This window comes from Streptomyces sp. NPDC043996 (assembly GCF_056435225.1).
In genome coordinates this window covers 739,770-796,921 of the sequence record NZ_JBWKEY010000001.1, presented here as the reverse complement: position 1 = coordinate 796,921, position 57,152 = coordinate 739,770, and the positions used below count along the sequence as shown (strand labels likewise).

Sequence of the window (57,152 nt, the reverse complement as noted above, 5' to 3'; positions counted from 1 at the left end):
CGGCTGCCGCAGGTCCTGATCAACGTGCCCGACGTGGACAAGTCCCGGGTGACGACATCGCCGGAGCTGGCCGCCGCCGTCGTCGACGCCGAGCGGCAGCTGGGCGAGACCGGACGGGTGCTGCTGCGCTCCTCCGGCACCGAGCCGCTGGTGCGCGTGATGGTGGAGGCCGCCGACATCGAGCAGGCCCGCGCGGTGGCCGGGCGCCTGGCCGACGTGGTGAAGTCCGCGCTCGGCTAGCGGCCCGCCCGGCTAGGAGAGGCCGAGCTTCTTCGCGGTGCGCTCGCGCTGCCGTGCCCAGAGCAGCTTCTGGACGAGCAGCGTGAGCGTACCGGCGAGGACGATCCCGAGCAGGTTGAGCAGGAGCTGCTCGGTGGAGCCCCAGGCCTGGCGGTACTCGTCGTAGCTGAAGGCGACCGCGGCGTTCGCCGCCGCCGGGACCGTCGTCACCGAGATCGCGACCCCGACGAGCGCCCCCGACTTCGCCGACGTCAGCGACAGGGTGCCCGCCGCGCCCGCGAGGACGGCCACGACGAAGGAGAACCAGTCGGGCCGGTAGATGAAGTTGGTGTTGGGCCGCTCGGCCCGCAGGGACGACTCGTGGAACAGGTCCACCGCGTCCATGAAGAAGCTGAAGCCCACCGTCACCACCATGGCGACGGCGAAGCCCGCCACGAGCGCGATCAGGGACCGCAGCGCGAGGCGCGGGGCGCGCTGGACGAGCGCCGTGCAGAACCCGGCGAGCGGGCCGAACTCCGGGCCCACCGCCATCGCGCCCACGATGAGGATCGCGTTGTCGAGGACCACGCCGCAGGCGGCGATCATCGTGGCGAGCGTGATGAAGGCGACGTAGGTGACGGAGAGCGTGGACTCCTCGTGCGTGGCGTCCGCCAGGTGCTCCCACAGGACGGCGTCCGCGCCCTCGCCCGGCGCCTCGTCCTCGGCCTTGTCGGCGCGCAGGGACAGCGACAGGTCGATGTTCTCCAGGGCGATCGAGCCGTGCTTGTCGATCTCCAGGGCGCGCAGGCCGCCGAGCAGTTCGTCGCCCGCCTCCCGGGCGACGTCGCACATGACGATGTCGCCCTCGGGGTTGCGGGCGGCGCCCGACACCACGGCGAGGTGCGTGGTGCCGGGTGTTCTCTCGATGAGCTTCACCACGGCGTCGGTCCTGTCCGCCGGGGTGATCAGGCGCAGATGGAGCATGCTCGCACCTTAACGCCCCGCTGACGGGGCGCCTCAGAGTTTGCGCAGGCTGAGGCGGCTCACCTTGTGGTCGGGGCCCTTGCGGATGATGAGGGTGGCGCGGCCGCGCGTGGGCGCCACGTTCTCCACCAGGTTCAGCTTGTTGATGGTGCGCCAGGTGGTGCGCGCGTAGTCGAGCGCCTCGTCCTCGGAGACCTGGGTGTACTTGCGGAAGTACGAGGACGGGTTCTGGAAGGCGGTCTCGCGCAGCTTGCGGAACCGGTTCAGGTACCAGCGCTCGATGTCCTCGGCGCGGGCGTCGACGTACACGCTGAAGTCGAAGTAGTCGGCGAGGCCGACGCGGGTGCGGCCGTCCTTGCCGGGCAGGGCGGGCTGCAGGACGTTCAGGCCCTCGACGATGAGGATGTCGGGGCGGCGCACGGTGAGCCGCTGGCCGGGCACGATGTCGTAGATCAGGTGGGAGTAGACGGGCGCGGTGACCTCGTCCTTGCCCGCCTTGATGTCGGCGACGAAGCGGGTCAGGGCCCTTCGGTCGTACGACTCGGGGAAGCCCTTGCGGGACATCAGGCCGCGCGCTTCCAGCTCCTTGGTGGGCAGCAGGAAGCCGTCGGTGGTGACCAGCTCGACGCGCGGGTGCTCGGGCCAGCGCGAAAGCAGGGCCTGGAGCAGCCGGGCGACGGTGGACTTGCCGACGGCGACGGAGCCCGCGACCCCTATGACGAAGGGCGTGCCGGACTGCGAGGCCTTCTCGCCGGTGTCGCCGAGGAAGGTGTTCAGGGCGCCGCGCAGGCCGTCGGTGGCGCCCACGTACAGGTTGAGGAGCCGCGAAAGCGGCAGATAGATGTCGCGGACCTCGTCGAGGTCGATGACGTCACCGAGGCCGCGGAGCTTCTCGACCTCCGCGGCGCTCAGGGGCAGCGGCGTCTTGTCGCGCAGCGCGCTCCACTCGGCGCGGGTGAGGTCGACGTAGGGGGTCGCCTCCGGCTTGTGCCGGTGGGCGCTCCGTGGCGGCGAGGAGACCGAAGAGATCACAGTCCATTGTTACGGCTGTTTGAACGGAGGCGCGGGTGGGGTACGTCACGCTGCGCTGTGCTGGGCGGGGGTAATCGCCGCTGCGCGGCTCGTCCTCAAACGCCGGACGGGCTGAAACACTCCGCACCCGGCGATCGAGCCCAGGCCGAAGGGATCCAGCCCGTCCGGCGTTTGAGGACGAGGCCGCAGGCCGATCTCCGGTGCCCCCCGGCGCCCACGCCGTACGCTGCCGGGGTGATTATTGGCGTGGGTATCGATGTGGCCGAGATCGACCGGTTCGCGGCGTCGCTGAAGCGGACTCCGGGGCTGCGGGAACGGCTCTTCGTGGAGCGGGAGTTGTCGCTGCCGAGCGGGGAGCGGCGCGGGGTGGCGTCGCTGGCGGCCCGGTTCGCGGCGAAGGAGGCGCTGGCGAAGGCCCTTGGCGCGCCGTCGGGGCTGCGCTGGACCGACGCCGAGGTGTACGTGGAGGAGACCGGCCAGCCGCGGCTTCGGGTGTCGGGGACGGTGGCGGCCCGCGCGGAGGCGCTCGGGGTGCGGGGGTGGCACGTGTCCCTGAGCCATGACGCGGGCGTGGCGTCCGCCGTGGTCATCGCGGAGGGGTAGCACGCCTGAAGGGCCGTGCTGCCGGGGCGGGGGCGGTGCGGGAGACTTGGGGGATGCGTACTGCGTACCGCGTGGAGGACGTACGGGCGGCCGAGCGCGCGCTGATGGCGCGCGTTCCCGAGGGAGCGCTGATGCAGCGGGCGGCCGCGGGCCTCGCCGTGGCCTGCGGGCAGCTGCTCGGCAAGGTGTACGGGGCGCGGGTGGCGCTCCTGGTGGGCAGCGGGGACAACGGCGGCGACGCGCTGTACGCCGGGGCCCGCCTCGCGCGGCGGGGCGCGGGCGTGACGGCGGTGCTGCTCGCGCCGGAGCGGGCGCACGGGGGCGGGCTCGCGGCGCTGCGGGCGGCCGGGGGCACGGTGGTTGACGGGGCGTCGGCGGGCGCTGCCGGTGCTCCGGGGGCCTCTGGCGCTTCTGGCGCTCCTGGTGCGGACGCCGCGCTGGTGGCCGTGGCCCGGGCCGACCTCGTCGTCGACGGGATCGTCGGCATCGGCGGCAAGGGCGGCCTGCGGCCCCGCGCCGCCGAACTCGCCCGCGCCGCCGAGGAGTCCGGCGCCCCGGTCGTCGCCGTCGACCTGCCGAGCGGGATCGACGCCGACACCGGCGAGGTGCGGGGCGCGGCGGTGCGCGCGGACGTGACGGTGACGTTCGGGGCGTACAAGCCGGGCCTGCTCGTGGACCCCGGCCGGGAGCACGCCGGTGCGGTGCGGCTCGTCGACATCGGGCTCGGCCCCGAACTCGCCGCGCGCGAGGCCGGGGTGGAGGACGCGGTGGAGGCCGCGGTGGAGGCCTTCCAGTACGCGGACGTGGCGCGGCTCCTTCCGCTGCCCGGCGCGGACAGCGACAAGTACCGGCGGGGCGTCGTCGGCGTCGTCGCCGGGTCCGCCCGCTACCCGGGCGCGGCCGTCCTCGCGGTCGCCGGGGCGCTGCGCGGCGGCGCGGGGGCGGTGCGGTACGTGGGGCCCGCCGCCGACGCCGTCATCGCCCGCTTCCCGGAGGCCCTGGTCTCCGCGGGGGCCCCGGCCAGGGCGGGGCGCGTGCAGGCCTGGGTGGCCGGGCCGGGGCTCGGGGACGGCACCGGTGACGGCGGCGGCGAGCGGATGCGGGACGTGGTCGCCGCGGACGTACCGGTGCTCATCGACGCCGACGGGCTGCGGCTCGCCGACGCGGCGGCGGTGCGCGGGCGGGCCGCGCCCACGCTCCTGACCCCGCACGCGGGCGAGGCGGCCGCGCTCCTTGGCGTGGCCCGGGCGGAGGTCGAACAGGCCCGCCTGGACGCGGCGCGCGAACTGGCGCGGCGGTACGGGGCCACGGTGCTGCTCAAGGGCTCCACCACGCTGGTCGCGGACCCCGGCGGCGGCGCGGTGCGGGTCAATCCGACCGGCACCGCGTGGCTGGCCACCGCGGGCAGCGGGGACGTCCTGTCGGGCCTCGCGGGGGCGCTGCTCGCGGCGGGCCTCGGGGCGCGGGACGCGGGCGCGGCGGGCGCGTTCCTGCACGGCCTCGCGGGGCGGCTCGCGGCGGACGGCGCCCCGGTGGGCGCGCAGGACGTGGCGGAGGCGATTCCGTTGGCGTGGCGCGACGTGCGGGCCTGACCCGAAGGCGGGCATACCGGTGTGTACCCGTACCTTTCGCCGGATGCTGCCCACCGGCCGGGGCGACCCCTCTGAGAGACTGTTCGACGATGACTGAGACAGCACTGCCGCGCGTGCGCGCGGAGATCGACCTCGCCGCCCTGAGGGCCAACGTACGGACGCTGCGCGCGCACGCGCCCGGCGCCGCGTTCATGGCCGTGGTGAAGGCGGACGCGTACGGGCACGGCATGGTGCCGTGCGCGCGGGCCGCGGTCGAGGCGGGCGCCGCCTGGGTGGGCACCGCCACCCCGGAGGAGGCCCTTCAGCTGCGGGCGGCCGGGATCGGCGGCCGGGTCATGTGCTGGCTGTGGACACCGGGCAGCCCCTGGCGGGAGGCCGTCGAGGCGGACATCGACGTGTCCGTGAGCCATGTGGGGGCGCTGGCGGAGGTCGCCGCCGCGGCGCGCGCCGCGGGCCGCACGGCGCGCGTCCAGCTCAAGGCCGACACGGGGCTCGGGCGCAACGGCTGCATGCCCGCCGACTGGCCGGAGCTGATCGGCGCGGCGCTGGCCGCCGAGGCGGAAGGCCTGGTCAAGGTCACCGGCCTGTGGTCGCACTTCGCGTGCGCCGACGAGCCGGGCCACCCCTCGATCGCCGCGCAGCTCGGCGTCTTCCGCGAGATGGTCGCGGCCGCCGAGGCCCGGGGCGTCCGCCCCGAGGTGCGGCACATAGCGAACTCCCCGGCGACGCTCACGCTCCCGGAGACCCACTTCGACCTGGTGCGCCCCGGCATCGCGATGTACGGCGTCTCGCCGAGCCCCGAGATCGGCGTCCCGCAGGACTTCGGGCTGCGCCCGGTGATGACGGTCGCCGCGGCCCTCGCCCATGTGAAGCACGCCCCCGAGGGGCACGGCGTGAGCTACGGGCACCACTACACGACCCCGGGCGCGACGACGCTCGGCCTGGTCCCCGCGGGGTACGGCGACGGCGTGCCCCGGCACGCCTCCGGCACGGGCCCGGTCCTCGTGGGCGGCAAGTGGCGGACGGTGGCGGGCCGGATCGCGATGGACCAGTTCGTGGTCGACCTCGGCGGCGACGAGCCGGAGGTGGGCGCGGAGGCGCTGCTCTTCGGCCCCGGCGACCGGGGCGAGCCGACCGCGGAGGACTGGGCACGCGCGGCGGGCACCATCGCGTACGAGATCGTGACCCGCATCGGTTCCCGCGTCCCGCGCGTCTATGTGAACGAACGGCCCGACCCGGAGGAACGGACCGGACGGCCCGGCGCCGAGTAGCGGGACGGGCGTCCCGTAGCGGGTGCCGAGTGAGCGGGCCGGGGTAGGACGCGGGTCGGGACCGAGACTGAGAAGGAGCGGCACGTGGGCGAGGGCAGCACGGGGGCGGCCGCCGTGAAGGTGGCCGAGGCGCTGGCGGACGCGACGGATCCGGGCGCGCCGACGAGCTGGCGGCGGGCCGGGATCGCGGGCGCCGCCATAGGGGTCGTCGCCGCGGGCGCCGCCGCGGGGGTCGCCATCGAGCGGCTCACCGTCGGCCGGGGCATGCGCAAGAAGGCCCGCCTCGCCCTGGACGCGGCGGGCCCGTACGGCTCGCTGCGCGGCACGCCCGGCACGGCGTACGCCGAGGACGGCACGGAACTCGCGTACGAGATCGACGAGGCCGAGCCGGGGGCCGCGCAGGCGCCGCGCAGGCGCAGGCTCTTCGGGCGCAAGGCGCCCGCGCCCGTCACCGTCGTCTTCAGCCACGGCTACTGCCTCAGCCAGGACTCCTGGCACTTCCAGCGCGCCGCGCTGCGCGGCGTGGTGCGCGGCGTGTACTGGGACCAGCGCAGCCACGCCCGCTCGGGCCGCGGCGTGGCCCAGCGGCGCGACGGCGAGCCGGTCTCCATCGACCAGCTGGGCCGGGACCTGAAGGCCGTCATCGACGCGGCGGCGCCCGAGGGGCCGCTGGTGCTCGTCGGGCACTCGATGGGCGGCATGACGACGATGGCGCTCGCCGACCAGTTCCCCGACCTGATCCGCGAGCGGGTCGTGGGCGTCGCCCTGGTCGGCACCTCGTCCGGCCGGCTCGGCCAGGTCAACTACGGCCTTCCCGTGGCGGGGGTGAACGCGGTGCGGCGCGTCCTGCCCGGCCTCCTGAAGGCGCTCGGCTCCCAGGCCGAGCTCGTCGAGAAGGGGCGGCGGGCCACGGCGGACCTGTTCGCGGGCGTCATCAAGCGGTACTCGTTCTCGTCGAAGGACGTGGATCCGGCCATCGCGCGCTTCGCCGAGCGGATGATCGAGTCCACGCCGATCGACGTGGTCGCCGAGTTCTACCCGGCGTTCGGCGAGCACGACAAGGCGGACGCCCTCAAGCACTTCGCCGAGCTGCCGGTCCTCGTGCTCGCGGGCGACAAGGACCTGGTCACGCCCAGCGAGCACAGCGAGGCCATCGCCGTGTCGCTGCCGGACGCCGAGCTCGTCCTGGTCCCGGACTCGGGCCACCTGGTGATGCTGGAGCACCCGGAGGTGGTGACGGACCGCCTCGCCGACCTCCTGGTGCGCGCGGGCGCGGTGCCGGACGCGGCGGCGCCCCCGGCCTCCGGCGGCTGACGGCGCACCCGCGCACAGCGGCTACCGTTGGGACGCATGGAAGCACCGCACAGCCCCGCGGCCCCGGCCACCTCCCTCGAGATCACCGTCGACTCCCCGGAGCGGATGGGCGAGTTGGGCCGCCGCCTGGCCAAGATCCTGCGCCCCGGCGACCTCGTCATGCTCACGGGCGAGCTCGGCGCGGGCAAGACGACGCTGACGCGGGGGCTCGGCGCGGGCCTCGGCGTGCGGGGCGCCGTCACCTCGCCGACGTTCGTCATCGCCCGCGTCCACCCGTCCCTGGGGGACGGGCCGCCCCTGGTGCACGTGGACGCGTACCGCCTGGGCGGCGGCCTCGACGAGATGGAGGACCTGGACCTCGACGTGTCCCTGCCGGACTCGGTGGTCGTCGTGGAGTGGGGCGACGGCAAGGTCGAGGACCTCTCCGAGGACCGGCTGCACGTCGTGATCCACCGGGGTGTGGGGGACACCGCGGACGATGTGCGCGAGGTGTCGCTCGTCGGGGTGGGCGCGCGCTGGCGGGACGCGGACCTCTCGGTGCTTTCGGCCTGACCGGGGCGGGGCCGCGCCGTCAACGGGCTCGATCCGGTGTCGGCGCGCCCTTATTTCCCGACAAGCCGTCGGTAAGATGTTGCGCGGCGGGCGCCGGGCGTGGTCACATGGATACCGGTCCTGGTTAGGTCTACCTAACCACGTCTGCCCCCGAAGCCCCAGGAGGCGTCCATGCCGGCTTCAGAACGTGACGCGCGGCCCACGCCGCACGAGGTCGTGGCGCGGCCCTCCGGCTGCTCGATGAGCGCCCTGCTGGCGTCGTGCGCCGCCGCGAGCGCCGTCTCCACGCCTCCGGCCGCCCCGGTGCACCAAGGCGCCCCTGCCCCGGCCCCCGTGGAGGACACCCGCCGCGACGCGGCGTAGCGCACGCCAGGACCGAGCCCCGCTAGGCGACGACGACGACCTTCGTGTCGATGATGGCGAAGTCCCACATCGCGTTGCCGTCCTCGCGCGAGGAGCGGACGCCACCGGTCTTCTTGCCGGGGTCCGGCTTCTCCGTGGAGCCGTTGAGCGCCGCACTGAACCCGACCGCTATGCCGTCGACCACCGTGAAGATGACGACGTGCTCGATCTGCGCCCCGTCCGAACCGGTGACCTGGCCCGCGCGGGACGTCACCGTGTACGAACCGGGCGTCGGGTCGACGGTGCTCGGCGTCACCTTGTACGTGCGCTTGGCCTTGCCGGAGTCGCCGACCAGCCAGACCCGGTCCTCGCCGAGGGCGTACACGACGCGCTTGCCGGAGCCCGAGCGGTCGGGCAGGGCCAGCGGGTCGCCCTTGTCCTTGGGGGAGCGGGAGGGGGCCGTGGGGGACTTGTCCGGGCGCGCGTTCAGGTCGTCGGGCGCGCTCGCGGAGGCCTGGTAGGCGAGGAAGCCGACCGCGGCGAGTGCCGCCGCGGTGAGCCCGGCCACGAATCCCGAGCTGCTCCTGGACACTGCGCCACCTCTCCTACGTACGGCCTACGCATGGCTATGGAGTGACGGTAGCAGCAGGCGCACCCCGGGCCGGGGCGGCCGTGCGCCGGGCGTCGGAGCCGTAGGCTGTTCGCGTGCTCTTGCTCGCTCTGGATACCGCAACCCCCGCCGTGACCGTCGCTCTGCACGACGGCTCGGCCTCCACCGGCACCGTCGCCGAGTCGAGTCAGGTCGACGCCCGACGCCACGGCGAGCTGCTGCTGCCCGCCGTGGACCGCGTCCTGGCCGACGCGGGGGTGCGCCTCGACGCGGTCACCGCCGTGGTCGTCGGGGTGGGCCCGGGCCCCTACACCGGGCTGCGGGTGGGCCTGATGACCGCCGACACCTTCGGCCTGGCGCTCGGCGTGCCCGTGTACGGGGTGTGCACGCTCGACGGCCTGGCGTACGCCTCCGGGATCGATTCGGGCCCCTTCGTCGTCGCCACGGACGCGCGGCGCAAGGAGGTCTACTGGGCGAGATACGACGACGCCCGCACCCGGGTCAGCGGGCCCGCCGTGGACCGGCCCGCCGACATCGCCGAGCAGGTCGCGGGCGTGCCCGCGGTCGGCGCGGGCGCCACGCTCTACCCGGACGTCTTCGCGGACGCGCGCGGCCCCGAGCACGTGTCGGCCGCCGCGCTTGCCGCCCTCGCCGCCGAGAAGCTGGCCGCGGGCGAGGAGCTCCTGGAGCCCCGGCCGCTGTATCTGCGCCGCCCCGACGCGCAGGTGCCCAAGAACTACAAGGTGGTCACCCCCAAGTGACCACCGTGACGACCCACGCCGCCGTGCTGCGCGAGATGCGCTGGTGGGACATCGACCCCGTGCTCGCCCTGGAGAAGGAGCTCTTCCCCGAGGACGCCTGGTCGCGCGGCATGTTCTGGTCCGAGCTCGCGCACGCGCGCGGCCCCGGCTCCACCCGGCGCTATCTGGTGGCGTACGCCGGCGAGCGCCTCGTCGGCTACGGCGGCCTCGCGGCCGCGGGCACCGACTCCGACGGCGGCGACGCGACGGCCGCCGACGTGCAGACCATCGCGGTGGCCCGGGACCAGTGGGGCACCGGGCTCGGCGCCCGGCTGCTCACCGAGCTGCTCCGGCACGCCACGGCCTTCGAGGCCACCGAGGTGATGCTGGAGGTGCGCGTGGACAACACGCGGGCGCAGAAGCTGTACGAGCGCTTCGGTTTCGAGCCGATCGGCTTCAGGCGCGGCTACTACCAGCCGGGGAACGTGGACGCGCTGGTGATGCGTCTGACGGACCCCTCGGCGTCGTCAGCGCTTTCGCACCACTCCCCGAACGGCCGGGCCGACGGCCCGGTGAACGGCGTACAAGGAACCGAGATCCATGGCTGACTCCCGCTCCCGCGCCGGTGACGAGCCCCTCGTCCTCGGCATCGAGACCTCCTGCGACGAGACCGGCGTCGGCATCGTGCGCGGCACCACGCTGCTCGCCGACGCCATCGCCTCCAGCGTCGACGAGCACGCCCGCTTCGGCGGGGTCGTGCCCGAGGTCGCGTCCCGCGCGCACCTGGAGGCGATGGTCCCGACCATCCAGCGCGCCCTGAAGGACGCCGGAGTCGCCGCCTCCGACCTCGACGGCATCGCCGTCACCGCGGGGCCCGGCCTCGCGGGCGCGCTGCTCGTGGGCGTCTCGGCCGCGAAGGCCTACGCCTACGCGCTCGGCAAGCCGCTGTACGGCGTGAACCACCTGGCCTCGCACATCTGCGTGGACCAGCTGGAGCACGGCTCGCTGCCCGAGCCGACGATGGCGCTGCTCGTCTCCGGCGGCCACTCCTCGCTGCTGCTCTCCACGGACATCACCGCCGATGTGCGGCCGCTCGGCGCGACCATCGACGACGCGGCGGGGGAGGCCTTCGACAAGATCGCGCGGGTGCTGAACCTGGGCTTCCCCGGCGGTCCCGTCATCGACCGGTACGCGCGCGAGGGCGACCCGAGTGCCATCGCCTTCCCGCGCGGGCTCACCGGGCCGCGCGATCCCGCGTACGACTTCTCCTTCTCCGGCCTGAAGACGTCCGTGGCCCGCTGGATCGAGGCCAAGCGCGCCGCGGGCGAGGAGGTGCCGGTGCGGGACGTGGCCGCGTCCTTCCAGGAGGCGGTCGTGGACGTGCTGACCCGCAAGGCGGTCAAGGCCTGCAAGGACGAGGGCGTCGACCACCTGATGATCGGCGGCGGCGTGGCCGCCAACACCCGCCTGCGCGCGCTCGCCCAGGAGCGCTGCGAGCGCGCCGGGATCCGCCTTCGGGTGCCGCGGCCCAAGCTGTGCACGGACAACGGCGCGATGGTCGCCGCGCTCGGCGCGGAGATGGTGGCCCGCAACCGCCCGGCCTCGGACCTGGGGCTCTCGGCGGACTCGTCGCTTCCGGTGACGGAGCCGCACGTGCCGGGCGCGGGCGCCCACAGCCATGACCACGACCATGTGCACGAGGTCAGCAAGGACAACCTGTACTCGTGAGCGTCGCGCTGATGTGGGAGGCCCGCGCCGCCGAGGGGCGCGGGCCCGAGTTGCTCGCCTGGGCGCGGGCGCGGGAGCTCGCGGCCGCCCCGCTGCGCCGCGAGACCCTGCGGGCGCCGGGCGACCGGGTCCTGGTCATCACCTGGTGGGACGCGGCGCTGGACGCCGACCTGCCCGAACTGCCGGAGCCGCCCGGGGACCTGGTGTCCCGGGCGCCGCACCGGTGGCGGTTCGAGTCGCTGGGCGCGGACTGACGGACCCGCGCCCGCGCCCGGTCTCGCAGGCCCTTCAGGCCCCTCAGGCCTCTCAGTCTTCGGGTGTCGCGAGCAGCGCCACCGTCGCCACGGCCCCGAGCGCGATCGTGGCGAACGACGTCCAGACGATCCAGGTCCCGACGGTGGAGTCGAAGTACGGATCGAAGCCCTCGTCGAATCCCGGGACCAGACCGCGCACGTCGATGTAGACCGAGACGAGCGCGAGGGCGAGTCCCGCGCCGCGGGCCCCGGCGCGTCCGCTCAGGAGCAGCGCGCCGATGAGCAGCGCCGAGGCGATCATGGCCAGGGTGTAGAACGTGTACGGCAGCGCCAGGCCGTGCGAGGCGTCGACCGCGGTGCGGAAGAAATCGCCCGCGTCGGCGTCGCCGTCGTAGGTGCCGCCCACGAAGTAGAGCTCGTCCCGCGTGAGGGTGTAGATCAGCCAGCCCAGGGCGTTCACGCCGCACAGCGCGAGCGCGAGGCCCGCCACCACGAGGCCCGGCCGCGTCCGGCGGCCAGTGCCGGGCGGTGGGCCGTAGGAGTCGCCGTAGGGGGCGTGCGGGGCGTACGCGGGCGGTGGGGGCGCCGCCGGGGGGTGCGGCGACGGGGCGGCCGGGTAGGCGGGCGGCTCGGGCCACGGCGGGCTCGCCGGGCTGGGCGCCGCGCCCCGGGTGCGCGCGACGACCGCGAGGAGCACGCAGGCCAGGACGATGCCCACGAGCCGGAAGGTGAGCAGGGCGTTGCCGTAGTCGACCTCGGTGATCTGGTCGCGGTAGCGGTCCGAGGCCATGATCCCGATCAGTTCCCGCAGGCCCAGGCCGAGCAGGAGCGCCGCGATGAGGGCGAGTCCGCCGCGGGCGAGACGCCGCTGTCCGAGCGCGAGCGCGCCGACGAGCAGGGCGGCCACGAGGAAGCCCCAGTCGTGGGGGGTCTGCGCCACGGGCAGGAGGAACTCCCGTGGGTCGTACAGGGCCTTGAAGGAGACCCGGTCGTCGTAGAGGTCCAAGGCCTCATTGACCTCGTACACGATCCAGATCACCGCCGCGAGCGCGTACAGCAGCAGCGCGGTGCCCGCCAGTTGGAGCGCGGGCGCGTCGCGTGGTGCCGCACGCCCCCGTCTGCCGTCGACCGCCCCGTCTTGGCCCCACACGGCCATGTGTGCCCCCCCTGTTCCCCGTGTTTTCGTCTGTACACGGCTTGGTGGGCCGTGTCCGTGCGCAGTGCTCTGTAGTACTGCGCCCGTCGCCCCCTTGTCTACGGTGCGGGCTCGGTGCGGTCTACGGTGCGGGCGATCGCGGACGCGACCGTGCGGGGCCCCCGGCGCCGGAGGCCCGGCCGAGCAGGCCGTCGACCACGGCCTCCAGCTGCCGGGAGACGTCGTAGGCCGCGGTGAGCTCCGTCCAGCGGTCGGCGAGGGCGCTCAGGTGCGGCAGTTCGGCGGCGTCCGCGTCGGTGAGCATGTCGGGGAAGTGCCGCTTGCGGTCGGGCTCTTCGGCGCGGCGGGCGAGGGCGCGGCGGAAGACGAGGTCGCCGTACACGCAGTGCCAGATCGTGCCGTAGGCGTGCACGGCCTCGGCGTCGTCGAGGCCGCAGGCGAGGGCGCAGTCGACGATCTCCTCGACCATCCACAGCGCGCCCCGGTCGGTGAGGCCGCCGAGCCGGAGCACCTCGACCACCCAGGGCAGTTCGTCCAGGACGGCGTGCATGTGGACCGCGACGGCGACCATCCGCTCGCGCGGGTCCTCGGGCAGCTCAGGGCGCGGCAGGGTCGCGGCGGTGCCGGACAGGGCGAGCATCAGGAGCTCGTCCTTGTCGCGCACGTGGTGGTAGAGGGCCATGGGCGTGGCCCCGATCTCCTTGGCGACGCGCCGCATGCTCAGGGCCGCGACGCCCTCCTCCTGGAGCACGCGCCGCGCCACGGCGACGATCGCCTCCGGTTCGATGCGGCGGGGGCGCCCGACGCCGCGCTTCTTCGGCCCGGGGCGCGCCCCGGCGGGTTCTTCCGAGGGTTCTTCCGCACGCTCGTCCGCACGCTCTTCCGCTGCCACGGCCTCATTGTCGCGCCCGCCCCTCCCGCACCCCACCCCTATCTAATTTCTATACGCGTATATTAATCTCCTGAGCATGACGAACACGCCCTCGGGGCGCGGTCCGCTGCTGCTTGCCGTGCTCCTCACCGTGCAGTTCCTGGTCTCCCTCGACCTCTCCGTCGTCAACATCGCCCTGCCCGACATGGGCCACGACCTCGGCTTCGCGCCCGAGTCGCTGACCTGGGTGGTGAACGCGTACGCGCTGGCGTTCGGCGGGCTGCTCATGCTCGGCGGACGCCTCGCCGACCTCGCCGGACGGCGCCGGTCGCTCGTCGCCGGGTTCGCGGTCTTCGGGGCCGCGAGCCTCGCGGGCGGGCTCGCGCAGAGCCCCGGACAGCTGATCGCGGCGCGGGCCGTGCAGGGCGCGGGCGCCGCCGCCCTCGCGCCGGTGGCGCTCGCGCTGATCACCGTGCACTACCCGCAGGGGCGCGCTCGGGCGCGGGCGCTCGGGCTGTGGGGCGCGGCGGGCGCGCTCGGCGGCGCCGTCGGGATCATGGCGGGCGGGCTGCTCACCGACTGGGCGGGCTGGCGCTCGGTCATGCTGATCAACGTCCCGGTCGTCCTGGCCGCGCTCGCCGCGATCCGCCCCGGCATCCCGGCCGACCGCCGTCCCGCGGGCGGCGGGTGCCTCGACGTGACCGGCGCGCTGCTGGTCACGGCGGGCACGTCGACGCTGGTCCTCGGCCTCGTCCGCACCGAGACCCACGGCTGGGCCTCGGCCGCCACGCTCGGCACGCTCACCGTGGCGGCCGCGCTGCTCGCCGCCTTCTGCGCGGTCGAGATACGCGGTGAACGGCGCGCGCGCAGGCCCCTGTTGAGGCTCGGCCTGCTCGCGCACCGGCCCGTGCTGTCCGCGAACGTCTTCTCGCTCCTGATGTCCGCGGGCCAGTTCGCCGCGTTCTACTTCACCTCGCTCTACCTTCAGGAGGTCCTGGCGTACGGGCCCACGCGCGCGGGAGCCGCCTTCCTGCCGTTCTGCGCGGGCGTCGTCGTGGGCTCCGTCATCGCGACCCGGGCCGTCGGGCGGGTCGGTGAGCGGGCGCTGCTCATGACGGGCGGGCTGCTCGGCGCGGCCGGGTTCGCCTGGTTCGCGCTCACCGTCGAGGCGGGCGGTACCTTCGTGGGCTCCGTCCTGTGGCCCTCGCTTGTGGCGAGCGTCGGCATCGGCCTGTGCTTCGTGCCGCTCGGGACGGCCGCGACGTCCGGGGTCGCCGCCGAGGAGAGCGGGATGGCCTCCGGGCTGCTCAACAGCTCGCGGCAGCTGGGGGGTTCGATCGGGCTCGCGGTCCTGGTGACGGTCGCCGCGCGGGCGGGCGGGCCTGGGCGCGACGGGGTCGCGCAGGGGTACGGGGCCGCGTTCGCGGTGGCCGCGGGGCTGCTCGCGGTGGCCGCGGTGGGGGTGGGGGTGCTGCACCGTGTGCCTCGCGGTGCGCCCCGGGCCCGCCCGGGAATCTCAGCCCGTCCGGCGTTTGAGGACGAGGCCGAAGGCCGATTCACTGGGGGCGGGGATGGCCCAGGAGCATCGTCGGGGCGCCCGCGACGCGGGTGAGGAAGACCGTGGCGGACGCGGGCCCCTGGGGCTTCACCTTGCGGCGGAGTTCCTCGGGTTCCACGGCCGAGCCGCGCTTCTTCACGGTGAGCACCCCGACTCCCCGCTCCCGCAGCAGGGCCTTCAACTTCTTCACGTTGAAGGGAAGTTGATCGGTGATCTCGTAGGCCGTGGCGTACGCCGTCGCCCGCGCCACGTCGGAGGTGACGTACGCGATCGTCTCGTCGATCAGCCCGCCCTCCACCTCGGCGGCGACCTCGGCCACGAGGTGGGCGCGGATGACAGCGCCGTCCGGCTCGTACAGATAGCGGCCTACGGGGCGCACGGCCGGGTCGGGCGGCATCGCGGCGCGCTCGGCGCTCAGGGTCGCCCCCGAAGGCAGCAGCGTCGCCCGGTGCGCCGCGGGCGTGTCGGGGCCGAACCACAGCACCGCCTCCTTCACGTCCCCGCCGTCCGAGATCCACTCGGCCTCGGCTTCCTCGGGCACCGCCTCGTGCGGAACGCCGGGGGCGATCTTCAGCGCGGCCCGCGGGGCCTTGCGGGCGGCGGCCACCGCCCAGGACAGGGGCGGGGAGTAGGCCTCCGGGTCGAAGACACGGCCCCGCCCGCCGCGCCGGGCGGGGTCGACGAACAGCGCGTCGTACCCGGCCGTGTCCACCTCCGTCACATCCGCCTCGCGCACCTCGATGAGGTCCTCCAGGCCGAGGGCGGCGGCGTTGGCGCGGGCGACCGCGCAGGTCAGCGGGTCGCGGTCGACGGCGAGGACCTCGATCCCGGCGCGCGCGAGGGCGATCGCGTCGCCGCCGACGCCACTGCACAGATCGGCCACGCGGCGCACGCCGAGGCGCCGGAAGCGCTCCGCCCGGTGCGTCGCCACGGACGTCCGCGTGGACTGCTCGAAGCCGTTCGGCGTGAAGAACATCCGCGCGGCGTCCACCGCGCCGAACTTCGCCACCGCCCGCTGCCGCAGCCGCGCCTGCGCGAGCGCCGCCGAGACCAGGTCCGCGGGGTGGTCGCGGCGAAGCCGGGTCGCGACCGCGAGCTCCTGGGCCGGTTCGACGTCGCGTACGGCGTCGAGGAGGGCGCTGCCCTCGTCGGTGAGGAGCGCGGCGAAGGCGGTCGGGGCGGCGTGCGGATCGTGCGGAGCGTTCACCGGCCCATTGTGGGCCAGTCGGAGGAAGGTGCGCGCCCGGTGGCGGTGTCGCCCCGGCACCACCCCTGTGAGCTGCGAAGATGCGGCGCCATGCGACTAGTACGACAAACGTCACAATCAGCCACAAGAGGGAGCCGTCGGGCGCTGCTCGCGACGGTGGCGCTCGCCGCCTGCGCGGTCGCCTCCGGCTGCGCGACGGACTCCGGGCCAGGCGCGCGCGAGCGGGTCCCGAAGGCCGCCCACGGCCAGCAGCCGCGGCTCGCCCCGCCCGCCCAGGCCCTGCGCGAGTACGCCCACCGGCTGCACGCGAGCCAGGCCGCGCGGGCCGCGGCCGCCAAGCGCTGGGGCCTGGCGAAGACCCCGCTGACGGCGCCCGCCGGGCCCGCCGCCAAGCCGCGCCTCAGCACGCGCGCGGGCTTCGAGGTCAAAGGGCAGGCCGAGCTGCCGCCGGTGTTCACCACGGTGCCGACCAGGGACAAGGTCGTCTTCCTGACCGTCGACGACGGCGCCGAGAAGGACCCGGCGTTCCTGCGGATGATGAGCGAACTGAAGATCCCGTACACCGCGTTCCTCAGCGACTACCTGGTCAAGGAGGACTACGGGTACTTCAAGCGGATGCGCGACCACGGCGTCGCGCTGAACAACCACACCCTCAACCACCGCTATCTGCCCGGCCTCTCCTACGAGGCGCAGCGGCGCGAGATCTGCGGCATGCAGGACACCATCGAGCGCCGGTACGGCAAGCGGCCCGAACTCTTCAGACCGCCGTACGGCAACTACAACCGCGACACCCTGCGCGCCGCCAAGTCCTGCGGGATCAAGGCCGTGCCGCTGTGGGCGTCGGAGGGCTTCGCCGACCACATGGAGTGGCGCGAATGGGACAAGGACCTGCACCCCGGCGACATCATCCTCACGCACTTCCGCGGCCGCGGGGACTGGAAGGGCACGATGCCGGACATGGTGCGCACGGTCATGAAGACGGTCACGGACCGGGGCTACGCGGTGGCGCGCCTGGAGGACTACCTGTGAGGCGGAGCGCCGCCGCGGCGACGCTCCTGCTCCTGCTGACCGGCTGCGCCCAGTCGGTGGACCCGATCGAGCGGCTGGGCAGGAAGGCGGCCGAAAGGATGTCTCCTCGCTGCGTACGCGGTCCCGAGCAGCCGCTGGCCGGGCCCCAGGCCGCGCGGCCGACCCCCGGGCGGAGCCCGGACATCCGCGCGCCGCGCGCGGAACCCGGCCGGATCGCGAAACGTTGCCCGAAGGCACCCCCGCGCTAGACCCCGCCGGGGAAAGCCGGGGGAAAGCCGGGGAAACCCGCCAAGCCGACGGCAGTCAATTGGCACTCCGCTTGACCGAGTGCTAATCGCCGTCCTAGTCTCGGGCCTGGCACTCCCACCTGGAGAGTGCCAGAAGCGACGGGCAGGTCCGGCACCCGCGACGACGGATCGACCTGGTCGCCACCTCTAGATCAGTTAACCCCGCGAGATCTCCGAAGGGGGAGGTCGGATCGTGACGACCGCCAGCTCCAAGGTTGCCATCAAGCCGCTCGAGGACCGCATTGTGGTCCAGCCGCTCGACGCCGAGCAGACCACGGCCTCTGGCCTGGTTATCCCGGACACCGCGAAGGAGAAGCCCCAGGAGGGCGCCGTCCTCGCCGTGGGCCCGGGCCGCTTCGAGAACGGCGAGCGCCTGCCGCTCGACGTGAAGGTCGGCGACGTCGTGCTCTACAGCAAGTACGGCGGCACCGAGGTGAAGTACAACGGCGACGAGTACCTGGTGCTCTCCGCCCGTGACGTGCTCGCGATCATCGAGAAGTGATCGAGCGCTAGTCGCTGCTTTACCCAGCAGATTTGTTTCGCGCTGCGCCCCTGGTCACCCCGCTGATTGCCGGGCGGCGAGGGGCGCAGTTCGTTGCTGCATCGTTTCCGGGGGTCCCCCCGGACCCCCTGAGTTTTCGAGAGGGCTGAATCGCTCCCATGGCGAAGATCCTGAAGTTCGACGAGGACGCCCGTCGCGCCCTTGAGCGCGGCGTCAACAAGCTTGCCGACACCGTCAAGGTGACGATCGGCCCCAAGGGCCGCAACGTCGTCATCGACAAGAAGTTCGGCGCCCCGACCATCACCAACGACGGCGTCACCATCGCCCGTGAGGTCGAGGTCGAGGACCCGTACGAGAACCTCGGCGCCCAGCTGGTGAAGGAGGTGGCGACCAAGACCAACGACATCGCTGGTGACGGCACCACCACCGCCACCGTGCTCGCCCAGGCCCTGGTCAAGGAAGGCCTGCGCAACGTCGCCGCCGGTGCGTCCCCGGCCGCCCTGAAGAAGGGCATCGACGCCGCGGTCAAGGCCGTCTCCGACGAGCTGCTCGCCACCGCGCGTCCGATCGACGACAAGTCCGACATCGCCGCCGTGGCCGGGCTCTCCGCCCAGGACAGCCAGGTCGGCGAGCTCATCGCCGAGGCGATGGACAAGGTCGGCAAGGACGGTGTCATCACCGTCGAGGAGTCCAACACCTTCGGCCTCGAGCTGGACTTCACCGAGGGCATGGCCTTCGACAAGGGCTACCTGTCGCCGTACTTCGTGACGGACCAGGAGCGCATGGAGGCCGTCCTCGAGGACCCGTACATCCTCATCCACCAGGGCAAGATCTCCTCCATCCAGGACCTGCTCCCGCTCCTGGAGAAGGTCATCCAGGCCGGCTCCTCCAAGCCGCTCCTGATCATCGCCGAGGACGTCGAGGGCGAGGCCCTTTCGACCCTGGTCGTGAACAAGATCCGCGGCACGTTCAACGCGGTGGCCGTCAAGGCCCCCGGCTTCGGCGACCGCCGCAAGGCGATGCTCGGCGACATGGCCACCCTCACCGGCGGCACCGTCATCGCCGAAGAGGTCGGCCTCAAGCTCGACCAGGTCGGCCTGGACGTGCTCGGCTCCGCCCGCCGCGTGACGATCACCAAGGACGACACCACGATCGTCGACGGCGGCGGCGACTCCGCCGACGTCGAGGGCCGCGTCGCCCAGATCAAGGCCGAGATCGAGTCCACCGACTCCGACTGGGACCGCGAGAAGCTCCAGGAGCGCCTCGCGAAGCTGGCCGGCGGCGTGTGCGTGATCAAGGTCGGCGCCGCCACCGAGGTGGAGCTGAAGGAGAAGAAGCACCGTCTGGAGGACGCCATCTCCGCGACCCGCGCCGCGGTCGAGGAGGGCATCGTCTCCGGTGGTGGCTCCGCGCTGGTCCACGCCGCCAAGGTCCTCGAGGGCAACCTCGGCCTGGCCGGCGACGAGGCCACCGGTGTCGCGGTCGTCCGCAGCGCCGCCGTCGAGCCGCTGCGCTGGATCGCCGAGAACGCCGGCCTCGAGGGCTACGTCATCACCACCAAGGTGTCGGAGCTGGAGAAGGGCCAGGGCTTCAACGCCGCGACCGGCGAGTACGTCGACCTGGTCAAGGCCGGCGTCATCGACCCCGTGAAGGTCACGCGCTCCGCCCTGGAGAACGCCGCGTCCATCGCCTCCCTGCTGCTCACGACCGAGACCCTGGTCGTCGAGAAGCCGGCGGAGGAAGAGGCCGAGGCCGGTCACGGTCACGGTCACGGTCACTCCCACTGAGCGATGCGCTCTTCGCGGTAGCTGACTCAGGTGCCGCCCGAGGCCCGGCTCCCCGTCGCGGGGGGCCGGGCCTCGGCGTTTCCCGGCTTCTCGGCTGCCGGGTGTGGTGGTGTTGCCGGGTGCGGGTCGTGGTCCGTCCTCGCGCAGTTCCCCGCGCCCCTTCGGGGCGCTGCCGTCGGGCCTTGCTCGGGGCCTTGCCCGGGGCCTTACTTGGGGCCGTACTTGCGGCCCGTCCTCGATGTGACGCCGCCCAGGAGGGCTCGCGGGGTCACCTTCACCACGCCCATCAGGGCCTTGTAGCGCGGGTCCGGAATCGAGAGGGTCCGGCCGCGGGCCAGGTCGGTGAGCGCGGTGGCGACCAGCTTGTCCGCGTCGAGCCACATCCACTTGGGGATGTTGTCCGTGCCCATGCCCGCCCGCTCGTGGAACTCGGTGCGCACGAAGCCGGGGCACAGGGCCATGAGCCGTACCCCCGACCCGGCGAGGTCGCGCGCCGCGCCCTGCGTGAACTGCACGACCCACGCCTTGGACGCCCCGTAGGTGCCCCGCGGCACGAACGCCGCCACCGAGGCGACGTTCACGACGCCGCCGCGGCCCCGCTCGCGCATCGCCTCCGTCGCCGCCGACGTCAGCCGGAGCACCGCCTCGCAGTGCACCTTCAGCATCGTCAGCTCATCGGCGAGCGAGACTTCCAGATAGCGGCCCTTGTTGGCGAAACCGGCGTTGTTGACCAGCAGGTCGACGGGGTCGCGGCGGTTGGCGAGCCGCTCCTCGACGGCCGTGATGCCGTCCTCCGTGGCGAGGTCGGCGGTCAGCACCTCCACCTCGATGCCGTGCCGGTCGTGCAGCTCGGTCGCCTGCTCCCGCAGCCGTTTCGTGTTCCGTGCCACCAGGACGAGGTTGTGTCCTTCGGTGGCCAGGCGGCGGGCGAAGGCGGCGCCGATGCCCGCGGTCGCACCGGTGATGAGGGCCGTAGTCATGGACCAAGGCTAGTGAGGCCGGGGCCGCCCGCGCGCCACGCACCCTCTTGTGCGCCCGCGCGTGCGCCCCCGCGCCTGTCAACCGCCGTGCTTCTCCACGTACTTGAGGGCCTTTTCGGTCGCCTCGGGATGCAGCGCGTCTCCCGCCGCGAGCAGCCGCGGCAGCAGCGAGCGCTCCGTGGTCACCGCCCTGAACTGCAGGGCGACGGTGATGTCGTGGTCCGGCCTGTGCACGATCTCGACCGCGTCGCCCGTCCGGATCTCGCCGGGCTCGAGCACGCGCAGATACGCGCCGGGCAGCACCGTCTGCGTGAACCGCTTCACCCAGCCCTGCTCCCCGATGTGCCCCTGGAACGTACGGCAGGGGATGCGGGACGAGGTGACCTCCAGGAGCAGGTCCGCGCCGACGCGCCAGCGCTCGCCGATCAGCGCGCCGTTGACGTCGACGCCGGAGGTGGTGAGGTTCTCGCCGAACACGCCGTTGGCGAGGGGGCGGCCGAGGAGCCGCTCCCACTCGTCGATGTCCTCGCGCGCGAAGGCGTACACCGCCTGGTCGTTGCCGCCGTGGTGGCGCAGATCGCAGATCGTGTCCCCCGCGAGCCCGCTGCCGCCGGTGCCCTTGGGGCCGGGCGCGGTCACCCGAACGGGCGCGTCCGTGGGCTGTTTGTCGATGCCGGTGCTGCCGCCGGGGGAGTCGGTGTACGGAACGGACTTGGCGCGGCCCACGTTCACGGAGAGAAGCTTCATGCGCTCAGGCTAAGGCGCACATGGTCAAAGCAGCTACGTAATATTGTGAGCCCGTCCCAAGGATCGCTTATGCTCGGTTCATGATCGAGGCCCGTCATCTCCGTGTCCTGCGCGCCGTGGCCGCCACCGGCTCCTTCTCGGCGGCCGCCCGCGAGCTCGGCTGCACCCAGCCCGCCGTCAGCCAGCAGATGAAGGCCCTGGAGGCCTCCGTGGGCACGACCCTGCTCATCCGCACGGGCCGCGAGATGCGCCTCACCCAGGCGGGCGAGGCCCTGGTCCGGCACGCGGCGGGCATCCTCGCCGGGCTGACCGCGGCGGAGGAGGAGGTCGCGGCGATCGCGGGCCTGCGCGCGGGCCGGGTCCGGCTGGTCTCCTTCCCCAGCGGCTCCTCGACGCTCGTCCCCGGCGCCCTCGCCGCGCTGCGCGCCGCGCACCCCGGCACCCGTGTCTCACTGGAGGAGGCCGAGCCGCCGCGCTCGGTGGAGATGCTCCGCGCGGGCGACTGCGACGTGGCGCTCGCCTTCCGGTACGCGGGCGCGGGCGCCGCCGAGGAGTGGGACGACCTCGTGGTGCGGCCGGTCCTCGACGACCGGCTCGTCGGCCTCGTGCCCGAGGGGCACCGCCTGGCGAAGGCGGAGTCCGTGACCATCGGCGAACTGGCCGACGAGTCGTGGATCGCGGGCTGCCCGCGCTGCCGCCGCCAGCTCGTCGAGGTCTGCCGCGGCGGCGGCTTCGAGCCCCGCATCGACTTCGCCACGGATGACTACCCGGCGGTGGTCGGCCTGGTCGGCGCGGGCCTCGGCGTGGCGGTCCTTCCCGGGCTCGCTCTGGAGTCGGTGCGCGCGAAGGGGGCCCGCGCGGTGACGGTGGAGCCTGCCGTGCGCCGCGAGATCGTTGCGCTCACGCTGCCCGACCTGGCGCAGGTGCCCGCGGTCGCGGCGACGCTCGACCACCTGGCGCGGGCCGCGGCCCGCTGAGGCGCCGGGCCCGCGGGCACCGTGGCCCGCGGGCATCGTGAGCCCACGGGCGCCGCCCTTCGAAGAAACGTTACTTCTCGCGTTCCCCGAGGTGTTTTCTCAGGAAGCGCCGCCGCCCGCCGCCGCGACCAGGCGGTTGCGGGCGCGCCCCATCAGCTCTTCCCGCTCGTCCTCGGTCAGGCCGCCCCACACGCCGTACGGCTCGCGCACGGCCAGCGCGTGCGCGGCGCACTCCGCGCGCACCGGGCACCGCATGCAGACCTCTTTGGCCGAGTTCTCGCGCGCGCTCCGTGCCGCGCCGCGCTCGCCCTCCGGGTGGAAGAAGAGCGAGCTGTCCACCCCGCGGCAGGCCGCGAGGAGCTGCCAGTCCCACAGATCTGCGTTCGGTCCGGGAAGGCGGGAGAAATCTGCCATGGCTTGTCTCCTGGTAGCCGTAGTGACGCGGATTGCATGGAGAGCACTGATGACGCGGCGTCGCGGTGCCGCGGTGACGCGGGTGTCGTGAGTGACGCATGTGTCACGTGTGTCACGTGTGTCACGGCGGTCGGGGGCGGTACGGGGGCGGGAGCGGTACGGGTGCCGTGGGTGACGTGAGCGGCGCTTATGACGCCTATGACGCGGAAGTGACGTCCATGACCGTACATCTACTGTCTAAGAAGATGAAAATATGACTCATTGCGAATCTAGCCACAGACACCTTCAAAAGGGAAGAAAAGCCGCTAAATGGGGCATAGAGGTTCATGGGCGGCGTCGCACCCTGTGCCGCCTGTGCCGTGTCCGTCCCCTCACGTAGAGTGCCGAAGGCGGCAGTCCGACCCGTAACTCTTTCGAGTGACCGTCGTTGAGAGTGCGGAGGCGGTTGAAACAACAAGCGCTCGGGCAGGTGTCCGAGAGCGTCAACCGCACAGGTGACGACTTGTACCAGCCTGGAGGCTCAAGGTGACGCGCATCAGCTGCGGAGGACGGCCATGACATCCGTCCTCGTCTGCGACGACTCCCCGCTCGCCCGAGAGGCGCTCCGCCGCGCGGTCGCGACCGTGCCCGGCGTCGAGCGTGTGACGACAGCGGCCAACGGCGAGGAAGTCCTCCGCCGCTGGGGCGCCGACCGCTCGGACCTGATCCTGATGGACGTGCGCATGCCCGGACTGGGCGGCGTCGAGACCGTGCGGCGGCTGCTCTCCGCCGACCCCGGCGCGCGCATCATCATGCTCACCGTCGCCGAGGACCTGGACGGCGTGGCGCTCGCGGTGGCCGCGGGCGCCCGCGGCTATCTGCACAAGGACGCCTCGCGCGCGGAGCTGCGCGCGACCGTCACACAGGCGCTCGCCGACCCGACCTGGCGGCTCGCGCCGCGGCGGCTGCGCTCCGCGGAGATGGGCGCCGCGCCCACGCTCACGGCGCGTGAGATCCAGGTCCTCGAGGGCATGAGCCACGGCCGGTCCAACGCCGAGATCGGGCGCGAGCTCTTCCTCTCCGAGGACACGGTGAAGACGCACGCCAGGCGCCTGTTCAAGAAGCTGGGCGCGTCGGACCGGGCGCACGCGGTGGCCCTCGGTTTCCGCTGGGGCCTGGTGCGCTGAGCGGGCTGTCGCGGGGGGACGGCGATCCCCGCCCGCCGTGCGGCGGGCGGGGGCACGAAGGCCCCGCCACCGCCCGCCGCGGGAGCGGCTTGTGGCGCTTCGCCGCCGATGCCGCATCCTTGAGGTGTGGAGTTCCTTGGGGAAAGTCGGCTGAGCGGAAGGGGAGGGCGCAGGGGATGAGTTTCGGCGCACCTGCTCATAACGCTTCGGTGCACAACTATGGACGCGGTGCCACGGATCAGTCGGCACCAAGGCACCATGGACCGATGCGCGAGGACAAGACGACGGTGATCGGTGCCCTCGTCCTTCGCGCCGTCGAGGGTGACGAGCAGGCCACGCACGATCTGCTGGCCCACGTCCACCCCCTCGCGCTGCGCTACTGCCGCACCCGGCTCTCCCGACTTCCCGGTGACGCGCGGCACTTCGTGGAGGACCTCGCGCAGGAAGTGTGCGTGGCGGTCCTGCTCGCGCTGCCGCGCTACCGCGACACCGGGCGGCCCTTCGAGGCCTTCGTCTTCGCCATCGCCGCGCACAAGGTCGCGGATCTGCAGCGGGCGGCGATGCGGCACCCCGGGTCGACGGCCGTGCCCTCGGACGAGATGCCCGAGCGGCCCGACGACTCCCTCGGGCCCGAGGAGCGGGCGCTGCTCAGCAGCGACGCCGAATGGGCCAAGAAGCTGCTCGCGAACCTGCCGGAGAACCAGCGGGAGCTGCTGCTCCTCCGCGTCGCCGTGGGCCTCACGGCCGAGGAGACCGGGCAGATGCTCGGCATGTCGCCGGGGGCGGTCCGGGTGGCACAGCACCGGGCACTGAGCCGCCTGCGTGCGCTGGCCGAGCAGTAGGTTCTCCCCCACCCCGCCCCTTCCCGAAACCAAGGGGCTCCGCCCCCTGGGCCCCCGTATCGCCGCTCCGCGGCTCGTCCTCAAACGCCGGACGGGCTGAAACCGGCAGGTTCTATGTGTGAACCTACGAAGCCTCGGGGCAGCCGTGATCGTGGAATGAGAGAGCCATGCTTCCCGTTAGCATGGACATCCGCACCGATCAAGGCCATTTGGGGAAGGTGTCATGACTGCCAACGTCGACGGAGTGCCCGAGAAATTCGCGACACTCGGGCTGACCTACGACGACGTGCTGCTGCTCCCGGGCGCGTCGGACATGGCGCCCGGGGACATCGACACCGCCTCGTACGTCTCGAAGAACGTCCGGGTGAACGTTCCGCTGCTCTCGGCGGCGATGGACAAGGTGACCGAGTCCCGCATGGCCATCGCCATGGCCCGCCAGGGCGGCGTCGGCGTGCTGCACCGCAACCTGTCGATCGCCGACCAGGCCAACCAGGTCGACTTGGTGAAGCGGTCGGAGTCCGGCATGGTCACCGACCCGATCACCGTGCACCCGGACGCCACGCTCGGCGAGGCCGACGCGATCTGCGCCAAGTTCCGCATCAGCGGCGTCCCGGTGACCGACGGCGCGGGCAAGCTGCTCGGCATCGTCACCAACCGTGACATGGCCTTCGAGGCGGACCGCTCGCGCCAGGTGCGCGAGGTCATGACGCCGATGCCGCTGGTCACCGGCAAGGTCGGCATCTCCGGCGTGGACGCCATGGAGCTGCTGCGCCGCCACAAGATCGAGAAGCTGCCGCTGGTCGACGACAGCGGCGTGCTCAAGGGCCTCATCACGGTCAAGGACTTCGTGAAGGCCGAGAAGTACCCGAACGCCGCGAAGGACTCCGAGGGCCGCCTCATCGTCGGTGCCGCCGTCGGCGTCGCCGGTGACGCCTTCGACCGCGCCCAGGCGCTGATCGAGGCGGGCGTCGACTTCATCGTCGTCGACACCGCGCACGGCCACTCCCGCCTGGTCGGCGACATGGTCGCCAAGATCAAGTCGAACTCCGGCGGCGTCGACGTCATCGGCGGCAACATCGCCACCCGCGACGGCGCCAAGGCCCTCATCGACGCCGGTGTCGACGGCATCAAGGTGGGCGTCGGTCCCGGCTCCATCTGCACGACCCGCGTCGTCGCCGGCATCGGCGTACCGCAGGTAACGGCCATCTACGAAGCGTCGCTCGCCGCCAAGGAAGCCGGTGTCCCGGTGATCGGCGACGGCGGCCTGCAGTACTCCGGCGACATCGCGAAGGCCCTGGTCGCGGGCGCCGACACGGTCATGCTCGGCTCGCTGCTCGCGGGCTGCGAGGAGTCCCCGGGCGAGCTGCTCTTCATCAACGGCAAGCAGTTCAAGTCGTACCGCGGCATGGGCTCCCTCGGCGCCATGCAGTCCCGTGGCGACCAGCGGTCCTTCTCCAAGGACCGGTACTTCCAGGAGGGCGTCGCCTCCGACGAGAAGCTGGTGCCCGAAGGCATCGAGGGCCAGGTGCCCTACCGCGGCCCGCTGTCCGCGGTCGTGCACCAGCTGGTGGGCGGTCTGCGCCAGTCGATGTTCTACGTAGGCGGCCGGACCGTTCCCGAGCTCCAGAACAACGGCCGTTTCGTACGGATCACGTCGGCGGGCCTCAAGGAGAGCCACCCGCACGACATCCAGATGACCGTCGAGGCACCGAACTACAGCCGCAACAAGTAGCGGCCACGCGCGCGTGGGGGCGGCCCGGAGTCCTGGGCCGCCCCCACGCGCGCGTGTCGGGGATACTGGAACGGCATACGGAGTGCCGTAGGAAAGCTGAAGGGCCACACACGTGACTGAGATCGAGATCGGGCGCGGCAAGCGCGGCCGCCGGGCGTACGCCTTCGACGACATCGCCGTCGTACCGAGTCGGCGCACCCGCGACCCGAAGGAGGTCTCGATCGCCTGGCAGATCGACGCCTACCGCTTCGAGCTGCCCTTCCTCGCGGCCCCCATGGACTCCGTGGTCTCGCCCGCGACCGCCATCCGCATCGGCGAGCTCGGCGGCCTCGGCGTCCTCAACCTCGAAGGCCTCTGGACGCGGTACGAGGACCCGCAGCCGCTGCTCGACGAGATCGCGGAACTGCCCGCCGAGGCCGCGACGCGCCGCCTCCAGGAGATCTACGCCGCGCCCATCAAGGAAGAGCTCATCGGGCAGCGCATCAAGGAGGTGCGCGACTCCGGTGTCGTCACCGCCGCCGCGCTCTCCCCGCAGCGCACCGCGCAGTTCTCCAAGGCCGTCGTGGACGCGGGCGTGGACATCTTCGTGATCCGCGGCACGACCGTGTCGGCCGAGCACGTCTCCGGCGCCGCCGAGCCGCTGAACCTGAAGCAGTTCATCTACGAGCTGGACGTCCCGGTCATCGTCGGCGGCTGCGCCACGTACACGGCCGCCCTGCACCTGATGCGCACCGGCGCGGCCGGTGTCCTCGTCGGCTTCGGCGGCGGCGCCGCGCACACCACGCGCAACGTCCTGGGCATCCAGGTCCCGATGGCCACCGCGGTGGCCGACGTCGCCGCGGCCCGCCGCGACTACATGGACGAGTCCGGCGGCCGCTACGTCCACGTCATCGCCGACGGCGGCGTGGGCTGGTCGGGTGACCTGCCCAAGGCCATCGCCTGCGGCGCGGACGCCGTGATGATGGGCTCCCCGCTGGCGCGCGCCACGGACGCGCCGGGCCGGGGCCACCACTGGGGCATGGAGGCCGTCCACGAGGACGTGCCGCGCGGCAAGAAGGTCGACCTGGGCACGGTCGGCACGACCGAGGAAGTCCTCACCGGCCCGTCGCACATCCCGGACGGCTCGATGAACTTCTTCGGCGCCCTGCGCCGCGCGATGGCCACCACGGGCTACAGCGAGCTCAAGGAGTTCCAGCGCGTCGAGGTGACGGTGGCGGACTCGCAGCACAAGCGGTGACGTTGCGCTGCGCTTGAGCAGCGCGATCGAGCACTACGAAGGGGCCCGGCCCGCCTGATGGCGGACCGGGCCCCTTCATGTCGTACGGCTTCTTCCGTACGGCTTCTTTCGTACGGCGCTACTGTGCGGCGCGCTTCGCGCCTCCGAAGGCGGCCACCGCGGCTATCGCGAAGAACACGAACGTCATCGCGTCGGCTTCTTCCTTCCAGCCCTTCTGGAGGAGGTCGAAGTGGTCGAAGAAGATCTCCGAGAAGCCCACGTTGACCTTCTCGGAGAAGACCATGGCGGCGCCGATCAGCTGCCCCAGGTAGACGGCACCGAGGGACAGGGCGGCCGAGATCACCGCGAGGGCGGGGTTGCGGCCCCCGGCCTTCCCCGTGGCGAGGCCGACCACGAAGCCGACGCCGACGGCCGCCCAGCCGATCTCGCGCTCGGTGGCACCGATGATCCCGCCGTAGATCCCGGCCGCGACCAGGGCGGTCACGACGGCGACGACGAGCCCGAGGCCCACGTTGTCGCGGGCGGGAGCGGGCGGCGCGGGCACCGTGTACGGGGCCGGAAAGCCGTTCTGCTGCTGCGGGAAGGGGGCGTACGGCTGCTGGGGCTGCGGCGGCTGCTGGCCGTAGGGCTGCTGGGGCTGCTGGGGCTGTTGGGGGTAGCCGTAACCCGGCTGGCCGTACGGTTGCTGAGCGCCGCCCTGGCCATACGGATCGGCTCCGCCCTGGCCGTACGGGTAACCGGGCTGGCCTGGCGGTGTGGGCTGCGTCATCTGGATTTCCCCCTGGGACATCGGCGCACTGGTGTGCGGGTGTGGCTGGATCCGCACCGTAGCAGCAGTGGCCGACGGGCCCCAGGGGGTTGGCGGGGCGATCAGAGGCGATGGGCCGCGCCCGCCGGGGTCGCGCCCCGGGTGTCAAGCAGGAGTTGGGCCTTCACCGCCAGACCCTGGAGGTCGTAGGTGCGGTGCTGCTGGAGCAGGATCGTCAGGTCGGCGTCGGCGGCCGCTTCGTAGAGGCTGTCCGCGCGCGGCACCGGATGGCCGAGAACGTTCCAGTGGCCGACGTACGGGTCGTGGTAGCTGACGGCAGCGCCGAGCTGCATCAGGCGGACCGCGATCTCCTGGGCGGGAGCTCCCTGCTGGTCGGCGACGTCGGGCTTGTACGTGACGCCGAGGAGCAGGACCCGGGCCCCGCGCGCGGACTTGCCGTGCTCGTTGAGCAGGGTCGCGGCGCGCTGGATGACATAGCCCGGCATGCGGTCGTTGACCTGCTGCGCGAGCTCGACCATGCGCAGCGGGCGGGCGCCGCGCGCCGGGCTCGGCACGTCCAGGGGGGCGCCGTGGCCGCCGACGCCGGGCCCGGGCCGGAAGGCCTGGAAGCCGAACGGCTTGGTCTCGGCGCAGCGGATGACGTCCCACAGGTCGATGCCGAGGTCGTGGCAGAGGACGGCCATCTCGTTGACGAGCGCCATGTTCACATGGCGGTAGTTGGTCTCCAGGAGGTGCACGGTCTCTGCCTCCCGTGGCCCACGCGCGCGGACGACCTTGTCGGTGAGGCGGCCGTAGAAGGCGGCCGCCGACTCGGTGCAGGCGGGGGTGAGGCCGCCGATGACCTTCGGGGTGCCCGCGTAGCCGTGGGTGCGGCTGCCGGGGTCCAGGCGGCCGGGGGAGTAGGCCAGGTGGAAGTCGCGTCCGGCGCGAAGGCCCGAGCCCTCTTCGAGGAGGGGGCGCAGGAATTCCTCCGTGGTGCCCGGGTAGGCGGGGGACTCCAGGATGACCGTGGTGTGCGGTCGCAGGCGCGCGGCCAGGGCGCGGGCGGCTTCGGCCACATGGCCGAGGTCGAGCGCCTGGTCCTCACCCTGGGGAGTGGGGGCGCAGATGACGGCGGTGCGGACCCGGCCGAGCTCGGCCGGGTCGGTGGTGGGCCGGAAGCCGCCCGCGAGCATCCGGCGGACATCGGCGGCCGTGAGGGTGCCCTCGGCGCCGTCGCCGGGCAGGCGGCCGCCGGCGAGTTCGGGCGCGCGGACGGGGTCGTAGCCGATGGTGGCGATGCCGCCGTGGGCGGCGGCCTGGGCGAGGGGCAGGCCGAGATGACCGAGACCGATGACGGCGAGGTCTGCTGGCATGGCGGTGAGCCGTCCTTCCCAATAGCCGGAGTGGAGCCAGTGCGCAAGCCCTGTGGACAAGATGGGGCAACGCAATGTCAGACTAGGAGTAAATATGACCGATTTACGGCATTGGGCTCCGCCTGTCGCCGGAGTGTTGTCCACAGTCGGTGGCCGAACTCGGCGAGCGCGGCAAGAATCTGGGCATGATGTGAGCGCGACCACACCCGACGACCACCACGGGAGGCAGCGGTGAGGACAGCGACTCTGGGGCCGGCGGAGCGTGCCGAGTCACTCGCGGGCATGGCCGAGCGCGAGCTGGACGTTCTCGTCGTGGGCGGCGGCGTGGTCGGCGCGGGCACCGCGCTCGACGCCGTGACCCGCGGCCTGTCCACGGGCCTGGTCGAGGCCAGGGACTGGGCGTCGGGCACGTCCAGCCGCTCGAGCAAGCTCATCCACGGCGGCCTGCGCTATCTGGAGATGCTGGACTTCGCGCTGGTCAGGGAGGCCCTCAAGGAGCGCGGTCTGCTCCTGGAGCGGCTCGCCCCGCACCTGGTGAAGCCGGTGCCTTTCCTCTATCCCCTCCAGCACCAGGGCTGGGAGCGGGTCTACGCGGGATCGGGCGTCGCGCTGTACGACGCGATGTCGATGGCCCGGGGCCACGGCCGCGGCCTGCCCATGCACCGCCACCTGACCCGGCGTCACGCCCTGCGCGTGGCCCCCTGCCTGAAGAAGGACGCCCTCACCGGGGCCCTTCAGTACTACGACGCGCAGATGGACGACGCCCGCTATGTGGCCACCCTCGTGCGCACCGCCGCCGCCTATGGCGCCCTCGCCGCCAACCGCGCCCGGGTGACCGGGTTCCTGCGCGAGGGCGAGCGGGTCGTCGGCGCCCGCGTCCAGGACGTGGAGGCGGGCGGGGAGTACGAGATCCGCGCGAAGCAGATCGTCAACGCCACCGGAGTGTGGACGGACGACACCCAGGCGATGGTCGGCGAGCGCGGCCAGTTCCACGTCCGCGCCTCCAAGGGCATCCATCTGGTCGTGCCGAAGGACCGGATCAACTCCACCACGGGCCTGATCCTGCGCACGGAGAAGAGCGTCCTGTTCGTCATCCCCTGGGGCAGGCACTGGATCATCGGCACGACCGACACGGACTGGGACCTGGACAAGGCCCACCCGGCGGCCTCCAGCGCGGACATCGACTACCTCCTGGAGCATGTGAACTCGGTCCTCGCGGTCCCGCTCTCACGGGACGACGTCCAGGGGGTGTACGCGGGCCTGCGGCCCCTGCTCGCCGGGGAGTCGGACGCCACGAGCAAGCTCTCTCGCGAGCACACGGTCGCGCACCCCGCCCCCGGCCTGGTCGTCATCGCGGGCGGCAAGTACACGACGTACCGCGTGATGGCCAAGGACGCCGTGGACGAGGCGGTGCACGGCCTGGACCAGCGGGTCGCGGACTGCGTCACGGAGGACATCCCCCTGGTCGGCGCCGAGGGCTATCGCGCCCTGTGGAACGCGCGCGCGGGCACCGCCGCGCGCACCGGGCTGCACGTGGTGCGCGTGGAGCACCTGTTGAACCGTTACGGCTCCCTGGCCGAGGAGGTCCTGGCCCTCATCGAGGCCGACGCCTCCCTCGCCGCGCCGCTGCACGCCGCCGACGACTATCTGCGCGCCGAGATCGTCTACGCCGCCTCCCACGAGGGCGCCCGGCACCTGGACGACGTGCTCACGCGCCGCACCCGCATCTCCATCGAGACCTTCGACCGGGGCACGCGCAGCGCCCGCGAGTGCGCGGAGCTGATGGCGCCCGTGCTCGGCTGGGACAAGGACCAGATCGAGCGCGAAGTCCAGCACTACGAGAAGCGGGTGGAGGCCGAGCGCGAGTCCCAGCGCCAGCCGGACGACCTGACGGCGGACGCGGCGCGCCTGGGGGCGCCGGACATCGTGCCGCTTTAGAGGCCCGCCGGGGCGTTGTCAAGGAAGGACACGCCAAGGATCGGGTGTTTTGGCCGGAGGAGGGTGCCCAAGGGAGGTATGGCCAGGGGGGTTTGGGGTGATGCGCAGGGGTTCGCTCAGGGGCGACGCGGAGACGAAGTCCACCATGTGGGACATCTGACCCGCGGCGTTGACCGGTTCCTGGGTGAGGGACAATGAAGGCTCTGTCAGGGCGGGTTGTGCGGGTAGTTGAGGGGACGCATGTCGGAGGCGGAGCAGACGGGCGGGGCCCGTCAGGATCAGAGCGCGCGTCTCCTAGCGGGCCGCTACCGACTCGGTGACGTGCTCGGCCGGGGCGGCATGGGCACGGTCTGGCGGGCGAAGGACGAGACGCTGGGCCGCACGGTCGCGGTGAAGGAGCTGCGCTTCCCGTCGAGCATCGACGACGAGGAGAAGCGCCGCCTCATCACGCGCACCCTCCGCGAGGCCAAGGCGATCGCCCGGATCCGCAACACCGGCGCGGTGACGGTCTATGACGTGGTCGACGAGGACGACCGGCCCTGGATCGTGATGGAGCTGGTCGAGGGCAAGTCCCTGGCCGAGGCCGTCCGTGAGGACGGTCTGCTCACCTCCAGGCGCGCCGCGGAGGTCGGCCTCGCCGTGCTCGACGTGCTGCGCTCGGCGCACCGCGAGGGCATCCTGCACCGCGATGTGAAGCCGTCCAACGTCCTGATCGCCGAGGACGGCCGCGTCGTCCTGACGGACTTCGGCATCGCCCAGGTCGAGGGCGACCCGTCGATCACGTCGACGGGCATGCTCGTCGGCGCGCCCTCGTACATCTCGCCGGAGCGGGCGCGCGGCCACAAGCCGGGCCCCGCCGCCGACCTGTGGTCGCTCGGCGGCCTCATCTACGCGGCCGTGGAGGGCGTCCCGCCGTACGACAAGGGATCGGCCATCGCGACGCTCACCGCCGTGATGACCGAGGCCGTGGAACCGCCGCAGAACGCCGGTCCTTTGCTGGAGAAGGTCATCTACGGCCTGCTCGCCAAGGACCCCGAGCAGCGGCTCGACGACGCGGGCGCGCGTGCGCTGCTGCTCGACGTGGTCAATTCCCCGGACGCCGCCCTCGACAAGAACCCCGAGGACCCGGCGGACGCGACGAAGGTCGTGCCCCTGCCGCCGGTGCCCCCCGTGCCGTCGCAGTCGCCCGGACCCGCTGGTGGCCGCAAGGGCGAGGAGGCCGCGGAGCGGCTCAAGGGCGCGTTCCGTTCGGTGCGCAAGAAGGCCGCCGCGACGACGGCGTCCCGCGGAGCCGGGGCGACGAGTGGCGCCGGTGCGGCGCTCGGCGGCGCCCCGCGGGCGTCGGCCGGTGGCGCGGCCGCGGCGGCCCCCGCGCCGCGGAGCACCCCGGGCGCTCCCCCCGCGGGCGGCGGCACGATGGACTTGGGCTCGGTGTCCGGTGCGGGCGCGAGCGGGCGCGCGGCCGGGCCGGGTGCCGCGGCCGGGACCGGCGCGACGCCGGGCACGGCGGCGACGAGGGTCACGGCGACGGGTGCCGCGGGCGCGGCGGCCGGTGCCGGTGCCGGGGTGAACGCGTACGCCATGGGCGCGGGTTCGCCGGGCGGCGCCCGCGTTCCCGGGCAGCCGGGCGGGCCGCCCAGAGCGCCCGCCAGGGCACCGCTCACGGACGTGGTGCCCCGCCGCACCCTGGTGATCATCGCGGTGGTCGTCGCGCTCGCCGTGCTCGGCACGGTGCTCGCCTTCGCCCTCAACGGCGACGAGGGCGGCAAGGACGGCAAGAGCGGCGGTGACACCTCGGCCTCCAGCGGCGCGTCCGCGGGCGGCGACGGCAAGGGCGAGGACTCCGGCAAGGGCTCGGGCGACGGCTCCGGCGGCGACGGCAAGTCCGGCGGCTCGGGCTCGGACAAGGGCGACGGCGCCAAGGACGACCAGGGCAAGGGCGACGGCCAGGGCTCCGGCAAGGACGACGGCCAGGGCGCGGCCATCGGCGGCGCCGACCAGGGCAAGGGCGACGGCGCGGAAGAGACGTACAAGCACGCGCAGGGCTTCAAAATAGGCCTGCCGAAGGGCTGGAAGTTCGGCTCGACGGACAGCGCGGGCGCCCGTTTCACCGGGCCTGACGGACAGAAGCTCCTGGTCGGCTGGACGACGACGCCCAAGGACAACCCGGTGGCCGACTGGAAGAACCAGGAGTCCTTCATGCGCCGGGCGGAGTACAAGAAGATCCGCATAGAGAAGGTGGACTTCCGCGGCTGGCTCACGGCCGACTGGGAGTTCACCTACGTCGACGGCGGCACCAAGTACCGCTCCGTGGACCGCGGCTTCGTGGTCAACGGCGGCCTCGGCTACGCCCTGATGTACACGGCCAAGGCCGACGACTGGGACAGCAAGGGGCGCAAGAACACGTGGCGGACGTTCACCCGCACGTTCGAGCCCAAGAAGTGACGACGATCCGGTGAGATCCGCCAACCCCTCATTACGTTCCGGCCGGGGGACGTATCGTGAGTGCTTGCGGAGGGTAAGCAGCCGCAACGAGCCGTAAAGCGAACGGAATTGACCACCGGGCGGTTGGGGGAGGCATCGTGGAGGACTATGCGGGACGGGTGCTCGCCGACCGCTACCGCCTGCCGCTGCCACCGGCCGATGAGTACGAGTTCGCCGAGACCCGCGCCTTCGACACCTACAGCGGCCAGGAAGTCCTGGTCAGGCAGGTGCCGCTGCCCGAGGTCGTGGAGGCGGAGGTCGTCGGCGACGAGGGCTTCGGCGACGGCGACCTGAGCGACGTACTGCCCGGCGGCCTCCCGGACGGGTTCCGCAGCGCGCGCTCCGGAGCGAAGACCCGTCGGCGCGCGGGCGCGCGGGCCACGCGCAGGCCCAGCGACCCGGCGGTGCGCCGCGCCATAGAGGCCGCCCAGGCCGCCGCCCGCATCCCCGACCACCCGCGCCTCGACCAGGTCTTCGACGTGTTCGCGGAGGACGGCTCGCTGTGGATAGTGAGCGAGCTGGTGGCGGCGCGGCCGCTCGCGGCGCTGCTCGCCGACAAGCCGCTGAACCCCTTCCGCGCGGCCGAGGTCGCCGCCGACGTGGTCACCGCGCTGCGGGTGCTGCACGCGCACGGCTGGGTCCACCGGAACATCACCGCGCGCACGGTGCTCGTCTGCGACGACGGCCGGGTGCTGCTCACGGGCCTCGCGGCGGGCGCGGCCGAGGAAGCGCTGTGCGGGTACGACCCGCGGCCCGAGGAGGACGACTTCTCCGGCTTCACGGACCCCGGGGCGACCGGGGACTCCGGTGACCACGGCGTCGGGGACCACGGAGCCGTGGAGGCGCACGGCGTCGAGGCCGACCCCGCGTACGACCAGGACCACGGCTACGACTCCGGCCCCGACCCTGAGTACGGCCCGGACGCCGCGTACGACCCCGACCCTGACCCCGGCGCTCCCGGCCCCGGATCCGGCTCCGCCTACGACCCCGTGCCCGAGCGTGACCCGAGGGTGGCGCGGGCCGGAGCCATCGCCGCGTACCGCGCGGGAGCGGCGCGCGCGGCGGCCCGGGTGAACGGCCCCGACACCGGCGCGCACGTCGAGCTGGACCCGGCGGGCCCGGGCGGCGCCACCGGGCGGATCACCGACCCGTACGGCGCGCACGGCCAGGACCCCTACGGCGTCCGCGAGAAGAAGCCCTGGCACGGCGCCGTGCCGCGCACCGGCACCCCGGCGCCCGGCCTGGCCAAGGAGGCCCCGCCCGCACAGCGCCTGGCCCCGGCCGACGAGGCGTACGAGACGGCCGCGGCCCCCGGCCCGTACGAGACGGACGCCCCCGAGTCCTACGAGACGGCCGCCGAGGCCAACGGCCGCCCCCGTGGCGGCGGCTGGGACGCCCCCGACGGCGAGCCCCGTGCCCGGCGCGGTCCCGCCACCGCGCTCGCCGCCGAGCGCGCCCGGCACGCGCGGATGACGGTCGTCGGCCCGGTCACCGAGCGCTGGGCGCCCGAGCAGGCGGGCCCGGTGCACGAGAACTGGCAGCTGGCCGCGCCCATCGGGCCCGCCACCGACCTGTGGGCGCTCGGCGCGCTGCTGTTCCGCGCCGTGCAGGGCCACGCCCCGTATCCGGAGGACAGCACCGCCGAGCTGGTGCAGATGGTGTGCGCGGAGCCGCCCGCGTTCGCCGAGGAGTGCGGGCCGCTGCGGCCCGTCGTGGAGTCGCTGCTGCGTCAGGACCCCACCGAGCGGATCGACTTCGAGGAGCTCAGCGGCTGGCTGCGCTCCCTGGTGCGGTCGGCGCCCGAGCCGGACGCGGGCGTGCACGTGGTGCCCGTGCCGCCGTACGACGGGGGCAGGCTGCCCGTCGTACGCCGCCGCGGCGAGGTCGTGCGCAAGCGGCGTTCGCCCGCGCCCGTCGCCACCACGGGCGGCCACGGCCGCCACAAGCGCGGCCGCGAGCGCGCCCGGGACACCAGACCGGTGAAGGCGCCGCGCCCGGAGCGCGCCCCGCGCCCCGCGCGCGAGCCGCGTTCGCTCGGCAAGGTGCTGCTCCTGGTGATCCTCGCGGGGCTCGCGGCCGCGGTCGTGTACGCGATGCTGTTCATGCCCAAGGCGAGCGAGAACGAGGGCTCCGAGCGCACCGGGAGCGCGGGGGAGGCGAGCTCCGCCGCGGACGACAGGCCGGACAAGGGCGACGGCACGGGTGCGGACGGCGATGCGGACAAGGGCGAGGGCAAGGACCAGCAGGGTCAGGGGGACGGGAAGTCGTCCGACGAGAGCCCCGGTTCGCAGGAGCCGCAGACCACGTCACCCGACCTCGCGTCCGGCTTCACGCTGCGCAAGGACGAGGAGGGCTTCCACGTCGCCGTGGCCAACGGCTGGAGCAGGCAGGCCCTGAACGGCCGGGGCCAGGTCGTGTACACGCACGGCAAGTTCGAGCTCCTCCTCGTGCCGGGCCGGGACAGCACGGCGGACCACGGCTCGGACCCGATGACGTACCAGAAGGAGGACGAGCGCGAGCTGCAGCCGTTCCGCGACTCGTCCTGGGCCACGTCCACCGGCCTGCGCCGGGTCGACGTGGGCGGCCGCACCATGGCGGAGGGCCAGTTCACCTGGCAGGCGCCCGACGGCACCGAGGTCTTCGTGCGCAACATGGCGATGGTCGTGGACGGGAAGTTCCACGTGGTGCAGGTGCGCGGCCCGGAGGCCGAGCGGGACGAGGTGGACCGGCTGTACGAGCAGGCGTCGAAGTCGTACCGGGTCACCGGCTGACCCGGCACAACCGGAAGTGACCCCTCCGTACGCGGCGAAACGGCGTGCATAGCGGGGGAATCGCGAGCCGCAACCGTCACAGTGCGGTCTCCGAGCACCCCCGCCCGTTCCCTGCCTCCCCACGCCTCCTTACCCTTGGCACTGTCAACAACCTGGGGCCCTGTCAAGACCAACTGCGGGGGAACGTGAATCAGATGCAGGGCCTGCTCCTCGCCGGCCGCTACCGGCTCGGCGAGTCGATCGGCAGCGGTGGCATGGGGCGGGTGTGGCGCGCGCGGGACGAGGTGCTGCACCGGGCCGTCGCCGTCAAGGAACTGACGGCCGCCCAGTGGGTGCAGGAGGCCGACCGGGAGGTGCTCCTGACCCGGACGCAGACGGAGGCGCGGGCCCAGGCGCAGATCAACCACTCCGCCGTCGTCACCGTCCATGACGTCCTGGAGTACGACGACCGCCCCTGGATCGTGATGGAGCTGGTCGAGGGCCGCTCGCTCGCGGACGCCTGCAAGGAGGGCCGCGTCGAGGCGCGCGAGGCCGCCCGCGTCGGCCTGTGGGTGCTGCGCGCGCTGCGCGCCGCGCACGCCGCCGGGGTCCTGCACCGCGACATCAAGCCCGGCAACGTCCTGCTGGCCGCCGACGGCCGCGTCCTGCTCACCGACTTCGGCATCGCCGCCATCGAGGGCGACTCGACCATCACGCGGACCGGCGAAGTGGTGGGGTCCGTCGACTATCTGGCGCCCGAGCGCGTCAGCGGCGCCAACCCCGGGCCCGCCGCCGACCTGTGGGCGCTGGGCGCGACGCTGTACACGGCCGTCGAGGGCAGCTCGCCGTTCCGCAGGACCTCGCCGCTCGGCACCATGCAGGCCGTGGTGACGGAGGAGCCCACGCCGCCCGCCCACGCGGGCGCGCTCGGCCCCGTCATCTCGGCCCTGCTGCGCAAGGACCCGGCCGCGCGGCCCACCGCGGACGAGGCGGAGCAGATGCTCGCGGAGGCGGCGGAGGGGCGGCGGCCCAGCTCCGCGCAGGCGTACGTGCCGACGCGGACGCACGTGGTGCCGCCCCTCACGCCGCCGCCCGCGCAGCCCCCCGTGGCCCCGCCGCCCGAGGCCTGGACCGGCGGGGGCGGCCGGGCCGCGGGCGGCGGCGGGCGCTGGGTCCGCAGGCTCGCCCTGGTCGCCGCGGCGGCGCTGCTCGGCGGCGGCGGGGTGTTCGGCTATCTGCAGTTCGGCGGCGACGGCAGCCGGGCCGAGGCGAGCCGCACGACGTCCACGAGCGGCAAGGACAGCGAGGGCAACGCGGGCAAGGACGGCGACGGCGGCAAGGACGGCGACGTCGTCGGCGGTGTGCCCGCCGACTGGGTGCTCGTGCGGGACGCGGAGGGCTTCAGCCTCAAGCTCCCCAAGGGCTGGAAGCGGCGCGTGGACGGCAGTCAGATCGACTACACGCCGGACAACGGCCGCCACTTCGTGCGCATCGCCATCGACCGCAGCCCGGACTTCGACAGCCCCTACGCCCACCAGCTCGACCTGGAGCGGCAGCTCAGGCCGAAGCTGGGCGACTACCGCAGGCTGCACCTGAACTCCAACACCTTCCGCGACCGCCCCGGCGCGCTGTGGGAGTTCAGCTGGACGGCCGGTTCGAACGACACCACCAGGGGCCCCCGGCGCGCCATCGAGCAGGCGTACGTCAGCCGGGACGGCGTGGAGTACGTGATCTACATGTCGGGGCCGCAGGAGGGCTGGAGCGCGACGCGGGAGCAGTTCGACGCGGTGCTGCGCGGCTGGCGCGACTAGCTCCAGAATCCGGCGCGCCCACCTCTCACGGTGGCCGCGCCCACCTCTCGCGGCGGCCACTGCCACCTCTCGCGGCGGCCACTGCCAGACCCCGCTGCCCGGCGCCCGGCACCGTTCCGAACTGGCCGGTCTCGGCCCCCGGTCACGGCCGCTCGGATGGAAAACCGCACCTCTGGGGCATGATGGCCGCATGGGGAGCCTGGGTGACAACACCCGTGTGATCGCCGGTCGTTACCGCCTCGAAGCGCGGCTCGGGCGCGGTGGCATGGGTGTCGTGTGGCGGGCGACCGACCAGCTCCTCGGCCGTCGCGTCGCCGTCAAGGAACTCGCGGTCGACGAGACGCTCTCCGACGAGGAGGCCGCCCGGCAGCGCGAGCGCACCTTGCGCGAGGCCCGCGCGGTGGCGCGGCTGCGGCACCCGCACATCGTCGTCGTCCACGACGTGGTCGTCCACGACGGCCATCCGTACATCGTCATGGAGTACGTCCACGGCGCGTCGCTCGCGCAGCGCATCGGCAGGGCCGGGCCGCTTGGCCCGCAGGCCGCCGCCCGCGTCGGCCTCGATCTGCTCGGCGCGCTGCGCACCGCGCACGCCGCCGGGATCCTGCACCGCGACCTCAAGCCCGCGAACGTGCTCCTGGAGGAGGCCACCGGCCGCGTCGTGCTCACGGACTTCGGCATCGCGCAGGTCAGCGGCGCCACGACGCTCACCGAGAGCGACTCCTTCGTCGGCTCGCCCGAGTACACCGCGCCGGAGCGGATGTCCGGGGAGGGGACGGGTCCCGCCTCCGACCTGTGGTCGCTGGGGGCGTTACTGGTGGCGGCGGTCAACGGCGAGTCGCCGTTCCGCCGCGACTCCATCGGCGGGGTGCTGCACGCCGTCGTCTTCGACGAGATACGTCCGCCGCCCGCCGCCGAGCCCCTCGCGCCGCTGGTCCTCGGCCTCCTGGAACGCGATCCGGAGCGGCGGCTCGACGCGAACGCGGCGGAACGGTTGCTGCGGACGTATCTCGAGACCGGCGCGATGCCGCGGCCGCCGGGCGAGCGGCCGGGCGCGGGCCTGCTGCACGTCGCGCTGCGGCCGGGGCGGCACACGGCGCTGTCGCGCGACCCGTACCGGCGCCCTCCGGTCCGGCCGGTGCCCGCGGTGCTCCTGCCGCTGCCCGACGACCCGTTCCCGACGCGTCCGCATCCCCGTCCGAACCGGCTGAACCGCCGTCAGACCCGGGCCGTGCTCATCGCCGCCGCCCTCGTCGCGGCCGTCGCGGGGGGTGCGGTTTCGGCCACCGCGCTGCTGCTCGGCCAGCGCGGCGACGGGGGCGGCGGACCGCCCGCGAGCTCCGCTTCGCAGGCCCCGCCCGGCACCCGGACGGAGCCCACGGACCGTGGGCCCACGGCCACTTCGACGGTCACCAAGACCCCTGAGGGACTCGGTGCCTCCACCCCCGAGGTCCCCGGCGGCTACCGGCTCGCGAAGGACCCGCGCGGCTTCGCGCTCGCCGTCCCCGTGGGCTACCGGCGCGGCACAGACGGGCCGCGCACCTTCTACGCCGCCCCGGACGGGGCCGCCCGCATCGGCATCACGGTCGCGGCCCCGGTGCCGGGCGGCCCGCTCGCCGCGCAGCGCCGCGCGGACGCCGAGGGCCCCGGGCGCAGCCCCGGCTACCGCGAAGGGCAGGTCGCGGAGACCACGCGCAACGGCCGCCCCGCCGCGCTGTGGCAGTACACCTGGGACGGCTCCGACGCCGCGCGGGGCGCCCGGCGCACCTACGACCTGTGCTGGGAGGAGGGCGGGCGGATGTACGACGTGTGGGTGTCGGCGCCCGCGGACGAGGCCGCGCGTGCGCGACGGCACTTCGACACGGCGGTCGACACGTTCGTGCGCCGGTGAACCGCCGCCGCACGCCGGGCCGTACGACGAACCGTCTGTCATCGTTCCCGGGTCGTGCATCACCCCGGTCACAAGTGCGTGACCCGGCTGGAATCAGACACCCTTGACAAGGTACTCATGGGTTCATGAGTAACGACGGGGGATCCTCCTACGGCCCCAACGAGACCACCAGCTACGGACTGCGGCCGCCCCAGCCGCCGCAGCAGGGTGGTACGCCGTACCCCAACCCGTACGCCGAACCGACCCAGGTCGTGCCGCACCAGCAGCAGACCGGACAGGCCGGGCAGTCGGGACAGTCAGGGCAAGCCGCGCAGGCCGCGCAAGCCACGCAGCCCACGCAGGCCGACCCGGGCGTGGGCCGGGTCGTCGGCGGCCGCTACCGGCTGCTTTCCAAGCTCGGCCACGGCGGCATGGGCACGGTCTGGCGCGCCAAGGACGAGACCGTGGACCGCGAGGTCGCGGTCAAGGAGCCGCGCCTCCCCGACCACCTGCCCGAGCGCGAGCGCGCCAACGCCTTCGAGCGGATGCGCCGCGAGGCCCGCGCCGCCGCCCGCCTCGACCACCCCGCGGTCGTGAACGTCCACGACGTCGTCGTCGAGGACGGCCAGCCATGGATCGTCATGGAGTTCGTACGGGGCCGCTCTCTCGGCGCGGCGCTGCGCGAGGGCACGCTCGGCGCGCGCGACGCGGCGCGCGTCGGCCTCGAAGTGCTCGGCGCCCTGGAGGCCGCGCACGCCGCGGGCATCCTGCACCGCGACGTGAAGCCGGACAACGTGCTGCTCGGCGACCACGACCGCGTCGTCCTCACCGACTTCGGCATCGCCCAGATCGAGGGCGAGACGAACCTGACGGACACCGGCGGCTTCGTCGGCTCGCCCGAGTTCATCGCCCCCGAGCGCGTCCTCGGCCAGCGTCCTGGCCCGGCGTCGGACCTGTGGTCGCTCGGCGTGGTCCTGTACGCGGCGACGGAGGGCGTGTCGCCGTTCCGCCGCAGCAACACGCCCGCGACGCTCCAGTCCGTCCTCAACGCCACGCCCGCCGCGCCCGCCTCCGCGCAAGGCCCGCTGGCCGACGCCATCAACGGCCTGCTGCACAAGGACCCGGGCCACCGTCCGGGCGCCGCCCAGGTCCGGGCCCTCTTGGAAGAGGCCGTCAAGCCGCCGCAGCCCCCGGCCACGCAGCTGATCACGGTCGCGGGCGACGCGCCGCCCCGCGGCAAGGGCGTGTTCCTGAGCCGCAAGGCGCTCGCGGTCGTCGGGGCCGTGGTGGCCGTGGCGGTGGCGGCGGGCGTACTCGTCGCGGTGAACCCGTTCGGCGACGACTCCGCGGCCGCGGGGGAGTGGAAGAAGCACGACGAGAAGAAGCTCGGCGCCACGGTCTCCGCGCCCGAGGGGTACGTGACCTGGGGGCCCGGAGCCGATGCCCCGCCGAAGGAGCACTGGGTCTCCTACCGGGACTCCAGCGGTGAGATCTCGGTGACGCTGACCCTGGACAAGAAGTCCGAGGACGACCTGAACTACATCGCGGGCACCTCCATGGCCGAGGCGTACGAGGACATGAAGGACCTGGACGAGGGCAGTTCGGTGCTCAACTCCTCGCTGAGCCCCGATGCGCTGAGGCCCGGCAAGAAGACCACCCAGGGCGAGTACCAGGGCGGCCAGTCTGCGGAGAACCTCATTCCGTACACGAACAAGGAGAGCGACACCGAGTACCCGCGCGAGGCCACGATCTTCTACTACCGGACCAAGTCCGGCGACATGTACAAGCTGTGGATCGACTACCCGGCCAAGAGCGACTTCACCGAGCGCGGCCGTGAGGTGGCGAAGAAGGCCATCGCGGACCTGAAGATCGCCAAGCCCTGACCGGCCTGGCGCTGACCGGCCTGGCCCTGGCCAGCCCGGCCCTGACGCTCGGTCACGAGACGATCACCGGACTGGCCGCGGTGCGTCCGCGCACGGTACTCATGACACATGAGTACTGATGGCGGACGCGTGATCGGTGGCCGTTACCGGCTCGCCGAGCGCATCGGCTCCGGGGGCATGGGCACGGTGTGGCGCGCGGTCGACGAACTGGTCGGGCGGGAGGTCGCCGTCAAGGAGCCGCGGCTGCCCGGCGACCTCCGGGACGAGGCGCGGCTGCGGGCCTGTGCCCGGCTGCGGCGCGAGGCGCGGGCGGCCGCCCTGGTGGACCACCCGGCGGCCGTCGCCATCCACGACGTGGTCGTCGAGGAGGACGAACTGCCGTGGATCGTGATGGAGTTGATCCGCGGCGAGTCCCTGCACGAGGCGCTCAGGCGCGGGGCCCTGCCGCCCGTCGAGGCCGCCCGCGTCGGCCTCGCGCTCGTCGGCGCGCTCGCGGCCGCGCACGCCAAGGGCATCGTGCACCGTGATGTGAAGCCCGCGAACGTCCTGCTCGGCGCGCACGGCCGCGTCGTGCTCACGGACTTCGGCATCGCCCGCGTCCAGGGCGAGGAGTCCCTCACAGCCAGCGGCGAGTTCGTCGGTTCGCTCGAGTTCATCGCGCCCGAGCGGATGGCGGGCCCCGGCGCGGGACCGCCCTCCGACCTGTGGTCGCTCGGCGTCCTGCTGTTCGCGGCCGTGGAGGGCGCGTCGCCGTTCCGGCGTACGACGCTGGAGTCGACCCTCGCCGCCGTGCTCACGGCCGAGGTGCCGCGCCCGGAGCGCGCGGGCGAACTGGGCCCGCTGATCGAGCGGTTGCTGAACCGGGAGCCGGGGCTCCGCCCGGACGCGACGGAGGTGGCGGCGGCGCTCGGCGAGGTGGCGGAGGCGTCCCCGCTGCTGGCTCCCCGCACGGACATTCCAGCCCGTCCGGCGTTTGAGGACGAGCCGCGAAGCGGCGATGAAGGGGGCCCCGGGGGCGAAGCCCCCGGTTCGGGAAGGGGCGGGCTTGGGGGCCCCGCGGCAGCACCGCACCGCCGCACCCCGACCCTCCTCGCCGCCGCCCTGGTGGGCGCCCTCCTCGTCGGAGGCGGCGTCTGGCTCGGCACCTCCGTGGCGGACGGCGACGGCACGCGCGCGGACGCGGAGTCGGAGTCGGTCTCCGAAAGCGGCGAGGTATCCGGAGAGGGCGGCGCGCTCCCGCCGGTGGAGGTGGAGCCCGAGGGGCCGGTGGAGCCCGAGGCGCCCGAGCGGACCACTTCCTCCGCCACCTCCACTCGCTGGACGGTGCACAAGGAGCGCGCGCTGACCGCCGCGGTCGCCGTGCCCGCCTCGTACACCGAAATCGTCCGCGACCCCGCGAACCCGATCGTCGAGTACTCCGAACCGCACGGGCGGGTCTTCCTGCGGCTCACCAAGCCCGCGCGGGCGCCCGCCGCGAACGCCGTCGCCTGGGTGGGCGAGGAGCGCAAGGAGTACGAGTCCCCGACCTATCGGGAGGCCGACACCACCTCGACGCCGACGAGCTTCCGCGGCCAGGACGCGGCGCTCCTCGACGCCACGTACACGGAGCGCGGAGCGGGCGGGTCCCCCACCCGCGAGATGCGGTTGATGATCGTCACCGACGCCGGTGACGCGTACGAACTGATGGTGCGGATGCCCAAGGGCGTCGCCCGGTTCGAGAAGCGGGGAACCGATCTCTTCAAGGCCGCACGCGAGCGCTTGAAGGTGGGAAAGGGGGCCATGGGCTCCCGCTAACGCCCTGATCAGCGGCTTTGCTGCCAGCGGACACTGGCGTGGTGCGAGGGGCCCGGCGAGGGCGCGTGCGAGAGCGGTGAAAGCTCGTTACCCATGGGTACCCAAAGCGTCCGGCCAGGCATACGCTCACCGTCATGACGGACTCGCAGGCCCCCGCGGCGCCCCTCGGCACGAACCCGATCGCTCCGGCCCCCCGTGGCTCGCGCACCGCCGCGGACGTGGTCACGCCCGAGCTGGTCGCCCAGCTGACCCGCGACGTGCTCGGCTCGGGCCGCACCGCCAACCACACGCCGCTCACCGGCGAGAAGCTGGCCGACCTGCCCGAGTCCACGCCCCAGGACGTCGCCACCGCCTTCGAGCGGGCCCGCGTCGCGCAGATCGCGTGGGCGCGCACCCCTGTGCGCCGGCGCGCGGCTGTGCTGCTGCGCTTCCACGACCTGCTGCTCCAGCGCCAGGGCGAGGCCCTCGACCTGATCCAGCTGGAGACCGGCAAGGCGCGGCTGCACGCGCACGAGGAGGTCCAGGCCGTCGCCGTCGCGGCCCGGCACTACGGCCGCCGCGCCGCCGCGTATCTGAACCCCAAGCGCCACACGGGTGTCGTGCCGGTCCTGACGAAGGTCACCGAGCTGCGCCAGCCGCGCGGTGTCGTCGGCCAGATCGCCCCCTGGAACTACCCCTTGGAGCTGTCCATCGGCGACGCGCTGCCCGCTCTCGTCGCGGGCAACGCGCTGGTGATGAAGCCGGACACGGAGACCGCCCTGACCGCGCTGTGGGCGCGAGACCTGATCATCGAGGCGGGGCTGCCCGCCGAGGCCTTCCAGGTGGTGCTCGGCGAAGGACCGGTCATCGGGCCCGAGGTCGTGAGCCGCGCCGACTACGTCTCCTTCACCGGCTCCACGCGCACCGGCCGCGAGGTCGCCACCGGTGCGGCCGCCCGGCTCGTGGGCGTCTCCCTCGAACTCGGCGGCAAGAACGCCATGCTGGTGCTGCACGACGCCGACGTGGAGAAGGCCGCCGCGGGCGCGGTCCGCGCCTGCTTCTCGTCGGCGGGCCAACTGTGCATCTCCGTCGAGCGGTTGTACGTCCACGAGGCGATCGCGGACGCGTTCGTCGAGCGGTTCGCCGCGCGCACCAAGGCGATGCGCCTCGGGTGCTCGCTGGCGTACGGGGCCGACATGGGCTCGCTGGTCGGGGAGCGGCAGCTGGAGACGGTGCGGCGGCACGTCGACGAGGCCGTCGCCAAGGGCGCCACGCTCGTCGCGGGCGGCGTGGCACGGCCTGACCTTGGCCCGTACTTCTTCGAGCCGACCATCCTCGACGGCGTCGAGTCGCCCATGGCCGTGTGCACCGAGGAGACCTTCGGCCCGGTCGTCTCGATCTACCGCTTCACCGACGAGAACGAGGCAGTGGAGCTCGCCAACGCGACGCCCTACGGCCTCAACTCCTCGGTCTGGACGAAGGACGGCAGGCGCGGCCGCGCCGTCGCCGCCCGCCTGCGCACCGGCACCGTCAACGTCAACGAGGGCTTCGCGCCCGCCTACGGCAGCGTGCAGTCGCCGATGGGCGGCATGAAGGACTCCGGCCTCGGCCGCCGCCACGGCGCCGAGGGCATTCTCAAGTACACCGAGGCCCAGACCGTGGCCCACCAGCGGCTCATCCCGCTGGCGCCGTCGTTCGGCATGGACGACGAGCAGTACGCGGCCTTCATGACGCGAAGCCTGCGGATCATGAAGGCGCTGCGCCTGCGCTGAGCCGGGCGGAGATTCCGGCGCCGGTACGGGAGCGCCCCGAAGGGGCGCGGGGAACTGCGCGCTCAGCCCCCGCGCGCCCGCAGATTCGACTCGCACGGAGGAGACCCCATGTCGCAGGACACCTCTGTCCAGCACGAGGACAACAAGGGCGGGGAGGGCGACGACGGCAGCGACTACGACGTCATCGTCGTAGGCTCCGGCTTCGGCGGCTCCGTGGCCGCGCTGCGGCTCACCGAGAAGGGCTACCGCGTCGGCGTCCTGGAGGCGGGCCGCCGTTTCACGCGCGCCACGCTGCCCAGGAACTCCTGGGACCTGAAGAACTACCTCTGGGCGCCCGCACTCGGCCTCTACGGCATCCAGCGCATCCATCTGCTCGGCAATGTGATGGTCCTGGCGGGCGCGGGCGTGGGCGGCGGATCGCTGAACTACGCGAACACGCTCTACGTACCGCCTGCGGCGTTCTTCAACGATCCGCAGTGGAAGGACATCACGGACTGGCAGGACGAGCTGCGTCCGTACTACGAGCAGGCCAAGCGCATGCTGGGCGTGCGGCTCAACCCCACGACCACCCCCTCCGACGTGCATCTCCAGGCGGCCGCCGAGGCCATGGGCGTGGGCGACAGCTTCCACATGGCGCCGGTCGGCGTCTTCTTCGGTGACGGACGGGACGCCACCGGTGAGTCAACGGCCGAGCCGGGCAGGGAAGTTCCCGATCCGTACTTCGGCGGCGCGGGCCCGGTGCGCAGCGCGTGCACCGAGTGCGGCGAGTGCATGACGGGCTGCCGCCACGGCGCGAAGAACACGCTCACCGAGAACTACCTCCACCTCGCGGAGCGGGCCGGGGCCGTCATCCACCCGATGACAACGGTCGTCACCCTCACCGAGGACTCGCGCGGCGGCTACGCGGTGGCCACGCTGCCCACCGACGACAAGCGCAAGGGCGCGGGCCGCACGTTCCGGGCCCGCCGCGTGGTCCTGGCCGCGGGCACCTACGGCACCCAGACGCTGCTGCACCGGATGAAGGACAGCCATCTGCTGCCGCGGATCTCCGGGCGCCTCGGCGAGCTCACCCGCACCAACTCCGAGGCCCTGGTGGGCGCGCAGACCACCGACCGCCGCTATCGCCAGCGGCACGCGGACGCCCCGGGCGGGCGGGTCGACTTCACCCGGGGCGTGGCCATCACCTCGTCCATCCACCCGAACGACACCACCCACATCGAGCCCGTCCGCTACGGCAGGAAGTCCAACGCGATGGGCGGCCTGACCCTGTTCCAGGTCCCGTACACCACCAAGGGCGGCAGGGCGCGCGTCGCGGGCTGGCTCGCGCACTCCGCGCGCCATCCGCTGCTCACGCTGCGCTCCCTGTCGAACCGCCGCTGGTCGGAGCGCACCATCATCGGCCTGGTCATGCAGACCCTGGACAACTCGCTGACCACGTACCGCAAGGAGAAGGGCCTGGGCAAGGGCCTGCTGACGGCCCGGCAGGGGCACGGCGCGCCCAACCCGGACCAGATCCCGGAGGCGACCCGCGCCGCGACGCTCATCGCGCGGGAGATCAACGGCTTCCCGGGCTCCAACGTCGGCGAGCTGATGGGCACCCCGCTGACCGCGCACTTCCTCGGCGGCTGCCCGATCGGCGACTCGGCGGAGACCGGCGTGATCGACCCGTACCACCGGCTGTACGGGCATCCGGGGATCTCCGTCGTCGACGGCTCGGCGGTGACCGCGAACCTCGGTGTGAACCCGTCGCTGACGATCACCGCGCAGGCGGAGCGCGCCATGTCGTTCTGGCCGAACAAGGGCGCCGCCGACCCGCGTCCGGCCGCGGGGGCGCCCTACGCGCGCCTCGCGCCGGTCGAGCCGAAGTCCCCGGTGGTCCCGGCGGACGCGTTCGGCGCCCTGAGGCTGCCGTTCCTCGGGGTGCCGGTGGTGCCGCCGAAGGAGTAGCGCCCTCCGGTACGGGCGCTGCGTACGCGAAAGGACCCCGCGTGCTGCGTACGCGAAAGGACCCCGCGTGCTGCGTACGCGAAAGGACCCCGCGTGCTGCGTACGCGAAAGGACCTGCACCCCCCTCCGAGTGCAGGTCCTTCGCGGTCCGGCGGGGACGTCGCGGCCGGTGGCCGTCGCGTCCCTCAGGTGCCCCGCGCGCGTCTCAGCCGCGCGGAAGGGCGTGCGGATGGGCGTTACGAGGCGGCGTCCGAGTTCCCTCGGCGGCGCACCACGAACACGGCCCCCGCGCCCACGACGACGGCGGCGCCGCCGATGAGGCCGATGGTCGGCAGCGCGGAGCTGGAGCCGGTCTCGGCGAGGCTCCCGGTGGGCGGGATCTCGGAGACGGTCTGCTTGACCTTCTTGATGCCGCCCTGCGGCCTGGGCGCGGGCTTGTGCTCGGGCCGGGCAGGGCGCTGCTCGGCCTCGCCCGGGTCGGTGTTCTCGCTGCCCGGCCGCAGCACGGTGAAGTCGAAGAAGTCGAACGAGCTGTGCGTGCACTCCAACTCGGGGTCGGTGTAGCCGCCGAGTCCGATCGCGTAGCCCGGCCCCGCGGGGGCCTTGGCGCTGATGTCGAGGCGCAGCTTGATCTCGACCTGCTCCTTGGCGCCGAGCGTGGTCTTGCCGAAGTAGCTGCCGTCCGAGATCTCGTCGATGATCGACTTCCAGCCCTTGGCCTCGGGGTCGTAGTACTGGATGCGCGCGTAGGTGCTCAGCCAGTCCTTCTCGCGCTCGCTGTCGGAGAAGTTGTCCACGGCCGCGAGCCAGTTGACCTCGCCGAGCTCGTCGTCGCTCGGGTTGGCGGCGGTCAGCGTGAACTCGTGCCAGCCGCTGCCCGCGACGATCTTGCCGGGCAGGCCGTCGATGCGGAGCTCCAGCTGGCTCTCGAAGTCCTCGCCGGTCTCGTCGTCGATCTCGCACGGCTCCAGCGAGGGGTCTTCGTCGTCCTTGTCGTCGTTCTTGTTCTCGTTCTTGTTCTCGTTGTTCTTGTTCTCGTCCTCGTGCCGGGAGTTCTCGTCCTCGGCGGAACCGTCGCCGTCCTCGGCCGGGGGCTTGGCGTCCTCGTCACCGGGCTTCTCGCCGGGCTTGGTGCCGGGCTGACCGGGCTCGCCGGGCTTCTCGCCGGGCTTTCCGTCCGAGGGCTTCTCCGGGTTCTGCGGGTCGCCGGGGGTGCCGGGCTCGCCGGGCTTCTCCGCCGGGTCCGTGGGCTCGCCGGACGGGGCCGGGGTCTCGCTGGCGCTCGCGCCGGGCGTCGTGGTGCCGCCCTCGGTCGCGAGCGCGGCCGGGGCCGACAGGAGCGCGAGCGGTGCGAGTGTGGCCGTCGCGGCTGCGACGGCCAGAGCACGGCGAAGCTTCATGAAGACCTCGGTGAGTCCGGCGCGCCGCGCGTGGCCGCGCGGCACGGAGCTGGAGGCCTCCACGCGGACACGCGGAATCCGCGCGGGCACGCGGAAGTGGCCGTAGTTACGCATGGATGACCTGTGTTCACTGTGAATGGTTGCATGCGAACTCACGGAATCTTTATGTGGCTTGAGTCACATGTTTGAAAGATGTGAAGACCCTTGGCTTGTGCGGCCCTCGTGGGATGTCGTAGAACTTCCCCCGTTTGCAAGCGAGATGGGACCCGCTGTGAGGGAACGGGCGGGGGGATGGGGGCAACAGTGTCCGTGCGGTCGCCGCGCGAACCCGATGACGAGTCGGCCATACCTGACGAGGTATGGCGCAAATTCGCGGAGGACAGCGAACGGGACATCAGGAGTTCCGCGCCGAAGGAGCCGTCCGCGCGGGCGCGCATGGTGGCCGACCGGCTGCGCCGCCTGGACGCGGAGGAGGCCCGTCGGCAGGCCGAGGGCACGGTCGGCCGCAAACGCCGCCAGCGCAAGGAGGAGTCCGCCGCGCCCTGGCGCCCCGACGAGTGGCGGGCCGCGCCCACGGGTCCGCGCCGGGGCACGGGGTCGGGCCGGTGGCGCCAGGCGCGCAGCGTGGTGATCGTGGTGGGCTTGATGGCGCTGGCGATCGTGCTGCTGAGCCCGTACCGCTTCTGATCCGTACGGATTCCATCCCGGTTCCACCCCGGAATTCACTGTGCCGATTCGTGGAACCGACTGCGGCGATCTTCAGTCGTAGAAGGGGTGCGGGTGACTCCGCGTGTACGGGCAAGGCGAAAGTGGGGGAACGTGAAGTCAGCAGTGTCGCGTGTCGTGGTGGCCGCTTCGGTCGTGGCGACGCTGGGCCTGACCGCCGCGTGCGGCGGCGGTGACGGCGGGAGCGAGGACGGCGGCAAGCGTGACGGCGGGCCGTCGACCGCGCAGGCGAAGCCGAAGGGCCCGGCCGGTGGCGGGGCGACGGCGCGGCTGGCCGACGCCGCCCTGGTCAAGGGCGACGCGGACGGCTACGAGGTGTCGACGCGCAAGCCGACCGAGCGCGAGGCCGCCTGGGCCGGGGCCCCGGCGTCCCCCTCCGTCTGCGCCCCGCTCGCGGACCTGCTGACCCCCGCGACCCCGCCGAAGGCGAAGGCCCACTTCGGCCGCGAGGTGACGGCCAAGGGCGGCTCGACGACGTACGTCGAGCTGTACGCGTACGCCGACTCCGACGCCGCCGCCCGGGCGCTGAAGGACCTGCGCGCGGCGGCCAAGTCCAAGGGGTGCGCCACCTTCCGCACCGGGGACCCGCGCTACTTGGGCGTCACGGCGCTGACCGCCCCGGACAAGGGCGACGAGGCGGTCGCGTACCGGCTCGGCCGCCGCGTGGACACGTTCGTGGAGCGCCGGGCCGTCACCGTCGTGCGCGACGGCTCGACGCTGGTGTCCTTCGCCGCGACGAACCTCTACGACCCGGAGGGCGCGGCCACCGACGTGCGGGACCGCGAGGAGTCGGGCGCGGCGCTCGGCGACGCGACGGCGGACACGGCGGACATGGAGCCGAAGGTTCCGGCGGCGGTCGTGGACGCGCAACTGGCGAAGCTGGCGAAGTAGACGGCTCTGAGGTAGCAGGGGAGCGCCACTGAGGAGGTGGGTGGCGTCGGCGGCGTCGGTGGAGCGGGCGCCGTCTGAGGAACGAGCGAAGGGCCCCGCGGGACGGATCCGCGGGGCCCTTGGCTGTCAGCATCGACGTCAGGGCAGCGTCGATGCTTCGGGGCGGCGCCGGGGGGAGTACGCCGCTGGCTTTGTGCGCCGGTGGCCGCTCCGGCGCACTGAGGGAGCGCGCCCGGTATAGACCAATGGCGATGAAGTTTTAAAGTGCGGGGCTTTTGTCTCCCGCCCTGTACGCATCGTGGAGGATGGCCGGTTATCCGCGCAACCGTTTCGACAACATCCACTTGTGCCCGAGGGGAACACCCGGGCGAGAGGTCTGAGGCCGGTCGGCCCCGGGCGTCCCCGGAGCCGACCGTTCCCTGGGTGACCGGGCTGCTGTCCCCTGCCGTCCGGTCACATCTCTGGGGCGAGGTCCCACGGCGCACGGGGTGCGTGCGCCTCATCGCCCCAGCGGAGCCACGCGTGGTTCTTTCGGGCCCGCCCCTGGCTGGCACGGACAACGGGACCAACGAAGCCCCTCCGGAACCGGTCACGCGCCGTACGGGTGAGAAGCGGCCCGAACTCAGGTCCGTGGCGCAGTGGTTCTCCCTGTTCCCGTGGGGCGCGTGACGGGTCCGGGACCAGGGCGGACGCGTGAGTCGCGGCCCGTGGGTCGGCCTGCGGCTCGGTCGGCGGTCCGGCCGGCGGGGTGGACCGTGTGGCGGTCGACGTGGTGGCCCGCGCGGTGGTCGGCGGGGCCGCGGCGGCCACCGCGCGGGGCCGTCAGACGCGGCCCCGGCACAGCTCCAGGAGCGTCATCGCGAGCGCGGTGCCCGGCTTGCCGAGCGCGTCCCTGTAGTGGCTGAGGACCTCCATCTCGCGGGCGAGGTTCACGCGCCGCCCGCCCGAGCCGATCCGGGCCTCCTGGATCACCGCGGAGACCGCCATCCGCTCCTGGACCAGACCAATGATCCGGTCGTCGAGGGCATCGATCCGCTCACGGGCGCCGCCGATCAGTTCGGCGGCCTCGGGGGTGCGGGCGCCGGTCCGCTCGGCGGGGGTGGCGGCCGGGTGCGCGGTCGCGGGGTTCTGGGTGGTGGTGGTCATCTGGGGCTCCTCGCTGGAATCGGGCGGTGGCGGCGCCCCGGAGCGACAGGACCCGGAAACGACAGGACGCCCCGGGCCTTGTCGGCCCGGGGCGCCTGGGAAGTCGCTTGTCTAGAGGATCAAGCAGCTCGACCATGGCAGCCGGCGGGCCGGTTGCCATAGGTAAAGAGGAAGCCGAGGTGCTTGTTCACGGGCCCAGTATGCCCCCACACGCGTGTGCCGGGTCAATCCGGGGCACGGGGCGGCCCGCATGGTGAGACACGGGGCCGGGCGGCCGACGGAGGATGGCCGACGGTGGCTGGCGTCGGGGCGGCCGGGGCGCCCGGGGCGGCCGGGGCGCCGGGCCCCAGGCACCCGGTTCCGTCGGATACGACGAAGCCGGTACGCGCGGGCCCGTTAGAATCGACAAAACAACCCCAGCTCCAACCGCGCGCGCCTCTCGCGACCCCCCGCTCACGAACCTCGCGCGCGCTCAACGCCGGAAGGCCGCCGCCGTGTCCTCAGCGACTCCCGCTGCCGCCGCTCCCGACACCGTTCTGGTCGTCGACTTCGGAGCGCAGTACGCCCAGCTCATCGCCCGCCGCGTCCGCGAAGCCCGGGTCTACAGCGAGATCGTGCCGAGCACCATGCCGGTCTCCGAGATGCTCGCCAAGAACCCCGCGGCGATCATCCTCTCCGGCGGCCCGTCCTCCGTGTACGCGGAGAGCGCCCCGTCGGTGGACCGCGCCCTGTTCGAGGCGGGCGTCCCCGTCTTCGGCATGTGCTACGGCTTCCAGCTGATGGCCACGACCCTCGGCGGCACCGTCGACAACACCGGCGCCCGGGAGTACGGCCGCACCCCGCTCGCCGTGTCCAAGCCCGGCTCGACCCTCTTCGAGGGCACCCCGGCCGAGCAGTCGGTGTGGATGTCGCACGGCGACGCCTGCAGCGCCGCCCCCGAGGGCTTCGCCGTCACCGCGTCCACCGACGTCGTCCCGGTCGCCGCCTTCGAGAACGACGAGAAGAAGCTGTACGGCGTCCAGTACCACCCGGAGGTCATGCACTCCACGCACGGCCAGCAGGTCCTGGAGCACTTCCTCTACCGCGGCGCGGGCCTCAAGCCGAACTGGACCACCGGCAACGTGATCGACGAGCAGCTCGCCGCGATCCGCGCCCAGGTCGGCACCAAGCGCGCCATCTGCGGCCTGTCCGGCGGCGTCGACTCCGCCGTGGCCGCAGCCCTGGTCCAGAAGGCCATCGGCTCCCAGCTGACCTGCGTGTACGTCGACCACGGCCTGATGCGCAAGGGCGAGACCGAGCAGGTCGAGAAGGACTTCGTGGCCGCCACCGGCGTCCAGCTGAAGGTCGTCGACGCCCAGGAGCGCTTCCTGACCGCCCTCGCCGGGGTCTCCGACCCCGAGGAGAAGCGGAAGATCATCGGCCGCGAGTTCATCCGCGTCTTCGAGCAGGCCCAGGCCGAGATCGTCGCCGAGGGCGCCGCGGACGGCGAGGCCGTCGAGTTCCTCGTCCAGGGCACCCTGTACCCGGACGTGGTCGAGTCCGGCGGCGGCACCGGCACCGCCAACATCAAGTCCCACCACAACGTGGGCGGCCTCCCCGAAGACCTTGAGTTCCAGCTCATCGAGCCGCTGCGCCAGCTCTTCAAGGACGAGGTCCGCATGGTCGGACAGGAGCTCGGCCTGCCCGAGGAGATCGTCCAGCGCCAGCCCTTCCCCGGCCCCGGCCTCGGCATCCGCATCGTCGGCGAGGTCACGCGCGAGCGGCTCGACCTGCTGCGCGAGGCCGACGCCATCGCCCGCGAGGAGCTCACCGCGGCCGGGCTCGACCGGGAGATCTGGCAGTGCCCCGTGGTCCTGCTCGCCGACGTCCGCTCGGTGGGCGTCCAGGGCGACGGCCGCACCTACGGCCACCCGATCGTCCTGCGCCCCGTCTCCTCCGAGGACGCCATGACGGCCGACTGGTCCCGCCTGCCGTACGAGGTGCTCGCGAAGATCTCGACCCGCATCACGAACGAGGTCGCCGACGTCAACCGCGTCGTCCTCGACGTGACGAGCAAGCCGCCGGGGACGATCGAGTGGGAGTAGTGGTGAGGGTGGTGAGGGTGCAGGCGTGGGCGCTTCTCCGCTGACGCGGAGGTGATCCGCCGCCCGGCACCATCGAGTGGGAGTGACATCCCCGCACCGCTGAACGGCGCCGCCCGCCTCGCACGAGGTGGCGGCGCCGTTCGCGTGCGCGTCGCGTGCGCGGGACGTCAGGTGCGGCGGGTCTTCCGCACCGGCCGCCCCGGCTTCCACAGCTGCACCGCCAGATACCGCTCGTCCTCGATGTACGTACGGACCACCTCCGTCAGCTCCGTGCGGAACAAATGGAACGCGTCCGGGTCCGGAGGGTTCACCGCGTCCGCGTAGCGCGCGATGTCCTTCGGGTCCGTCACCTCCACCGCCCGCCCCGCGATCCGGACGTCCCCGCCCGCCATCTCCGTGCCGGAGCCCGGGTTCGCCTGCAGCGCGAAACGCGGATCGCGGCGCAGGTCCAGCGCCTTGAGCGAGTCCGGCATCATGCCGAGCCACAGCTCCCCGCGCAGAAAGCGGACCTCGAGCCCAGTCGTCCGCGGTGACCCGTCCTTGCGGAGCGTCGCGAGCACATGGTGGGTGAACGCGCCGAAGCGCCGCTCGATGATCGCGGCGAGATCGGGCTCCGCCGCGGTGAACGCTTCCCAGTTGACCGTCTTGACCGTCATACGCCGAGTCTGCCGCCCAAACCCGACACCCCCTGTCGCCTTTGATCGGGTATCCCTCGTACCCCGCGCGTCCCCCTCTAGCGACCTCGCAGCCGCCTGGATCAACCACCAGTCCCTGTGGCAGGACATCAGCCGCGCCGAACCCGATCTGCTGGCCTGACCCGGCCGCGCCACCGGGTCTTTTCACGCCCCGCGTCAACACGCGTGTCCCCACTCCACCCCCGCTGACCTGACCCGCGGAACACGCACAGGCGTCCGTACGGCACAATTCCCAGTCATTGCAAGGTAGTTCGCGGACCCGTGGCCGATGGGAGAACCGGTCGCGAGTTCGATCACGGCCTCGGCCGAGGGCGGGGAAGGCGGCGTACGCGGTGGCGGTGCAGGAAGCCAGGCAGGGCACGCACGGGGGTGGCTGCACGTGCGGCGACTGCCCGCACGGCGCACGGGAGGGACATCGGCGCGCCGTGGCCGCATTCCTCGCCAAACGCGATGAGCTGGCGGCCGGGCACGGGGTGCCCGCGGCCGTCGTCCACTCGGCGGGCGCGTCCCGCCAATGGGTCTCGGACGAGCTGACCCAGTCCGCGCGCGCGGTCGCCGAGCGCGGCCGCGCCGAGGGCGAGGCCTGGCTGGCCCGCCTGTGGCGGTACACCCTCGCCGCCGTGTGGGCCGGAGTCGTCGCGCTGCTGCTCGTCCAGGCGCTCACCGCCGTCGGCACCGGGTGGACGGACGCCCGCACCGCCGGGCTGCTCGCGGCGCTCGGCGTGGCCGTGCCGCTGTCCTGCGCCGCGTATCTGCACCGGGCGCGCGGCGGGGTGCTCGCGCCCGTCATCGGGGAGGACAACCGACTGTCCACCTCACGCGCCGTGGCTGCCTCCTGGGTGGTGCTCGTGGTCTTCGCCGTGCTCGTCCTCGCGGGTGAACTCGCCGCGGCCTCAGGCCGCGCGGAGCGGGACGCGCTCATCGACGGACTGCGCATCGGGCGCGCCGCGGGGCTTGTGACCGTCCTCGCCGTCGTCTGCGCCGTCGCCGTGCTCGTACGCCGCGTCGTGGGTGTCAGGGTCCTCGGCCAGCGGCTCCAGAAGGTGCGCGCCGACCGGCCGCGGGCCGCGGACCTGCTGACCGACGACTCCGGCCGCGGCCACTTCGCCGACGCCCAGTACCTCGTCGTCAGCACCGCCGCCGCCGTGTTCGTCGCCGTACGGCTCGCCCGCAGGCCCGAGCAGCTGCCCGACCTTCCGTGGGGCCTGGCTCTCGTCGTGCTCGTGTCCGCCGCCACGTACGTGGCGGGCAAGTACTCCGAAGGCGGCCGCCCGGTGATCCTGTCCGTGGTCCGCGCGCGTGAGGCGGGCGACCTGGACGCGCCGATCCGCACGGGCGACGACATCGAGATCCGCGGCGCGGGCTTCGTGCCCCCGGGCGCGCAGAGTGCCGACCGGCTGGCGCGGATGGCCGTCCGCATCGGCGCCGTCCACGTCCACGTGCCCCTCGTGCCCGTCACCGGGGGCTTCACCAACCCCTCGGACACCGTCCTCACTGTGCCCGTGCCGGTCGATGTCGAGCCCGGCCGCGTCGACGTCCAGGTCGTCACGGCGGCGGGCCTCGAGACCAACCGCTGCACCATCGACGTGACGGACTGACCGGCCCGCCGCACCACTGCCCACACCCCGCCGAACGGACGCATGGCCTTCCCCCCTTTCCCTGTGCTCGGAAGCCGTGACGCTCAGCGGCTTCCGGGGCACACCTCGCGGAATCCGCCGCACGTCACTGAGCGGCGGCTCCCTTTCCTACGTATCGTCAGTTGACGGGTCAACGGGAGAGTCGCGGGAGAGGCGGCGGGCAGCCATGGCTCACGGCATGCGCACCAACAGCCACACCAACTACGTCAGGCGGAGCGGCTGGCGGGACTCCGGCAGCCGTTACGCCCTGCTCCCCTTGCGGATCTTCCTCGGTGTCACCTTCATCTACGCGGGCCTCGACAAGCTCACCGACAGCGCCTTCATGAAGGAGAGCGGCCCCGGCTCCATCGGCGAGCAGATGCGCAACATCCGTGACATCTCCGCGATCCCCGAACTCGTCGACCTGGCCCTGAAGAGCCCCGTCGGCTTCGGCTACGCCATCGCCCTCGGTGAACTGGCCGTCGGCATCGGCACCCTGATCGGTCTGC

The 57,152-nt window shown here is 73.2% G+C and carries 48 protein-coding genes (2 of these 48 cut by a window edge); 34 read left to right on the top strand and 14 right to left on the bottom strand.

The genetic code is table 11. From position 1 onward, the window contains the following. Positions 1-240: the 3' end of a phosphoglucosamine mutase gene (glmM, locus tag AC07A4_RS03555; RefSeq protein ID WP_478592324.1), read on the top strand. The gene continues 1,119 nt to the left of window position 1, outside the view; only the last 240 of its 1,359 coding nucleotides appear in the window; its start codon lies beyond the left edge, outside the window; the stop codon is at positions 238-240. 12 nt (positions 241-252) lie between these two features. Here glmM and AC07A4_RS03550 read toward each other — a convergent pair whose 3' ends face one another. Together AC07A4_RS03550 and coaA are read right to left on the bottom strand one after the other, a co-directional pair. Next, positions 253-1,203: a DUF389 domain-containing protein gene (locus AC07A4_RS03550; protein WP_478592321.1), complete on the bottom strand. Its 951-nt coding sequence runs from the start codon at positions 1,201-1,203 to the stop codon at positions 253-255. 33 nt (positions 1,204-1,236) lie between these two features. Beyond that, positions 1,237-2,235, bottom strand: a complete 999-nt coding sequence (gene coaA / locus AC07A4_RS03545) for a type I pantothenate kinase (protein ID WP_478592319.1) — start codon at positions 2,233-2,235, stop codon at positions 1,237-1,239. Between the two features lie 234 nt (positions 2,236-2,469). On the opposite strand from coaA, the gene AC07A4_RS03540 reads away from it, so the two are divergent. The 6 genes from AC07A4_RS03540 to AC07A4_RS03515 all read left to right on the top strand — a co-directional run bounded on the left by AC07A4_RS03540 (position 2,470) and on the right by AC07A4_RS03515 (position 7,930). Next, complete coding sequence (locus tag AC07A4_RS03540; protein ID WP_478592316.1) at positions 2,470-2,838, top strand: holo-ACP synthase; 369 nt, start codon at positions 2,470-2,472, stop codon at positions 2,836-2,838. 53 nt (positions 2,839-2,891) lie between these two features. Next, positions 2,892-4,430 (top strand): NAD(P)H-hydrate dehydratase, encoded by a 1,539-nt coding sequence (locus AC07A4_RS03535; protein ID WP_478592313.1) that lies wholly within the window; start codon positions 2,892-2,894, stop codon positions 4,428-4,430. A gap of 89 nt (positions 4,431-4,519) precedes the next feature. Further along, complete coding sequence (gene alr / locus AC07A4_RS03530; protein WP_478592310.1) at positions 4,520-5,701, top strand: alanine racemase; 1,182 nt, start codon at positions 4,520-4,522, stop codon at positions 5,699-5,701. A gap of 84 nt (positions 5,702-5,785) precedes the next feature. Further along, positions 5,786-7,015, top strand: coding sequence for an alpha/beta fold hydrolase (locus AC07A4_RS03525; protein WP_478592307.1), 1,230 nt, complete (start codon positions 5,786-5,788; stop codon positions 7,013-7,015). Between the two features lie 36 nt (positions 7,016-7,051). After that, on the top strand, positions 7,052-7,567 hold the full coding sequence (gene tsaE / locus AC07A4_RS03520) for a tRNA (adenosine(37)-N6)-threonylcarbamoyltransferase complex ATPase subunit type 1 TsaE (protein WP_478592304.1): 516 nt from the start codon (positions 7,052-7,054) through the stop codon (positions 7,565-7,567). Positions 7,568-7,738: 171 nt separating this feature from the next. Beyond that, positions 7,739-7,930, top strand: a complete 192-nt coding sequence (locus AC07A4_RS03515) for a hypothetical protein (RefSeq protein WP_478592301.1) — start codon at positions 7,739-7,741, stop codon at positions 7,928-7,930. A 22-nt stretch (positions 7,931-7,952) separates the two neighbouring features. Here the strand turns inward: AC07A4_RS03515 and AC07A4_RS03510 are convergent, their stop codons facing one another. Beyond that, on the bottom strand, positions 7,953-8,501 hold the full coding sequence (locus tag AC07A4_RS03510) for a hypothetical protein (protein ID WP_478592298.1): 549 nt from the start codon (positions 8,499-8,501) through the stop codon (positions 7,953-7,955). 113 nt (positions 8,502-8,614) lie between these two features. Between AC07A4_RS03510 and tsaB the strand changes: the two genes are divergently transcribed. The 4 genes from tsaB to AC07A4_RS03490 are packed head-to-tail and all read left to right on the top strand — an operon-like array spanning position 8,615 to position 11,241. Next, positions 8,615-9,280 (top strand): tRNA (adenosine(37)-N6)-threonylcarbamoyltransferase complex dimerization subunit type 1 TsaB, encoded by a 666-nt coding sequence (tsaB, locus tag AC07A4_RS03505; RefSeq protein ID WP_478592295.1) that lies wholly within the window; start codon positions 8,615-8,617, stop codon positions 9,278-9,280. Between the two features lie 35 nt (positions 9,281-9,315). Continuing rightward, on the top strand, positions 9,316-9,867 hold the full coding sequence (gene rimI, locus AC07A4_RS03500) for a ribosomal protein S18-alanine N-acetyltransferase (RefSeq protein WP_478592910.1): 552 nt from the start codon (positions 9,316-9,318) through the stop codon (positions 9,865-9,867). Further along, a complete protein-coding gene (tsaD, locus tag AC07A4_RS03495) occupies positions 9,860-10,987 on the top strand; it encodes a tRNA (adenosine(37)-N6)-threonylcarbamoyltransferase complex transferase subunit TsaD (RefSeq protein WP_478592292.1) in 1,128 nt (375 codons plus the stop codon). Before rimI ends, tsaD begins: the two co-directional genes overlap by 8 nt. Then, positions 10,984-11,241, top strand: coding sequence for a hypothetical protein (locus AC07A4_RS03490; protein ID WP_478592289.1), 258 nt, complete (start codon positions 10,984-10,986; stop codon positions 11,239-11,241). Before tsaD ends, AC07A4_RS03490 begins: the two co-directional genes overlap by 4 nt. Before the next feature lie 52 nt (positions 11,242-11,293). On the opposite strand, the gene AC07A4_RS03485 is transcribed toward AC07A4_RS03490, so the two are convergent. Further along, positions 11,294-12,397, bottom strand: a complete 1,104-nt coding sequence (locus AC07A4_RS03485) for a hypothetical protein (protein WP_478592286.1) — start codon at positions 12,395-12,397, stop codon at positions 11,294-11,296. Between the two features lie 121 nt (positions 12,398-12,518). Further along, the gene (locus AC07A4_RS03480; protein ID WP_478592283.1) at positions 12,519-13,289 is read right to left on the bottom strand and encodes a TetR/AcrR family transcriptional regulator; all 771 of its coding nucleotides are present in this window, start codon (positions 13,287-13,289) and stop codon (positions 12,519-12,521) included. A 76-nt stretch (positions 13,290-13,365) separates the two neighbouring features. Here AC07A4_RS03480 and AC07A4_RS03475 point away from each other — a divergent pair, with 76 nt between their 5' ends. Then, positions 13,366-14,880, top strand: a complete 1,515-nt coding sequence (locus AC07A4_RS03475; protein WP_478592280.1) for an MFS transporter — start codon at positions 13,366-13,368, stop codon at positions 14,878-14,880. On the opposite strand, the gene AC07A4_RS03470 is transcribed toward AC07A4_RS03475, so the two are convergent. Then, complete coding sequence (locus AC07A4_RS03470) at positions 14,825-16,033, bottom strand: class I SAM-dependent methyltransferase (protein WP_478592277.1); 1,209 nt, start codon at positions 16,031-16,033, stop codon at positions 14,825-14,827. The two genes, AC07A4_RS03475 and AC07A4_RS03470, sit on opposite strands and share 56 nt — an antisense overlap. Positions 16,034-16,123: 90 nt before the next feature. Between AC07A4_RS03470 and AC07A4_RS03465 the strand changes: the two genes are divergently transcribed. From AC07A4_RS03465 to groL, 3 genes are all read left to right on the top strand, one after another. Further along, positions 16,124-17,062, top strand: a complete 939-nt coding sequence (locus tag AC07A4_RS03465) for a polysaccharide deacetylase family protein (RefSeq protein ID WP_478592275.1) — start codon at positions 16,124-16,126, stop codon at positions 17,060-17,062. Between the two features lie 480 nt (positions 17,063-17,542). Next, positions 17,543-17,851, top strand: coding sequence for a co-chaperone GroES (groES, locus tag AC07A4_RS03460; RefSeq protein ID WP_004955293.1), 309 nt, complete (start codon positions 17,543-17,545; stop codon positions 17,849-17,851). A gap of 158 nt (positions 17,852-18,009) precedes the next feature. Then, on the top strand, positions 18,010-19,638 hold the full coding sequence (gene groL / locus AC07A4_RS03455) for a chaperonin GroEL (protein WP_478592272.1): 1,629 nt from the start codon (positions 18,010-18,012) through the stop codon (positions 19,636-19,638). A 206-nt stretch (positions 19,639-19,844) separates the two neighbouring features. Here groL and AC07A4_RS03450 read toward each other — a convergent pair whose 3' ends face one another. Both AC07A4_RS03450 and AC07A4_RS03445 read right to left on the bottom strand, forming a co-directional pair. Next, positions 19,845-20,618: an SDR family NAD(P)-dependent oxidoreductase gene (locus AC07A4_RS03450; protein WP_478592269.1), complete on the bottom strand. Its 774-nt coding sequence runs from the start codon at positions 20,616-20,618 to the stop codon at positions 19,845-19,847. Between the two features lie 78 nt (positions 20,619-20,696). Beyond that, entirely contained in the window at positions 20,697-21,365 is a 669-nt protein-coding gene (locus AC07A4_RS03445; protein ID WP_478592266.1) for an MOSC domain-containing protein, read from the bottom strand. 80 nt (positions 21,366-21,445) lie between these two features. On the opposite strand from AC07A4_RS03445, the gene AC07A4_RS03440 reads away from it, so the two are divergent. Next, positions 21,446-22,342, top strand: a complete 897-nt coding sequence (locus tag AC07A4_RS03440) for a LysR family transcriptional regulator (protein WP_478592264.1) — start codon at positions 21,446-21,448, stop codon at positions 22,340-22,342. A 99-nt stretch (positions 22,343-22,441) separates the two neighbouring features. On the opposite strand, the gene AC07A4_RS03435 is transcribed toward AC07A4_RS03440, so the two are convergent. Continuing rightward, the gene (locus tag AC07A4_RS03435; protein ID WP_478592262.1) at positions 22,442-22,756 is read right to left on the bottom strand and encodes a WhiB family transcriptional regulator; all 315 of its coding nucleotides are present in this window, start codon (positions 22,754-22,756) and stop codon (positions 22,442-22,444) included. Between the two features lie 554 nt (positions 22,757-23,310). On the opposite strand from AC07A4_RS03435, the gene AC07A4_RS03430 reads away from it, so the two are divergent. From AC07A4_RS03430 to AC07A4_RS03415, 4 genes are all read left to right on the top strand, one after another. Then, on the top strand, positions 23,311-23,922 hold the full coding sequence (locus AC07A4_RS03430; RefSeq protein WP_003948568.1) for a response regulator transcription factor: 612 nt from the start codon (positions 23,311-23,313) through the stop codon (positions 23,920-23,922). Between the two features lie 266 nt (positions 23,923-24,188). Next, positions 24,189-24,764, top strand: a complete 576-nt coding sequence (locus tag AC07A4_RS03425; RefSeq protein WP_030681702.1) for a sigma-70 family RNA polymerase sigma factor — start codon at positions 24,189-24,191, stop codon at positions 24,762-24,764. A gap of 223 nt (positions 24,765-24,987) precedes the next feature. Further along, on the top strand, positions 24,988-26,496 hold the full coding sequence (guaB, locus tag AC07A4_RS03420) for an IMP dehydrogenase (protein WP_478592259.1): 1,509 nt from the start codon (positions 24,988-24,990) through the stop codon (positions 26,494-26,496). A 112-nt stretch (positions 26,497-26,608) separates the two neighbouring features. After that, on the top strand, positions 26,609-27,733 hold the full coding sequence (locus AC07A4_RS03415; RefSeq protein WP_478592256.1) for a GuaB3 family IMP dehydrogenase-related protein: 1,125 nt from the start codon (positions 26,609-26,611) through the stop codon (positions 27,731-27,733). Between the two features lie 118 nt (positions 27,734-27,851). Here the strand turns inward: AC07A4_RS03415 and AC07A4_RS03410 are convergent, their stop codons facing one another. Together AC07A4_RS03410 and AC07A4_RS03405 are read right to left on the bottom strand one after the other, a co-directional pair. Then, positions 27,852-28,502 (bottom strand): hypothetical protein, encoded by a 651-nt coding sequence (locus AC07A4_RS03410; RefSeq protein WP_478592254.1) that lies wholly within the window; start codon positions 28,500-28,502, stop codon positions 27,852-27,854. A gap of 101 nt (positions 28,503-28,603) precedes the next feature. Continuing rightward, the gene (locus AC07A4_RS03405; RefSeq protein WP_478592251.1) at positions 28,604-29,857 is read right to left on the bottom strand and encodes a nucleotide sugar dehydrogenase; all 1,254 of its coding nucleotides are present in this window, start codon (positions 29,855-29,857) and stop codon (positions 28,604-28,606) included. Positions 29,858-30,088: 231 nt separating this feature from the next. On the opposite strand from AC07A4_RS03405, the gene AC07A4_RS03400 reads away from it, so the two are divergent. The 9 genes from AC07A4_RS03400 (at position 30,089) to AC07A4_RS03360 (ending at position 48,085) form a co-directional block, all read left to right on the top strand. Further along, on the top strand, positions 30,089-31,795 hold the full coding sequence (locus AC07A4_RS03400; protein ID WP_478592248.1) for a glycerol-3-phosphate dehydrogenase/oxidase: 1,707 nt from the start codon (positions 30,089-30,091) through the stop codon (positions 31,793-31,795). Positions 31,796-32,035: 240 nt separating this feature from the next. Next, on the top strand, positions 32,036-34,240 hold the full coding sequence (locus AC07A4_RS03395; RefSeq protein ID WP_478592246.1) for a serine/threonine-protein kinase: 2,205 nt from the start codon (positions 32,036-32,038) through the stop codon (positions 34,238-34,240). A 137-nt stretch (positions 34,241-34,377) separates the two neighbouring features. After that, positions 34,378-37,050: a protein kinase gene (locus tag AC07A4_RS03390; protein WP_478592243.1), complete on the top strand. Its 2,673-nt coding sequence runs from the start codon at positions 34,378-34,380 to the stop codon at positions 37,048-37,050. Between the two features lie 194 nt (positions 37,051-37,244). After that, positions 37,245-38,840, top strand: coding sequence for a serine/threonine-protein kinase (locus AC07A4_RS03385; RefSeq protein ID WP_478592908.1), 1,596 nt, complete (start codon positions 37,245-37,247; stop codon positions 38,838-38,840). A 190-nt stretch (positions 38,841-39,030) separates the two neighbouring features. After that, positions 39,031-40,731 (top strand): serine/threonine-protein kinase, encoded by a 1,701-nt coding sequence (locus tag AC07A4_RS03380; RefSeq protein ID WP_478592240.1) that lies wholly within the window; start codon positions 39,031-39,033, stop codon positions 40,729-40,731. 125 nt (positions 40,732-40,856) lie between these two features. Next, positions 40,857-42,593: a serine/threonine-protein kinase gene (locus tag AC07A4_RS03375; protein WP_478592237.1), complete on the top strand. Its 1,737-nt coding sequence runs from the start codon at positions 40,857-40,859 to the stop codon at positions 42,591-42,593. 108 nt (positions 42,594-42,701) lie between these two features. After that, positions 42,702-44,387, top strand: coding sequence for a serine/threonine-protein kinase (locus AC07A4_RS03370; protein ID WP_478592235.1), 1,686 nt, complete (start codon positions 42,702-42,704; stop codon positions 44,385-44,387). A 134-nt stretch (positions 44,388-44,521) separates the two neighbouring features. Further along, on the top strand, positions 44,522-46,138 hold the full coding sequence (locus AC07A4_RS03365) for a succinic semialdehyde dehydrogenase (protein ID WP_478592232.1): 1,617 nt from the start codon (positions 44,522-44,524) through the stop codon (positions 46,136-46,138). A 108-nt stretch (positions 46,139-46,246) separates the two neighbouring features. After that, positions 46,247-48,085 (top strand): GMC oxidoreductase, encoded by a 1,839-nt coding sequence (locus AC07A4_RS03360; RefSeq protein ID WP_478592229.1) that lies wholly within the window; start codon positions 46,247-46,249, stop codon positions 48,083-48,085. Between the two features lie 236 nt (positions 48,086-48,321). Here the strand turns inward: AC07A4_RS03360 and AC07A4_RS03355 are convergent, their stop codons facing one another. Next, positions 48,322-49,599 carry an LAETG motif-containing sortase-dependent surface protein gene (locus AC07A4_RS03355; protein WP_478592226.1) on the bottom strand — a complete coding sequence of 426 codons (1,278 nt, stop codon included), beginning with the start codon at positions 49,597-49,599 and terminating at the stop codon, positions 48,322-48,324. 177 nt (positions 49,600-49,776) lie between these two features. Here AC07A4_RS03355 and AC07A4_RS03350 point away from each other — a divergent pair, with 177 nt between their 5' ends. Both AC07A4_RS03350 and AC07A4_RS03345 read left to right on the top strand, forming a co-directional pair. Beyond that, a complete protein-coding gene (locus tag AC07A4_RS03350; RefSeq protein WP_478592223.1) occupies positions 49,777-50,172 on the top strand; it encodes a hypothetical protein in 396 nt (131 codons plus the stop codon). Positions 50,173-50,304: 132 nt separating this feature from the next. Next, the gene (locus AC07A4_RS03345) at positions 50,305-51,102 is read left to right on the top strand and encodes a hypothetical protein (protein ID WP_478592220.1); all 798 of its coding nucleotides are present in this window, start codon (positions 50,305-50,307) and stop codon (positions 51,100-51,102) included. An 822-nt stretch (positions 51,103-51,924) separates the two neighbouring features. On the opposite strand, the gene AC07A4_RS03340 is transcribed toward AC07A4_RS03345, so the two are convergent. Next, on the bottom strand, positions 51,925-52,248 hold the full coding sequence (locus AC07A4_RS03340; protein ID WP_478592217.1) for a chorismate mutase: 324 nt from the start codon (positions 52,246-52,248) through the stop codon (positions 51,925-51,927). Between the two features lie 494 nt (positions 52,249-52,742). Here AC07A4_RS03340 and guaA point away from each other — a divergent pair, with 494 nt between their 5' ends. Continuing rightward, positions 52,743-54,332 (top strand): glutamine-hydrolyzing GMP synthase, encoded by a 1,590-nt coding sequence (gene guaA, locus AC07A4_RS03335; protein ID WP_478592214.1) that lies wholly within the window; start codon positions 52,743-52,745, stop codon positions 54,330-54,332. A 167-nt stretch (positions 54,333-54,499) separates the two neighbouring features. Here guaA and AC07A4_RS03330 read toward each other — a convergent pair whose 3' ends face one another. Beyond that, the gene (locus AC07A4_RS03330) at positions 54,500-54,988 is read right to left on the bottom strand and encodes a pyridoxamine 5'-phosphate oxidase family protein (protein ID WP_478592211.1); all 489 of its coding nucleotides are present in this window, start codon (positions 54,986-54,988) and stop codon (positions 54,500-54,502) included. 371 nt (positions 54,989-55,359) lie between these two features. Here AC07A4_RS03330 and AC07A4_RS03325 point away from each other — a divergent pair, with 371 nt between their 5' ends. After that, positions 55,360-56,625, top strand: a complete 1,266-nt coding sequence (locus AC07A4_RS03325) for a hypothetical protein (protein ID WP_478592209.1) — start codon at positions 55,360-55,362, stop codon at positions 56,623-56,625. A gap of 205 nt (positions 56,626-56,830) precedes the next feature. After that, positions 56,831-57,152, top strand: partial view of a DoxX family protein gene (locus AC07A4_RS03320; protein WP_478592206.1) — the 5' portion only. The gene runs 206 nt beyond the window's last position; 322 of the gene's 528 nt are visible here — the first part of the coding sequence; its start codon is at positions 56,831-56,833; its stop codon lies beyond the right edge, outside the window.

Excerpts from the sequence above, each read along its gene's own strand:
- AC07A4_RS03550 (WP_478592321.1), bottom strand. The coding sequence starts at position 1,203 with ATGCTCCATCTGCGCCTGATCACCCCGGCGGACAGGACCGACGCCGTG.
- AC07A4_RS03535 (WP_478592313.1), top strand. The coding sequence starts at position 2,892 with ATGCGTACTGCGTACCGCGTGGAGGACGTACGGGCGGCCGAGCGCGCG.
- alr (WP_478592310.1), top strand. The coding sequence starts at position 4,520 with ATGACTGAGACAGCACTGCCGCGCGTGCGCGCGGAGATCGACCTCGCC.
- tsaE (WP_478592304.1), top strand. The coding sequence starts at position 7,052 with ATGGAAGCACCGCACAGCCCCGCGGCCCCGGCCACCTCCCTCGAGATC.
- AC07A4_RS03515 (WP_478592301.1), top strand. The coding sequence starts at position 7,739 with ATGCCGGCTTCAGAACGTGACGCGCGGCCCACGCCGCACGAGGTCGTG.
- rimI (WP_478592910.1), top strand. The coding sequence starts at position 9,316 with ATGCGCTGGTGGGACATCGACCCCGTGCTCGCCCTGGAGAAGGAGCTC.
- tsaD (WP_478592292.1), top strand. The coding sequence starts at position 9,860 with ATGGCTGACTCCCGCTCCCGCGCCGGTGACGAGCCCCTCGTCCTCGGC.
- AC07A4_RS03485 (WP_478592286.1), bottom strand. The coding sequence starts at position 12,397 with ATGGCCGTGTGGGGCCAAGACGGGGCGGTCGACGGCAGACGGGGGCGT.
- AC07A4_RS03475 (WP_478592280.1), top strand. The coding sequence starts at position 13,366 with ATGACGAACACGCCCTCGGGGCGCGGTCCGCTGCTGCTTGCCGTGCTC.
- AC07A4_RS03465 (WP_478592275.1), top strand. The coding sequence starts at position 16,124 with ATGCGACTAGTACGACAAACGTCACAATCAGCCACAAGAGGGAGCCGT.
- groL (WP_478592272.1), top strand. The coding sequence starts at position 18,010 with ATGGCGAAGATCCTGAAGTTCGACGAGGACGCCCGTCGCGCCCTTGAG.
- AC07A4_RS03450 (WP_478592269.1), bottom strand. The coding sequence starts at position 20,618 with ATGACTACGGCCCTCATCACCGGTGCGACCGCGGGCATCGGCGCCGCC.
- AC07A4_RS03445 (WP_478592266.1), bottom strand. The coding sequence starts at position 21,365 with ATGAAGCTTCTCTCCGTGAACGTGGGCCGCGCCAAGTCCGTTCCGTAC.
- AC07A4_RS03440 (WP_478592264.1), top strand. The coding sequence starts at position 21,446 with ATGATCGAGGCCCGTCATCTCCGTGTCCTGCGCGCCGTGGCCGCCACC.
- AC07A4_RS03435 (WP_478592262.1), bottom strand. The coding sequence starts at position 22,756 with ATGGCAGATTTCTCCCGCCTTCCCGGACCGAACGCAGATCTGTGGGAC.
- AC07A4_RS03430 (WP_003948568.1), top strand. The coding sequence starts at position 23,311 with ATGACATCCGTCCTCGTCTGCGACGACTCCCCGCTCGCCCGAGAGGCG.
- AC07A4_RS03425 (WP_030681702.1), top strand. The coding sequence starts at position 24,189 with ATGCGCGAGGACAAGACGACGGTGATCGGTGCCCTCGTCCTTCGCGCC.
- guaB (WP_478592259.1), top strand. The coding sequence starts at position 24,988 with ATGACTGCCAACGTCGACGGAGTGCCCGAGAAATTCGCGACACTCGGG.
- AC07A4_RS03410 (WP_478592254.1), bottom strand. The coding sequence starts at position 28,502 with ATGACGCAGCCCACACCGCCAGGCCAGCCCGGTTACCCGTACGGCCAG.
- AC07A4_RS03405 (WP_478592251.1), bottom strand. The coding sequence starts at position 29,857 with ATGCCAGCAGACCTCGCCGTCATCGGTCTCGGTCATCTCGGCCTGCCC.
- AC07A4_RS03395 (WP_478592246.1), top strand. The coding sequence starts at position 32,036 with ATGTCGGAGGCGGAGCAGACGGGCGGGGCCCGTCAGGATCAGAGCGCG.
- AC07A4_RS03385 (WP_478592908.1), top strand. The coding sequence starts at position 37,245 with ATGCAGGGCCTGCTCCTCGCCGGCCGCTACCGGCTCGGCGAGTCGATC.
- AC07A4_RS03380 (WP_478592240.1), top strand. The coding sequence starts at position 39,031 with ATGGGGAGCCTGGGTGACAACACCCGTGTGATCGCCGGTCGTTACCGC.
- AC07A4_RS03375 (WP_478592237.1), top strand. The coding sequence starts at position 40,857 with ATGAGTAACGACGGGGGATCCTCCTACGGCCCCAACGAGACCACCAGC.
- AC07A4_RS03370 (WP_478592235.1), top strand. The coding sequence starts at position 42,702 with ATGAGTACTGATGGCGGACGCGTGATCGGTGGCCGTTACCGGCTCGCC.
- AC07A4_RS03365 (WP_478592232.1), top strand. The coding sequence starts at position 44,522 with ATGACGGACTCGCAGGCCCCCGCGGCGCCCCTCGGCACGAACCCGATC.
- AC07A4_RS03360 (WP_478592229.1), top strand. The coding sequence starts at position 46,247 with ATGTCGCAGGACACCTCTGTCCAGCACGAGGACAACAAGGGCGGGGAG.
- AC07A4_RS03355 (WP_478592226.1), bottom strand. The coding sequence starts at position 49,599 with ATGCGTAACTACGGCCACTTCCGCGTGCCCGCGCGGATTCCGCGTGTC.
- AC07A4_RS03350 (WP_478592223.1), top strand. The coding sequence starts at position 49,777 with ATGGGGGCAACAGTGTCCGTGCGGTCGCCGCGCGAACCCGATGACGAG.
- AC07A4_RS03340 (WP_478592217.1), bottom strand. The coding sequence starts at position 52,248 with ATGACCACCACCACCCAGAACCCCGCGACCGCGCACCCGGCCGCCACC.
- AC07A4_RS03330 (WP_478592211.1), bottom strand. The coding sequence starts at position 54,988 with ATGACGGTCAAGACGGTCAACTGGGAAGCGTTCACCGCGGCGGAGCCC.